This window comes from Streptomyces sp. NPDC005151 (assembly GCF_053599875.1).
The window spans coordinates 1-57,671 of sequence record NZ_JBSFYR010000016.1 but is presented as its reverse complement, the minus strand read 5'-3'; the positions used below and the strand labels follow the sequence as shown (position 1 = coordinate 57,671).

Genomic DNA, 57,671 nt, shown 5'->3' with positions numbered 1-57,671 from the left:
GCAGCACAACGAGGGTCAGCGCGTGGCGTACCGGAACGAGGACAACAAGAAGTGCCAGGGCGAGATCACCAAGGTCAGCGGCACCGGCCCGGCGACGACGTACACCATCAAGAATGACAAGACGCACAGTGACGACAAGGTCCGGGAGATGCAGATCGACCAGAACCTGTAGCAACAGCTCCCCCGCTGATGCGCCGCCCCTGCCCCCGGTAGGCCGGGCTCGGGCAGGACGCTGATCCAGGGAATACAAGGGCGCCCGCAACCGCGGCAAAACAGCGGTGCGGGCGCCCTCACTGCTGCGCGGTGGCCGACGGAGCCGGCGGGTGGGCAGCAACGACTTTCAGAAGCCGCCGCCACCGAAATCGCCGCCACCGCCGAGGCCGAGACCGCGGTCGTCAACGGCATCACCGCCTGGCAGATGCTGCACCGCAAGGCGCGCGTACGCGTCGGTCAGACCGTGTGGACCTTCACCCCGCGCCGGGACGGCGTGCACGTCCACACCGAGGAGTCCTGGGCCGGAGCACCTGTCGAGGCAGATGTCCCCGCACTCCAGGCGGCATTGGACGCCTCACTGGACGCCTGGCTCCACAACCTGAAGGCAGAGGCCGAGAACTGACCGTGCAGGGCGGAGTCCTGACCGCCCGGTCACCGTGCGAGTCCAAGAGCATGGGCGGGCCTTTCAGGGCCTTGTGACCGTGAAAGGCCTCAACTCCTGTGCGCCTCAAGAACCGGTCCGGGGCGGGCCCACGGCGACCATGCCGTGGGCCCGCCCCGGACCGCGCGACTACTCCGTGGGCTCGACCCCGGCCCGCAGCAGACCGTAGGTGTACGCGTCCTCCAGCGCCTGCCAGGACGCGGCGATGACGTTCTCCGCGACGCCGACGGTCGCCCAGTCACCGGTGCCGTCGCCCGTGGTGATCAGCACGCGGGTGGTGGACTCGGTGCCGGTGCGGCCCTCCAGGATGCGGACCTTGTAGTCGACCAGCTCCAGCTTGGCGAGCTGCGGGTAGATCCGCTCCAGGCCGACGCGCAGCGCCCGGTCGAGGGCGTTGACCGGGCCGTTGCCCTCGGCGGTGGCGACGATCCGCTCGCCCTTCGCCCAGAGCTTCACGGTCGCCTCGTTGGCGTGCGTGCCGTCGGGTCGGTTCTCGACGATCGCGCGCCAGGACTCCGTACGGAAGTAGCGGCGTACCCGGCCTTCGACCTCGGCGCGCAGCAGCAGTTCGAAGGAGGCGTCCGCGGCTTCGTACGTGTAGCCCTTGAGCTCGCGCTCCTTGACCCGCTCGACGACCCGGCCGACGAGCTCGCGGTTGCCCCCGAGGTCGATGCCGAGCTCCTTGCCCTTGAGCTCGATGGAGGCGCGGCCCGCCATGTCGGAGACGAGCATCCGCATGGTGTTGCCGACCAGCGCCGGATCGATGTGCTGGTAGAGGTCGGGGTCGACCTTGATGGCGGAGGCGTGCAGTCCGGCCTTGTGGGCGAAGGCGGAAACACCCACATAGGGCTGGTGGGTGGAGGGTGTGAGGTTGACGACCTCGGCGATGGCGTGCGAGATACGGGTCATTTCGGCGAGCGCGCCCTCCGGGAGGACGCTCTTGCCGTACTTGAGTTCCAGGGCGGCGACGACGGGGAAGAGGTTGGCGTTGCCGACCCGCTCGCCGTACCCGTTGGCGGTGCACTGGACGTGCGTGGCGCCCGCGTCGACGGCGGCCAGGGTGTTGGCGACGGCGCAGCCGGTGTCGTCCTGGGCGTGGATACCGAGCCGGGCGCCGGTGTCGGCGAGGACGGTGGAGACGACGGCCTGGACCTGGGCGGGGAGCATCCCGCCGTTGGTGTCACAGAGGATGACGACGTCGGCGCCGGCCCCGTGGGCAGCCCGGACGACGTCCTTGGCGTACTCGGGGTTGGCCCGGTAGCCGTCGAAGAAGTGCTCGCAGTCGACGAAGACCCGGCGGCCCTGTTCGCGCAGGTAGGAGACGGTGTCGCGGACCATCTCCAGGTTCTCTTCGAGGGTGGTGCGCAGGGCGAGTTCCACATGCCGGTCGTGCGACTTGGCGACCAGCGTGATCACCGGGGCTCCGGACTCCAGCAGCGCCTTGACCTGGGGGTCCTCGGCGGCCTTGGCACCGGCCCTGCGGGTCGCGCCGAAGGCGACCAGCTCGGCGTTCTTGAACTCGATCTCCTGCTGGGCCCGGGCGAAGAACTCCGTGTCGCGGGGGTTGGCGCCGGGCCAGCCGCCCTCGATGAAGCCCACGCCGAAGTCGTCCAGGTGCCGGGCAATGGTCAGCTTGTCCGCGACCGTCAGGTTGATGCCTTCACGCTGTGCACCGTCGCGCAGTGTGGTGTCGAAGACATGGAAGCTGTCGTCGGTGGGCTTGGCCTCGGTGGTCATGCTGGTCTGACTCCTGTCGGATGAGTGGATCCGGACGATTGGGCTCCACTTGCCCCCATCATCCCGCGCGCATCGCCCCGGCCGAGGTGAGGGCCGGAAAACGAAAAAACCCCTCGCGGGTGCGAGAGGTCTGCGCGCGGGTCTGGGGCACGGTGGCCGCTCCGTACGTGGTGGTACGGGACGGTCACTGCGGACCGGCGCGCCTGTTGCCAATAATCATGACGAACGAGGACACGGAGGCAGTCTCGCACAGCGCTGCCCCCGCGCCGTCGGCCGTCTCAGGATGCGGGCGTGACGCTCGTCGCTCCGGCCGGCTCCGTCCGCCCGTCCTGGGGAGCCACCGCGCCGACCCGGCCCAGGTCGATGTCGCGGGTCTCGCGCATCGTCAGATAGACGACCAGGGAGACCGCGGCGCAGCCCGCCACGTACCAGTAGAAGCCGGACTCGATGCCGGCCTTCTTGAACCAGAGCGCCACGTATTCGGCGGTGCCGCCGAAGAGGGCGTTGGCGAGGGCGTACGGGAGGGCGACGCCCAGCGCGCGGATGCCGGTCGGGAAGAGCTCGGCCTTCACGCAGGCGTTGATCGAGGTGTAGCCCGTGACCACGACCAGGGCGAGCAGCGCCAGCCCGAACGCGGGCCAGAAGGTGCCCGCGTGCTTCAGCATGGTCATGATCGGCACGGTCAGGAAGGTCGAGCCGACCGCGAACGTGATCAGCAGCGGGCGGCGGCCGATCCGGTCGGACAGCATGCCCGCGAGCGGCTGGATGCACATGAAGACGAACAGGGCGCAGAAGCTGACGAGCGAGGCCGTGGACTTCTCCATGCCTGCGCTCTTCGAGAGGAACTTGGTGAGGTAGGTCGTGTACGTGTAGTACGCGACGGTCCCGCCCATGGTCAGCGCCATCACCAGGAACGCCTCGCGCTTGTGCTGCCACAGCGCCTTGAGCGTGCCGCGGTCCTCCTGGTCGGCGGCGCCCGACTCCGCGTACACCTCGGTCTCCAGCATGGAGCGGCGCAGATAGAAGACGATGGCCGCGCCGAGCGCCCCGACGATGAACGGGATGCGCCAGCCCCAACTGTGCAGGGCCGCATCGGACATGGTGCGCTGCAGGACGATCTGGAGTCCGAGGCCGACGAGCTGCCCGGCGGTCATGGACACGTACTGGAAGCTGGAGGCGAAGCCGCGCCGGCCGGGTGCGGACGCCTCGGTGAGGTACGTGGCGCTGGCGGCGTACTCGCCGCCGACGGAGAGGCCCTGGAGCAGCCGGGCCACGAGCAGGACGGCGACGCCGCCGTAGCCGGCCACGGCGTACGTCGGCGCGACGGCGATGAGGACCGCCGAGGCCGACATGAGGGTGACGGTGAGGGTCAGCGCGGCCTTGCGCCCTCTGCGGTCACCGATCCGGCCGAGCATCCAGCCGCCGACCGGCCGCATGAAGAAGCCGACGGCGAAGATGCCCATGGTGTTCATGAGATTGGCGGTCTCATTGCCTTCGGGGAAGAACGAGTCCGCGAAGTAGACCGCGAAGGTCGCGTACACGAACCAGTCGAACCACTCGACCATGTTGCCGGCGGAGCCGACCCAGATCTTCTTCCACTGCTCTCGTCCCATGGTCTGTCACCGTGCCCCACCGGCCGGGGACGTAACAACCGTGCACGGGGCAACGATCGGTCGGTCTTATGTGCGTTTCGTTCACGGTCGGGGGAACGGCCGCTTCGGTACGGGCAGTCCGCCGTACCGGATCGGCGGCGGGGTGCCCCGGACGCGCTCGTGCTCATGCGGAAGCGGCTGCCGCAGGGTGGCGATCGGTGGTCTCAGCCGAGCGCCTCGTCCAGGAACTCCCGTACGTGAGTGAGGATCCCGTCCCGGTCGGAGCCCGGCAGGCCCATCGCGATGTGCGTGCTGAAGCCGTCGAGGAGGGCTCGTATCCGAGTGGCGAACTTGTTCGCGTCCACCGGGCGCAGCTCCCCCCGCGAGGCGCCCTCGACAAGCAGGGCGACCAGGTCGCGGTGCCAGGACAGCTCGATGTCCATCAGCCGTGCGCGACTCGTCTCGTCCACGTCGGCCCTGCGGTTCCACAGCTCCAGCCAGAGCGTCCAGTGCGGGTCGTGCGGGCCGTCCGAGACGTACAGGTCGACGAACGCGTCGAGCCGCTCCCGCACCGGCACCTGCCGGGCCAGCGCCGCCCGGCGCTGCACGCCGAGCTGCTCCTCGCTCCACTCCAGGGTCTGCAGCAGCAGCTCGTCCTTGGTGCGGAAGTAGTAGAGCAGATGCCCACTGCTCATCCCGACCTCGCGGCCGAGCCCGGCCATGGTCAGCTTCTCCAGCCCGTGCTCGGCGATGCTGCCCCTGGCTGCGGCCAGCATGGTCTCCCGGGGCGGGGCTGAATTCCGCCGCCGCCGCGGCGTGCGGGCGGGCTCGGGCATGGGTGTTCTCCGTGGTCGGGGCGAGGGTCTCAGCATACGGGCCGGGCGGCCTGCGGTTGCTGCCTGATGGTTCTGTCGTAGGTGGTCTGTCAGCGGGCTGGTGGAGGGTGTCCCTCGAAGATCACTTCGGCAAGGGCAAGGCTGCTTACGGCAACGTCTCCAGCTACCCCTGAGTGCCGCGTCGCCGGGGCCGGTCCGGGTGGGGACCCCGGCCGGCCCCGGCGACGGGGGAGGATCAGACGCGCGGCTGCTGCTGCGTGATGCAGTGGATGCCGCCGCCGTTCGCGAAGATCGGGCGCGCGTCCACCAGGACCACCTCGCGGTCCGGGAAGAGGCTGCGGAAGATCGACACCGCGTTCTCGTCGCGCTCGGCGTCGCCGAAGCCGCACAGCACCACGCCGCCGTTGCAGATGTAGTGGTTGATGTACGAGTAGTCGACCCAGCCGCCGTCCTCCTGCAGGACGGTCGGCGCGGCCACCTCGATGACCTCCAGGGCGCGGCCCTTCGCATCCGTCTGGGTACGCAGGAACGCGACGATCTCCTTGGAGACCTCGCGGTCCGGGTGCGCCGGGTCGGGCTGGGTGTGTACCAGGACCGTGCCGGGGCGGGCGAAGGAGGCGACGATGTCGACGTGGCCCAGGGTCCCGTAGGTGTCGTAGTCGGCGGTCAGGCCGCGGGGCAGCCAGATGGCCTTGGTGGTGCCCAGGTGGGCGTGGATCTCGGCCTCGACCTGCTCCTTGGTCCAGTCCGGGTTGCGCTCCGGGCCGAGCTGGACGGTCTCGGTCAGCAGGACCGTGCCCTCGCCGTCGACGTGGATGCCGCCGCCCTCGTTCACGAGCTTCGAGGCGTACGTGGCCACGCCCGCCCGATCGGCGACATGCGCCGCGATCTTGGAGTCGTGCTCCCAGCTGGCCCAGTCCTGGGCGCCCCAGCCGTTGAAGACCCAGTCCACCGCGCGGATCTCGGTGCCGTTGGTGACGAAGGTGGGGCCGATGTCGCGCATCCAGGCGTCGTTCAGCTCCTGCTCGACGATGTCGACGTCGTCACCCAGATACGTACGGGCGTTGCCGGTCTCGCCGGGGCCGACCACGACGGTCACCGGCTCGAAGCGGCGGATGGTGCGGGCGACCTCACCCCAGGCGGTATGGGCGGTGTGCAGTTCCTCGTCGTTGGTGAAGGTGGCGTTGGGGCTGGGCCAGGCCATCCAGGTGCGCTCGTGCGGAGCCCACTCGGCGGGCATGCGAAAGCCGTCGGCGCCACGGGTGTTGCTCATAGGAGGGCTCCTTACAGGAAGTACAGGCGGTTGAGGGAGACGGAGTCGGCGGGCTCGGACCGGAGGGCTTCTCCGTCGAGGCTGACGAGACCGCTGTGGGCGTCGACCTGGACGTCGCCGATACGGGAGTTGAGGAGCAGGTCGGCGGGGCCGATCCCACGGGTGCCGCGGACGGCGACCCGGCGGCGCCGGGTGGTCATCCGGTCGTTGCCCTGCTCGAGGGCGGCTCCGGCGACGAAGGCGACGGAGATCTCGGCTGCGGTGGCTCCGTGGCCGCCGATCTGCGGGCCGAGGACGAGCGGCTCGCAGGTGTCGGTGGCGGCGTTGGGGTCGCCGGTGACACCCCACGCGGGGAAGCCGGACTTCAGGACCAGCTGCGGCTTGGCGCCGAAGTACTGGGGCAGCCACAGCACGATGTCGGCGAGCTTGCCGACCTCGATCGAGCCGACCTCGTGGGAGAGGCCGTGGGCGATCGCGGGGTTGATGGTGAGCTTGGCCATGTAGCGCAGCACACGCGCGTTGTCGTCGTGCTCGCCGTCGCCGGCCATGGGGCCGAGCTCGGCCTTCATCTTCCCGGCCATGGCGAAGGTGCGGCGCACGGTCTCGCCCGCGCGGCCCATGCCCTGGGCGTCGGAGGAGGTGATGCCGATCGCGCCCAGGTCGTGCAGCACGTCCTCGGCGCCCATCGTGCCCGCGCGTATGCGGTCACGGGCCATGGCGGCGTCGCCGGGCAGGTCCGTCTTCAGGTCGTGGACGGAGACGATCATGCCGTAGTGCTCGGCGACCGCGTCCCGACCGAAGGGCAGGGTGGGGTTGGTGGAGGAGCCGATGACGTTCGGCACGCCCGCCATCTTGAGCACGTTCGGTACATGGCCGCCGCCGCAGCCCTCGATGTGGAAGGCGTGGATCGTACGGCCGTCCAGGACGCGCAGGGTGTCCTCGACCGACAGGCACTCGTTGAGGCCGTCGCTGTGCAGGGCGACCTGGACGTCGTGCTCCTCGGCGACCCGCAGGGCGGTGTCCAGGGCCCGGGTGTGGGCGCCCATGTCCTCGTGGACCTTGAAGCCCAGGGCGCCGCCCTCGGCGAGGGCCTCGACCAGGGGCGCGCCGTGGGAGGACGAGCCACGGCCGAGGAAGCCGATGTTGACGGGCCAGGCGTCGAAGGCGTTGAAGGCGTGGTTCAGGGCCCACGGCGAGTTGACGCCGACGCCCCAGACGGGGCCGAACTCCTGGCCGATGATCGTGGTGACGCCGGAGCTGAGCGACGCCTCCATGATGCGCGGCGACAGCACATGCACATGGGTGTCGATGGCGCCGGCGGTGGCGATCATGCCCTCGCCGGAGACGATCGAGGTGCCGGTGCCGACGACGACGTCGACACCCTCGAGGGTGTCGGGGTTGCCGGCCCGGCCGATCGCGTGGATGCGGCCTTCGCGGATGCCGATGGACACCTTGCGGATGCCCTGGACGGCGTCGATGACCAGGACGTTGCTGATGACCACGTCGCAGGTCTCGCGGACCGCGGCGGCCTTCAGAAGCAGCCCGTCGCGGGCGGTCTTGCCGAAGCCGGCGAGGAACTCGTCGCCGGGCTTCTGGGCGTCGGACTCGACGCGTACGACGAGGCCGGAGTCGCCGAGGACGACCCGGTCACCGGCACGGGGGCCGTGCACGGCGGCGTAGTCACGAGGGTCGATGGACGTCATCCCTCAGCTCCCTTCTGGTCGGACTGGTCGGCACCCAGGTATCCGCAGGCCGCTGCCCTGCGCAGGGCCTCTTCCTTGGCGCCCGGGGCGTCGAGCGGGCCGTCGACGAGGCCGGCGAAGCCGATCGCGACGCGGTCGCCGCCGATCGGCACGAGGCCGACCTCGGCCTCGCCGCCCGCGTCGAAGCGGGCGGAGGAGCCTGCCGGGACGCTCAGCCGCATGCCGTAGGCCGCGGCGCGGTCGAAGTCGAGGCGGGGGTTGGCCTCGAAGAAGTGGAAGTGCGAGGTGACGCTGACCGGCACCGCCGCGGTGTTCCGTACGACGAGGCGCACCACGGGCTCCGGCTCCTCGTGGGCCGGTCCGGGCAGCGCCGCGCCGGGGGCGGCGTCGCCGAGGAAGCCTCCGCCGATGGGGTCGGAGACGACCGCGAGCCGGGATCCGTCGTCGAAGACGGCCTCCACCATCACCTCGGTCACCACATCCGCCACACCGGGCAGCACGTCGTCGGGGCCGAGCACGTTGCGGGCCGCTTCGATGGCCTCGGCGAGCCGGCGGCCGTCGCGGGCCGCCTCGCAGACGGTGTCCGCGATGAGAGCAGTCGCCTCAGGGACATTCAGCTTCAGCCCGCGAGCGCGGCGTGTCCGCGCCAGTTCGGCGGCTCCGAAGAGCAGAAGCCGGTCACGTTCCGTGGGGGTAAGTCGCACGCCACCACACCTCCTGATTAGAGCACCACTCTAACAAGGTCGTCAATGGAGCGAAACTATTGACTTGTCAGCAAGTCCAGTTCACATTGAACGTCGCTCAAACTTTCATATCGTTCCAAGCGCAAGGGGCAGTCTCGTACGACCCGGACGCACTCCAGGTCTTCAACCGGCGCGCGGTCGGTGGCATCTACTGGTACTCGGCCGGCTGGAACATCCCCGCCACGGTGTCCTGGGTCCTGGGTGCGATCGTGGGCCTGCTCGCCGTGTCCACCTCGGTGTACGAGGGCCCGCTGCTGTCCCTCACCGGCGGCGTCGACTGCAGCTTCATCCTCTCGGGCCTGACCGGCGGCATTGCCTACCTGATCCTGTCCCGGATGCAGCCCGTGCCGGCCGTCGCGCCCGCTGCGGCCGCTGAGCCCGCCGAGGCCAAGGACGACGAGGCCGACAAGGTACCGGCCGCCGGCTGACCCCGGCTCCCCCCACGCGTGAGGGCCGCCCCGTACGGAACGGGGCGGCCCTCATGCGTATCGGCGTACCGGAGGTACGCACTTGCCGGCGTCAGCCCAGCGGGTGCATCCAGCCGTGCGTGTCCTCGGCGACGCCGCGCTGGATGTCCAGCAGGCGCTCGCGCAGCTTCAGCGTGACCTTGCCGGGCTCACCCTCGCTCTGGGTCCACTCGCCGCCCGCGGACTTGACGATGCCGACAGGGGTGATGACGGCGGCGGTGCCGCAGGCGAAGACCTCGGTGAGGGTGCCGTTCTCGGTGTCGGCGCGCCACTGGTCGATGGAGACGCGGCCCTCCTCGGCCTCGTAGCCGAGGTCGCGGGCGACCTGGAGCAGCGAGTCACGGGTGACGCCGGCGAGCAGGGAGCCGGTCAGGGACGGAGTGATGATCTTGTCCCCGTACACGAAGTACAGGTTCATGCCGCCGAGTTCCTCGACCCACTTGTGCTCCACGGCGTCGAGATAGGCGACCTGGTCGCAGCCCTTCGCGGACGCCTCGGCCTGGGCGAGGAGGGACGCCGCGTAGTTGCCGCCGGTCTTGGCGTCGCCCATGCCGCCGGGAACGGCGCGGACGCGGTCCTCGGAGAGCCAGATCGAGACCGGCTTGACGCCCCCGGCGAAGTAGGCGCCGGCGGGCGAGGCGATGACGATGAAGAGGTACTCGTTGGCGGGCTTCACACCGAGGCCGACCTCGGACGCAATCATGAACGGGCGCAGGTAGAGCGACTCCTCGCCGCCGTGGGCCGGAACCCATGCCTTGTCCTGCTGGACCAGCGCGTCGCACGCCTCGATGAACGTCTCGACCGGGAGCTCCGGCATGGCGAGCCGGTGTGCGGAACGCTGGAAGCGCTTGGCGTTGGCCTCGGGGCGGAAGGTGGCCACCGAGCCGTCGGGCTGGCGGTAGGCCTTGAGCCCCTCGAAGATCTCCTGCGCGTAGTGCAGGACGTTGGTGGCGGGGTCGATCGACAGCGGGCCGTAGGGAACGAGCTGGCCGTCGTGCCAGCCGCGGCCTTCGGTCCACTTGATGATCACCATGTGATCGGTGAAGTAGCGGCCGAATCCGGGGTTGGCCAGGATCGCCTCGCGCTCCGCGTCGGACAGCGGGGTCGAAGAGGGCTTGAGCTCGATCGTGGGCGTCGTCATGAGTGCGTGTCCTTCACCGGTTTTGTGTGTGATGGACCGCGCTCACGCCGGCTCCTGTCAGACAGGTGCTGGGACGTCCGAGCTTTACTGCAAGCCACGGCCCGTTCGATTATCTCTCGCGGGGACCCGTGCACGAAATGACGTGAATGCGGTCCAGGGTTCGATGGTGGCACCCGGGACCACACAGGAGAAGCCGCCGGGTGCGGTGGCGACCCGGCGGCTTCGAAGTGGAGTCGTCGGGTCAGCTCGCTACGCGTACCGCGAGCGCGTCACCGATTTCCGAGGTCGTACGAGGGGTGTCTCCCCCAGAGCCTGAAGGGCCTGGGAGGTGCCCCCCTCGCTCCGCGAGGTCGGCGGAGACGGCCTCCTCGATGCGCACAGCCTCGGCCTCGTAGCCCAGGTGGCGCAGCAGGAGGGCGACGGAGAGCACCGTGGCCGTGGGGTCGGCCTTGCCCTGCCCCGCGATGTCCGGGGCGGATCCGTGGACCGGCTCGAACATCGAGGGGAACTCGCCGCTCGGGTTGATGTTCCCCGAGGCCGCGACGCCGATGCCGCCGGAGACGGCCGCGGCGAGGTCGGTGATGATGTCGCCGAAGAGGTTGTCGGTGACGATCACGTCGAAGCGCTCGGGCTGCGTGACGAGGAAGATCGTCGCCGCGTCCACGTGCAGGTAATCGGTGGCGACGTCCGGGAACTCGGCCGCGACCTTGTTGAAGATGTTGGTCCACAGGTGCCCGGCGTAGGCCAGCACGTTGTTCTTGTGGACCAGCGTCAGCTTCTTGCGCGGACGGGCCTGGGCGCGGGCGAAGGCGTCACGGACCACGCGCTCGACACCGAAGGCGGTGTTGACCGAGACCTCGGTGGCGACCTCGTGCGGGGTGCCGGTGCGGATCGAGCCACCGTTGCCGGTGTACGGACCCTCGGTGCCCTCGCGGACCACGACGAAGTCGATCTCCGGCTGCCCCTTGAGCGGGGTCGCGACACCCGGGAGGAGCTTCGACGGCCGCAGGTTCACATGGTGGTCGAAGAGGAAACGGAGCTTCAGCAGGAAGCCGCGCTCCAGGACTCCGGACGGGACCGAGGGGTCACCGATCGCGCCGAGCAGGATCGCGTCGTGCTGCTTGAGCGCCTGGACATCGGCGTCGGTGAGGGTCTCACCGGTCGCGTGGTAGCGCTTGGCGCCGAAGTCGTATTCCTTGGTCTCCAGCTTCACATCCTGCGGGAGAACAGCATGGAGGACCTTGAGGCCCTGAGCCACGACCTCCTGGCCGATACCGTCACCGGGGACCACTGCGAGATTGATGCTGCGAGTCATGTCGGCACCCTACTGTCCGTCCCATCTTGTGACATTTCACGTCCACCATACGGACGAATGGGGAGTTGTGCGTGTGCCGTTCACCCATCCGAAAGAACGCGGTCGCACGGAAGGTGCCGATCGGCGAGCGCACCGACCCGACGCGGGACGGCATCGTGTACGTCACGGCGGGCGGCGCGGGCAAGGCGCTGTACAGCTTCCCGGCGCCCGACACGTACGAGGGGCACATCAAGGACCAGGAGAGCGTAAACACGTACCACGTGGTCAAGGGCGGCGGCAGGGCGACCGGGACCGTGGAGTGGTCGCGGGTGCGTTACACCGGCTTCTCGTTCCTCGCGGTGGAGGTCCAGCCCGGACGGCATGCCCGGATGAAGGTCACCGCGCTCGCCGAGTCGGGCGAGCGCATCGACCACTTCGAGATCAGCCGCGGCTGAGCACTGCCGGACGGACCGGCCTCAATGGCCGGTGGAGCCGCCGTTGTCCCTGCGGTCGAGGGCTCGCTGCAGGGCGGCGGCGGCATTCTGGCGCTCCGACTCGGTCGGGCGGTGGGTGTGTCGGACGCGGCGGACAGTCGTCTCGGCCATGGTGGATCGACTCCTTGAGATCGCGAGGATTTCGAGATCGAAAAAACGTGAGCGTGATTTCGAGATCGGGATTTCGAGGCGCCGGAAGGGGCGGGGAGCGGATGCCGCAGGGGTTGCCTGCATGGGGGCACGCGCTCACGACCGCCAGTCGCTGGATCTAGCGAGACGTTCGGCTTCTACAAAGCTAGGACAGCTCGGCCGGTCTGTCTCCACAATTACTCGGACTTCCTACTATCTGAGACGGGGGTTTACGGCCTGCCGCCCGCAGTTCCCGGATCAGAGCCCGGACGGCGAGGGATTGTGCCTGCTCAGGGGTGGCGACATAGCCGACGGAGCGGGTCGGCCGCTCCGGTCCGAGATCAGTGATCTCGACGTTGTCGGGTACTCCTTCGAGGGAGCTGCGACATGATCGCCACTCCGAGACGGGCGCGGCGAGCATCAGCGGCTGACGGATCCGGTCCTGACATCAGGTCCTGACCGTCCTGGCATCAGGTCCTGACCGGTCACGGCCCGACGGTCAGGTCCTGGAGGCCCACCACACGCAGCAGCTGCAGCCGTTCGTACGCATCCGTGCCGGGCCGGGCCGTGTGGATGACCAGCACCTGTCCGTGGTCGGCGCTGAGCAGCGCCTCGCATTCCAGGTCCAGCTCCCCGACGACCGGGTGCACGAACCGCTTGTGCTCGGCACGCCGCACGGCGACGACATGCTCGGCCCACAGCAGATCGAACTCCTCGCTCGCCGCACGCAGTTCATCGACGAGCGCGACGAGCGCGACATCATCGGGGCGGGCGGCGAGCACCGCGCGGAGCTGGCCGACATGGCTGCGGGAGTGCGCCTCGTGGTCCTCGGCCGGGAAGAGCGCCCGCCCCTCGGGGGCGGTGAACCAGGACCGGATGATGTTGTACCCCGGCTGGTGCTCACCGGTCAGCGCCACGGCCATGGCGTTCTGGGCGAGGACCTCGCCGCGGTCGCTCAGGACCTGGGCGGGTGCGTCGTGCAGTCGGTCGAGGACCATCAACAGCCCGGGGCGCACATGCTGGGTGGGGCCGTGGCGGCCGCTCGGCGGCTCCTCCCCGGCCAGCCGGAAAAGATGGTCGCGCTCGTCCTCGCTCAGCCGCAACGCCCTGGCCACTGCGGAGAGCATCTGGCGCGAGGGACGTGAGCCGCGGCCCTGCTCCAGGCGCGTGTAGTGGTCCACGGAGGCACCGGTGAGATGGGCTACCTCCTCCCGCCGCAGACCCGGGGTGCGTCGCCGGGAGCCGGCGGTCAGCCCCACGTCGGCCGGTTCGAGGCGGGCGCGGCAGCGGCGCAGAAAGTCGGCGAGTTCCGATCGGTCGAGGTCCACGTCCCCAGCATGGCTCGTGCGCGGATCCGTATCCAGGGAGTGCCGGTCCTTGGATAGCCGCGTCTCTCCCGCCGGCCGGCGACCCGTCGCAGGGTGATGGACATCGGAAGCGACGAGAGGAACCGATGATGCTGATTCTGGTGACGGGTGCCACGGGTGAGGTCGGCCGGCGTTTCGTACCGCGGCTGCTGCAGCGGGCCGCCCCCGGTGACACGGTGCGGGTGATCGTGCGGGACGAGGAGCAGGGTGCGCCCTTCGCGGCGCTGGGGGCCGAGGTCGTCGTCGGTGACCTGCGGGACCCGGAGGACGTACGGAAGGCGCTGGCCGGAACGGACGCGGTGGTGAACATCGCGGCGGCGTTCCGCGGGGTGCCGGACGAGGAGGCGTGGGCGGTCAACCATGCCGCCGCGGTGGCGCTGGGCCGGGCGGCCGTGGAGGCGGGCACACAGCGGTTCGTGCAGGTCGGCACGAACCTCGCGTACGGCGCGGGGCGCGGCAGGCCGCTGACGGAGGACGACGCCCCGGTGCCGGGCGGGCAGCTGTGGGGTGCGTACACCGAGTCCAAGGTGGCGGCCGAGGAGGGCCTGCTCGCGCTCCACCGCGACCACGGGCTCGATGTCCGGATCGCCGTCCTGGCCTTTGTGTACGGCGAGGGCGACCCGCACCTCGCGCAGTCGATGGCCTGGGCCGGGCAGTGGGCGGCCACGCAGCGGCTCGCGATGGTGCACCACGCGGATGTCGCGCAGGGACTGCTGCGGCTGCTGTACGCACCGGGCCCGGCGGGTCGCCGCTACAACTTCTCGGACGACGCGCCGGTGACGGCGGTGGAGTTGCACCAGCTCAACGGGGTCGCGCTGCCGGCCGAGTCGGCGGACCGGGTCGACCCCGACCCGTGGTACGGAATCATGTCGACGCTGCGGGCCAGGGACGAGCTGGGCTTCCGGCCGCTGTATCCGTCGGTGTGGACGGCGCGGGACGCGGGGGCCCTGTAGGGATCTAGAGCACGTCGCCGTCGCGCCAGTCGAAGATCAGCTTCCGGGACGGGGAGGGCAGTGGGCGGCTTCCCGCCGCCCTGACGTACGTGCTGCCCTCCTCGTCCGGCAGCAGCTCCACCCGGCTCAGCCCCTGCACGCCGATCCGCCCCTGCCACACCTGCCAGCCACGCGCCGCGTACAGGCCGGCCCCGGTGGCGGAGGCGGACAGCGCGCCGAACGCGTACGCCCCGTCGATGACGCGTTCCAGCGCAGCCATCACCCGGCCGCCGAGCCCCTCGCGGCGCCGGTCGGCGCGGACGGCCACGCCCTCGACATAGCCGATGCGGTACGAGCGGTGGGCGTGGATCACCCGGCGCTGGACGACGCTGCCGTGGGCGAGGAGACCGCTGTTGTCGCGTGCGTAGGCGTGGATGCCGCCCAGGCTGTGGTCCCAGTCGTCGTCGCTGAAGTCGCCCTCGAAAGCGGTGTCGAGGAAGGCGCGGATCCCGTCGCGGGCGGTCGGGGTCAGCTCGTAGGTGTGCGCGATGTGCCACAGCGGCTCAGTCATGGCCCCCAGCCTCTCAGGCACCTGCGCCACCAGGGAATCAGGACGCATGTGAGTAGCTTCCACGTGTCGAAGAGTTCTGCGCCGAAAGAGAGTTGGCCCCATGAACGGCCGCTACGCTCTCAAGCCCCGGTACGCGGACCGGCTCTCCGGTGTCCGCGCCGCGCTCGTCCGCCGTGAGGTGTCGCCCGACACCCTGCGCCGTCGGTGACCCTGACGGCCGCGCAGGTGCGGGAAGCCGCCGAGTTTCTGCGTACGCACCCGTTCGACAGCCTGTGGCCGAAGGCCTCCGGCCCCGTGGGCGCCAACTGGGTTGGCCGGACTCCGAGGTCCGCGAGCGGTTCGCCGGCTACCACCACGGGCTGCTGGAGTTCTACGGCAGAGCCGCCGACGCCGACCGGGCCGTCGTGAATCGGTTCCTGTACTGACGCGTACGCGCTGGTCATGGAATCCGCCCCCGTCCGGCTGGGGGGAGCCGGACGGGGGCGGGACTTGTGGCGGGGTGCGGGCGTGCCGCACCCCGAGGGCGTCAGCCCTGGTGGGGGTAGGTGTAGTCGGTCGGCGGGACCAGCGTCTCCTTGATGGCGCGGGTCAGCGTCCAGCGCTGCAGGTTCTGCGGGGCGCCCGCCTTGTCGTTCGTACCCGAGGCACGGCCGCCACCGAAGGGCTGCTGGCCGACGACGGCACCGGTCGACTTGTCGTTGATGTAGAAGTTGCCCGCGGCGTACCGCAGCTTCTCCATCGTGTGCGCGGCCGCGGCGCGGTCGTTCGCGATGACGGCCCCGGTCAGCGCGTAGTCGGAGACCGACTCCATCTGCTCCAGCATCTCGTCGTACGTGTCGTCCTCGTAGACGTGCACGGCGAGGATCGGGCCGAAGTACTCGGTCGTGAAGACCTCGTTCGAAGGGTCGCTGCACTCGATGACGGTCGGACGGACGAAGTAGCCCACGGAGTCGTCGTACGCGCCGCCCGCGATGATCGTGCAGGACGGGTCGGACTTGGCGCGGTCGATCGCGGCCTTGTTCTTGGCGAACGAGCGCTCGTCGATGACGGCACCGATGAAGTTCGACAGGTCGGTGACGTCACCCATGGTGATGGAGTCGACCTCGGCCGCGAACTTCTCCTTGAAGCCGGAGTTCCAGATGGAGGCCGGGACGTACGCGCGGGAGGAGGCCGAGCACTTCTGGCCCTGGAACTCGAAGGAGCCACGGGTCAGCGCGGTCTTCAGGATTGCGTGGTCGGCCGACGGGTGGGCGACGACGAAGTCCTTGCCGCCGGTCTCGCCGACGAGCCGCGGGTAGGTGCGGTAGTTGGCGATGTTGTTGCCGACCGTCTTCCACAGGTGCTGGAAGGTCGGGGTCGAGCCGGTGAAGTGGATACCGGCCAGGTCGCGGTGGTTCAGGGCCACCTCGGAGACGGCGATGCCGTCGCCGGTCACCAGGTTGATGCCGCCCTTGGGCAGACCGGCCTCCTCCAGGAGCTGCATCAGCAGCACCGCGGAGTGGGTCTGCGTCGGGGACGGCTTCCACACGACGACGTTGCCCATGAGGGCGGGGGCGGTGGGCAGGTTGCCCGCGATGGCCGTGAAGTTGAACGGCGTGATCGCGTAGACGAAGCCCTCCAGCGGGCGGTGGTCCATGCGGTTCCACACGCCCGGCGAGTTGGCCGGGGGCTGCTCGGCAAGGATCTGGCGCGCGTAGTGCACGTTGAAGCGCCAGAAGTCGACGAGCTCACAGGGGGTGTCGATCTCGGCCTGCTGGGCGGTCTTCGACTGGCCGAGCATCGTGGACGCGGCCAGCGTCTCGCGCCAGGGGCCGGACAGCAGCTCGGCGGCGCGCAGGATGATCGCGGCGCGGTCGTCGAAGGACATCGCCCGCCACGCCGGGGCGGCGGCAAGGGCGGCGTCGATCGCGTCCTGGGCGTCCTGCTCGGTGGCGCCGGCGAAGGTACCGATGACGGCCTTGTGGTTGTGCGGCTGCACGACGTCGAAGCGCTCGCCGCCGCCCATCCGCTTCTCGCCGCCGATGGTCATCGGCAGGTCGATCGGGTTCTCGGCGAGCTCCTTGAGCTTCACCTCCAGGCGGGCACGCTCCGGGGAGCCCGGGGCGTAGGAGTGGACCGGCTCGTTGACCGGCGCGGGGACCTGGGTCACAGCGTCCATGAGTTACCTCTTCCGAGTGAATCCCTGACTTCAGCTGAGAGGATCTGAAGTGGTGACGTACGTTGAGCAGCGGTCAGGGCTTGACCGTCACGAGCTTGCTTCGGCGGGTGAGTGAGAAGCCCCAGTGGGGCGGAGTCACGAGTTCCGTAGCTCCTTTCGGCCTTTCGGCGACGAAAGGGAACTGGGTCCGGCGCACCCGGCCGAAGAGCGGTGGCTGTCCTCATCCAGGATGCGTCCTGACACCTGAATGACGACAGCCGCCGCTCAGCCCTTGGTGAGGATGGAGCGGGCAAAGAACAGCAGGTTGGCCGGCTTCTCCGCGAGGCGGCGCATGAAGTAGCCGTACCAGTCGGTGCCGTACGCGGTGTAGACGCGCATCCGGTGCCCCTCGGCCGCGAGCCGGACGTGCTCGTCGCTGCGGATCCCGTACAGCATCTGGAACTCGTACTCGTCCAGTTTGCGCCCGGCCTTGCGTGCCAGCTCCTGGCTGATGGCAATCAGTCGCGGGTCGTGGGACCCGATCATCGGGTAGCCCTCGCCGTCCATCAGGATCTTCAGGATGCGGACGTACGCCTTGTCGATCTCGGCCTTGTCCTGGTACGCGACGGAGGCGGGCTCCTTGTAGGCGCCCTTCACGATGCGGACGCGGCTGCCTGCGGCGGCGAGGCGGCGGGCGTCCTCCTCGGTGCGGAACAGGTACGCCTGGATGACACAGCCGGTCTGCGGGTAGTCCTTCCGCAGCTCCTCGTGGATGGCGAACATCGAGTCGAGGGTGGTGTGGTCCTCGGCGTCCAGGGTGACCGTGGTGCCGATCGCCGCAGCGGCCTCGACGACGGGGCGGACGTTGGCGAGCGCCATCTCGTGGCCGCCCTCCAGCGCTTGCCCGAACATCGACAGCTTGACGGACATCTCGGCCCTGGTGCCCAGGCCGAGGTCCTTGAGGCGGTCGATCAGCTCCAGGTAGGCGTCGCGCGCGGCGGTGGCCTGCTCCGGCGTGGTGATGTCCTCGCCCACGACGTCGAGGGTGACCTCCAGACCCTTCCCGGTGGCGTCCTTGATGATCGGGACGACCTGCTCGACCGTCTCACCGGCGATGAACCGGTCGACGACCTGCTTGGTCCCCGGGGCGGCCGAAATGAATCGGCGCATCTTGTCACTGCGCGACGCAGCGAGAATCACGGGAGCCAGCACGGGGCACCTCCAACGGAAAGGTATGTACGAGGGCCGTATCGGCAGGAACTGAATCAGACCGGTACAGCACGGAGAACCACCGTGAAATCTAAGGATCTCCCCGATCCTGTGCCATCGACAGCTGTCACGCATCCATGCACTGGATCTCAGACATATGTCTGAAGTGGGTGCGAGAATGGCCGGGTGAAGGGCGATTACCAGGAGCTGGTCGACGAGATCTCCGCGCTGCTCGGCGTCCCCGCCACGCTGGAGAACCGGGACTTCGGCCTGGTCGCCTTCGGGGCGCACGACAGCGACGACGATATGGCGATGGATCCGGTCCGCACCCGGTCGATCCTGAAGCGGCGCTCCACCCCGGCGGTCCGCGCGTGGTTCGAGGGCTTCGGCATCGCCCGCGCCACCGGCCCGGTCCGGATCCCCGCTGCCCCGGAGGCGGGTGTGTTCCGGGGCCGGATCTGCCTGCCGGTACGCCATCGGGGTGTCGTGCTCGGTTACGTATGGCTGCTCGACGCGGACCCCGGGCCGACCGACGAGCAGCTGACCGCGGCGATGGACGTGGCGGCCCGGATCGGGGCGCTGCTCTCCGACGAGGCGCGGGCCGGCACGGACCTGTCACGGGAGTTCGGCGCGGTGCTCACCGCCGGGCGGGGCTGGCAGCGCGACATGGCGGTCGCCGCGCTCCGGGAGGCGCTGGGCCCGGACGCGGACGGCCTGCACACGGTGGTCTGTGTGACGCCGTGGCCGGACGAGACCCCGTCGGCCCGTACGGTGCCGTCGGCTGCGGCGCTGTCCACCGTCCCGTCACCGGCGCGGGCGGGCACCCTGTCGCTGGCAGCGCTGGTCCGGCTGCGCTCCTCCGACGTGCTCGACCCGGCTGTCACCGCCGCGGACCGGCTGCGGACCACCGCGGGCCGCACGGCGACCGCCGGAATCGGAGTCCCCCGCCGAGGCCTGCCGGAGCTGGCCTCGGCCTGGCACGAGGCCGCGGCCGCGGCCCGCGCGGCAGCCGCGGAGTCTCGCCTCGGCCCGGTCGCCGAATGGTCGGCCATCGGCCCGTACCGTCTGCTGACCTCCCTCCCGCCGACCACGGACACCGCCCCGGACCTCACCGTCCGTACGCTGCTCACCCCGCCCCACGCGGAGCTGGCCCGCACCGCCGAGGTGTTCCTCGACTGCGCGGGCCAGGCGAGCCGGACGGCGGCCGAGCTGGGCATCCACCGTCAGACGCTGTACTACCGGCTGTCCCGGGTCGAGCAGCTCACCGGCCTGGACCTCAACGACGGCGAGGACCGGCTGCTGCTGCACATGGCGCTGAAGGGTGCCCGGCTCTGAGCTCCGTGTAGGTTCCGCATGCTGATGGACAATGCCCCTGCGAGATGGACAACAGATGGGCAATTTCGCGGAGCCAGTGCTCACGAAGTCACGCTCCCTACACTCCGGCCCCGCTCAGTGCGCCACCCGCTCGTCCGTGCCGGCCACCTTGGCAGTGCTCAGTGCGATGCGGTTCCAGGTGTTGATCGTGAAGATCAGGGCGAGCAGCCCGGCCAGTTCGGCCTCCTCGAAGTGGGCGGCCGCGCGGACATAGACCTCGTCCGAGACGCCGCCCCTGGAGACCAGGGTGACGGCCTCGGTGAGGGCGAGCGCCGCCTGCTCCTTCTCCGTGAAGAAGTGCGCGGCCTCCGGCCAGACGGCGACCATGTGCAGCCGCTCCTCGCTCTCACCGGCCTTGCGGGCGTCCGTGGTGTGCATATGAAGGCAGTACGCGCATCCGTTGAGCTGGGAGGACCTGATCTGGACCAGCTCGACGAGTGCGGGGTCCAGGTTTTGGCGGGCGGCGGCGTCGAAGCCGATCAGGGCCTTGAACGCCTTCGGCGCGGCCTTGGCGAAGTTGATCCGAGGGGTGCGGGTGACTGCGTCGTTGTTCGTCATGACCACTACGCTACGGAGCCGGGCGACCTCGCGTAGGGTGCATTTTCATGGCGGAATCATGGGTCAATTCGGCGGAGCGGATCGGCAGCGACCTGCTGTTGGAGCTGACCGGTCCCGGCAGTCGCCGGACCGTTCTCATCCGTGCACTGCGGGACGCCGTACGGGAGGGCAGGCTGGCCCCGGGCACCCGGCTGCCGCCCTACCGCTCGCTCGCCGCCGACCTCGGCCTGGCCCGCAACACCGTTGCCGACGCCTATGCAGAGCTGGTCGCCGAGGGCTGGCTGACCGCCCGGCAGGGCTCCGGCACCCGGGTCGCGCACCGCGCTGCCCCGGTGGCCCCGGTCCGCGTGCCCAAGAGGGCGCCGACCCGCCCGGCCCCTCCCGTGCACAACCTCCGGCAGGGCCAGCCGGACGCGGGCTCCTTCCCCCGTACACCCTGGCTGGCCGCCTCCCGCCGCGCCGTGAACACGGCACCGAACGACGCCTTCGGGCCCGGTGATCCGCAGGGCCGGATCGAGCTGCGCCGGGCGCTGGCCGACTATCTGGCACGCGCCCGAGGGGTGCGCTGTGTGCCCGAACGGATCGTGATCTGCTCCGGCTTCGCGCACGCGCTGCGACTGCTGTTCGGCGGCGGGGTGCTGCGCGGACCGCTGGCGGTGGAGTCGTACGGGCTCGGTTTCCACCGCTCCCTGCTGGCTGCCGCCTCGGTGCGTACGGTACCGCTGACGCTCGACGAACACGGGGCACGCACCGGCGAGTTGACCGGACTGCCGGGCGTGCGGAGTGTGCTGCTCACCCCGGCCCACCAGTTCCCGACGGGTGGTCCACTGCATCCGCAGCGGCGCACGGCCACCGTCGACTGGGCGCGCACCCGCGGCGGGCTGGTCCTGGAGGACGACTACGACGGGGAGTTCCGCTACGACCGCGAACCGGTCGGCGCCCTCCAGGGGCTCGACCCGGAACGGGTCGTCCACCTCGGCTCCGTCAGCAAGAGCCTCTCCCCCGCGGTCCGGCTGGGCTGGATGGTGCTTCCCGGGCAGCTCGTCGACGCCGTACTGGCCGCCAAGGGCGAACGCGAGGGCTGGGCGAGCGTCCTGGACCAGCTCGCGCTCGCCGAGTTCATCGAGTCCGGCCACTACGACCGGCACATCCGCCGGATGCGGCAGCGCTACCGGCGCCGCCGCGACCAGCTGGTCACCGCCCTCACCGAACACGCCCCGCACATCACGCCCACCGGCATCGCGGCAGGTCTGCACGCCGTTCTGCGGCTGCCGCCCGGCACCGAGCGCTCCACCGTCAAGGCCGCGGCCTGGCAGGGGCTCGCTCTGGACCCGCTCGCCGACTTCCGGCATCCGGCCGCCACGATGCCCGCCGAGGACGGCCTGGTCGTGGGCTATGCGACGCCGCCGGACCATGCGTACCCCGCGGCCCTGGAGGCACTGTGCCGGGCCCTTCCGCCGCCCTCCGTCTGAGAGCCTGTCGGTGACCTCTGATCGGGCGGCCACGCCCTGGCACGCACGCTTCCCGCGTTGCCGAAATGCCCTAGTAGCTCCTTCCCCAAGCTCTCAGCTTCGTTCGAGCAGGGGAGACCCCATCCGATGACCTTCCAGCGCCTTGGAATCGCACGCACCAGACCGCGTCCGCTTTCCGATCGAAGGTCACCCGACAGGCTCTGACCGGGCCCGCGCATGACCGGGCCGGGCCCGTGGGGGACGGACCCGCCGCCGCCCCTGGCGCTGGGCGCCTTGCTGGCGATGCCGTCCACGCCTCCGGTCCTCCTGAGGCCGTCCGTCAGATCCTGCGGCGACGGCGCGGTCGCCTCGACGGCGCGGGCCGTCGTCCGCCCGGAACCCTTCTCCGGCAGGCAGCGCTCGGCGCCTTCGGGCGGACTCTCACGGCGCCCCACGACAGCAGCGCACCCGGTATGCAGACGTCCGTTCAGGACGCCCGTATGCCGGGTGCGGCTGAGAAGGCGGCAGAATCAGTCGGTGAGGTTCACCGAACGGGCCGAGGTCGCGCCGATCTCCTCGGCGATCTCGCTGAGCACCGTCTGCGGGACGTTGTCGTCGACGGTGAGCACGACCAACGCCTCGCCGCCCACATCCGCGCGCGAGACCTGCATGCCCGCGATGTTCAGCCCGGCCTCGCCGAGGATCTTGCCGACCGTGCCGACGACACCGGGACGGTCCTCGTAACTCAGGACGACCATGTGGTCGGCGAGCGCCAGGTCCACATCGTGCTCACCGATCGCGACGATCTTCTGCAGGTGCTTGGGTCCGGCCAGCGTGCCGGAGACCGCGACCTCCTCGCCGTCGGCGAGCGTGCCACGGACGGTCACCACATTGCGGTGGTCCGGCGACTCGGAGCTGGTGGTGAGGCGGACCTCGACACCGCGCTCCTGGGCGAAGAGCGGGGCGTTGACGTAGGACACGGTCTCGTCGACGACGTCCTCGAAGACACCCTTGAGCGCGGAGAGCTCGAGCACCTTCACGTCGTGCTGGGTGATCTCGCCGTACACCTCGACGTCGAGGCGGGCCGCGACCTCGCCCGCGAGCGCGGTGAAGATACGGCCGAGCTTCTCGGCGAGGGGGAGCCCGGGACGTACGTCCTGGGCGATGACGCCGCCCTGGACGTTGACCGCGTCCGGCACGAGCTCACCGGCCAGCGCGAGGCGCACGGACTTGGCGACCGCGATGCCCGCCTTCTCCTGGGCCTCGTCGGTGGAGGCGCCGAGGTGCGGGGTGCAGACGACCTGGTCGAACTGGAACAGCGGGGAGTCCGTGCAGGGCTCCTTCGTGTACACGTCCAGACCGGCGCCGGCGACGCGGCCCTCCTTGAGGGCGGAGGCGAGCGCCTCCTCGTCGACGATGCCACCGCGCGCGGCGTTGACGATCCGTACCGAGGGCTTCACCTTGTGCAGCGCCTCGTGGCCGATCAGGCCGAGCGTCTCGGGGGTCTTGGGCAGGTGCACGGTGATGAAGTCGGAGACTTCGAGCAGCTCGTCCAGCGCGAGGAGCTTGACGCCCATCTGCGCGGCGCGGGCCGGCTGCACGTAGGGGTCGTACGCGACGATCTTCATGCCGAAGGCCGACATGCGCTGCGCGACCAGGACACCGATGCGGCCGAGGCCGACGACACCGAGGGTCTTCTCGCTCAGCTCGACGCCGGTGTACTTGGAGCGCTTCCACTCGCCCTTCTTGAGGGCGGTGTTGGCCTGGGGGATGTTGCGCGCGGTGGCGACCAGCAGACCGCAGGCCAGCTCGGCGGCAGTGACGATGTTGGAGGTCGGGGCGTTGACGACCATCACGCCGGCCTTGGTGGCCGCGGACACGTCGACATTGTCCAGACCGACGCCCGCGCGGGCGACGACCTTCAGCTTCTTCGCGGCGGCGATGGCCTCGGCGTCGACCTTGGTGGCGGAACGCACCAGGATGGCGTCGACATCGGCGATCGCGGGGAGGAGCTCGGCGCGGTCCGCGCCGTTGCAGTGCCGGATGTCGAAGTCCGGGCCCAGGGCGTCAACCGTGGCAGGCGACAGCTCTTCAGCGATGAGTACGACAGGTTTCGAGCTCACGTGAGTCCTCACAGGTCCAGTGCGGACGGCCGTCCCGACGGCCGCAGGCGGTGGAGGTGCTTGCCGCGTGGAAGACGCACGACACTGTGGGCCTGACGCGTGTATGTGCAGAAGTGTAGTCATGCGCGAGGGCGCATTCTGTGCCCCGTTGGAAGGATCACCCACACGGGGCTGGACGACTTGTACACACGTACGACGCCGCTTCTTCCAGCGGTGTTGCGATGGATACGCCGCGGGGCGGGTCCGAAGACCCGCCCCGCGGCGAAGGCCTTGGACCGACCGGCAATTGGGGGGTGGGTGAAGGAGCGGGGCCGGGGTGCGTGCCTCGCAAGGCGGAGGATCGAGCCATGGCGGAGCCATGGTGATGGACGACAACGCCGCGAGGTGCGTGCCCCAGCCCCGTGACGCCGCCCCCCATTGCCGGTCGGTCTTACGCGTCCTCGTCGTTGACCCAGCTCATGAGCTTGCGCAGCTCACGGCCGGTGGTCTCCAGCAGGTGGTCGCTGTCGGCCTTCTTGTACTCGTTGTACTTGGGCAGACCGTTGTGGTACTCGGCCATCCAGTTCTTGGCGAAGGTGCCGTCCTGGATCTCGGCGAGGACCTTCTTCATCTCGGCCTTGGTGGCGTCCGTGATGATCCGCGGGCCGGTGACGTAGTCGCCCCACTCGGCAGTCTCCGAGATGGACCAGCGCATCTTCTCCAGGCCACCCTCGTACATGAGGTCGACGATGAGCTTCAGCTCGTGGAGGCACTCGAAGTACGCGATCTCCGGCTGGTAGCCGGCCTCGGTCAGGGTCTCGAAACCGGCCTTGACCAGAGCGGCGGTGCCACCGCAGAGGACGGCCTGCTCACCGAACAGGTCGGTCTCGGTCTCCTCGGTGAAGGTCGTCTTGATGACGCCGGCGCGGGTGCCGCCGATGCCCTTCGCGTACGAGAGGGCGAGCGCCAGACCGTTGCCCGAGGCGTCCTGCTCGACGGCCACGATGCACGGAACGCCACGGCCCTCCTCGTACTGACGGCGGACCAGGTGGCCCGGGCCCTTCGGGGCGACCATGCAGACGTCGACGTTGGCCGGCGGCTTGATGAAGTCGAACCGGATGTTCAGACCGTGGCCGAAGAACAGCGCGTCGCCGTCCTTGAGGTTGTCCTTGATGGACTCCTCGTAGACCTGGGCCTGGATCGGGTCCGGGACGAGGATCATGATGACGTCGGCCTCGGCGGCGGCCTGAGACGGGGTCACCACGCGCAGGCCCTGCTCCTCGGCCTTGGCCTTGGACTTGGAGCCCTCGTGCAGACCCACACGGACGTCGACACCCGAGTCACGCAGCGACAGCGCGTGGGCGTGGCCCTGGCTGCCGTAGCCGATGACCGCGACCTTGCGGCCCTGGATGATGGACAGGTCGGCATCGTCGTCGTAGAACAGCTCGGCCACTGGGTCTTCTCCTTGGTGTGCAGGTGTTGCGTCCCACCGTACGGCGGGGTGCGTCAGAAACGTTTTCGGGTCTCGCCATGCGAGCGGCGAGGGGGGTGACGGCTAGGCCGAACGGTCGAGTGCGCGCAGGGAACGGTCGGTGATCGAGCGCGCGCCGCGCCCTATGGCGATGGTGCCGGACTGAACGAGCTCCTTGATGCCGTACTGCTCCAGCATCTTGAGCATGGCCTCCAGCTTGTCGGCGCCGCCGGTCGCCTCGATCGTGACGGCCTCCGGAGAGACGTCCACGGTCTTGGCGCGGAACAGCTGAACGATCTCGACGATCTGGGAGCGGGTCTCGTTGTCGGCGCGGACCTTCACCAGGACGAGCTCACGCTGGATCGCAGCGGAGGGCTCGAGTTCGACGATCTTCAGTACGTTGACCAGCTTGTTGAGCTGCTTGGTCACCTGCTCGAGGGGCAGGTCCTCGACACTCACGACGATGGTGATGCGGGAGATGTCGGGATGCTCGGTGGTACCGACCGCGAGTGAGTCGATATTGAAGCCGCGGCGGGAGAACAGGGCCGTGATCCGGGCGAGGACACCGGGCTTGTTCTCGACCAGGACGGAGAGCGTGTGCTTGCTGGACATGGAGTCGGTCTCTCTCTGTCTCTCAGTCGTCTTCGTTGTCGCCGAAGTCGGGGCGGACACCGCGGGCGGCCATGACCTCGTCGTTGGAGGTGCCGGCGGCGACCATCGGCCAGACCATGGCGTCCTCGTGGACGATGAAGTCGATCACGACGGGGCGGTCGTTGATGGAGTTGGCCTCGGCGATGACCTTGTCCAGGTCGGCCGGGTCCTCGCAGCGGATCGCGTAGCAGCCCATGGCCTCGGACAGCTTGACGAAGTCCGGGACCCTGGTGCCCTTCGCCGGGGTGCCCTCGGTGTCGGCGCCGGAGTGCAGCACGGTGTTGGAGTACCGCTGGTTGTAGAACAGGGTCTGCCACTGGCGGACCATCCCGAGCGCGCCGTTGTTGATGACCGCGACCTTGATCGGGATGTTGTTGAGCGCGCAGGTGGTCAGTTCCTGATTGGTCATCTGGAAGCAGCCGTCGCCGTCGATCGCCCAGACCGTACGGTCCGGCATGCCGGCCTTCGCGCCCATCGCGGCCGGGACCGCGTAGCCCATCGTTCCGGCGCCGCCGGAGTTCAGCCAGGTGGCGGGCTTCTCGTACTGGATGAAGTGCGAGGCCCACATCTGGTGCTGGCCGACGCCCGCCGCGAAGATCGTGTCCTCGGGGGCCAGTTCGCCGATGCGCTGGATGACCTGCTGCGGCGAGAGGCTGCCGTCCTCCGGCAGGTCGTAGCCGACGGGGTAGGTCTCGCGCCAGCGGTTGAGGTCCTTCCACCAGGCGGAGTAGTCGCCGACGTGCCCGTCGGTGTGCTCGGCCTGGACCGCCTGGACGAGGTCGGCGATGACCTCGCGGGCGTCACCGACGATCGGCACGTCGGCGGCGCGGTTCTTGCCGATCTCCGCCGGGTCGATGTCTGCGTGGACGATCTTTGCGTACGGGGCGAAGCCGTCCAGCTTGCCGGTGACGCGGTCGTCGAAACGGGCTCCGAGGGCGACGATCAGGTCGGCCTTCTGCAGCGCGGTGACGGCGGTGACCGCACCGTGCATACCCGGCATTCCTACGTGCAGCGGGTGGCTGTCGGGGAACGAACCAAGCGCCATCAGGGTGGTGGTGACGGGCGCTCCGGTGAGCTCGGCGAGCACCTTCAGTTCGGCGGTGGCGCCGGCCTTCATGACGCCGCCGCCGACGTACAGCACAGGACGCTTGGCCTGGGTGATGAGCCGGGCGGCCTCGCGGATCTGCTTGGCGTGCGGCTTGGTGACCGGGCGGTAGCCGGGCAGGTCCTGGGTCGGCGGCCAGCTGAACGTGGTCTGTGCCTGCAGTGCGTCCTTGGCGATGTCGACGAGGACGGGGCCCGGACGGCCGGTGGAGGCGATGTGGAAGGCCTCGGCGATCGTGTGCGGGATGTCCTCGGCGCGGGTGACCAGGAAGTTGTGCTTGGTGACCGGCATCGTGATGCCGCAGATGTCGGCCTCCTGGAAGGCGTCCGTACCGATCGCCTTCGAGGCGACCTGGCCGGTGATCGCGACCAGCGGGACGGAGTCCATGTGCGCGTCGGCGATCGGGGTGACCAGGTTGGTGGCGCCGGGGCCCGAGGTGGCCATGCAGACACCGACCTTGCCGGTGGCCTGCGCGTAGCCGGTGGCGGCGTGGCCCGCACCCTGCTCGTGGCGGACCAGCACATGACGGACCCGGGTGGAGTCCATCATCGGGTCGTACGCCGGAAGGATGGCACCGCCGGGAATGCCGAATACCGTGTCGGCCCCCACTTCCTCAAGAGACCGGATGAGGGACTGCGCACCCGTGACGTACTCAACGGTGGCGGGGGACGATCCGCCGCTACGGGCCCGCGGCTGGGGATGGTGGGCCCCGGTGGCCTGCTCGGTCATCGGCATTCTCTTCTCGAAGCTGAGGGTTTTTGCGGGGTTTTGGGGTGTGCCGGTGCAACAAAAAACCCCTCGTGCCGTGAGGCAAGCGAGGGGAGCGCGTCGGTGTGGTCTGCAGAGTGCCAACGGGGGACTCTGCTTCAGCCGACGCGCTTTCCAAGTACGAGAATTCGGGTGCGCATGGCATTGACCCTCTCTCCGACGCGCCCAACGTGTCAAGTTGGTGGGATGGACGTCTCACCATGTGAGCCGCTGAGGAGTGGGATCGAGCCGCCTGCCAGGACGGGCTGTGCAACCGGGCCACCGGGCACCGGGAACTCGCCGCAGGCCAGTGCGCGGCGCAGCCGGTACTCGTCCAGCGGCCCCGAGAAGGCCATTCCCTGCCCGTGCGTACAGCCCATGGCGCGCAGCGCGAGGACCTGCTCCGGTACGTCGACACCGTCGGCGACGGACTGCAGGCCGAGGTCGCAGGCGATCCTCAGCAGCCCGCTGGTGATCTTGTGCAGCCGGGCCGATTCCACGACGCCCTCGACGAGACCGCGGTCCAGTTTCAGTACGTCGATGGGGAGCCGGCGCAGCGCGTTGATCGCGGCGTAACCGCTGCCGAAGCCGTCGAGCGCGATCCGTACGCCGAGCCGACGCAGCGCGACGAGGCGCTGTTCGAGCTCGTCGAAGGAGACCCGGGGGTCGCTGTCGGAGACCTCGATCATCAGCGCCCCTGAGGGCAGGCTGTAGCGGGTAAGGAGGGCCTCGACGGAACCGAACGGCATCGCCTTGTCCAGCAGTCTGCGGGCGGAGAGCCGGACGGCCACGGAGACGTGGTGCCCGGCCCTGGCCCGGTCCGCGGCCTGCTCGACGGCCTCTTCGAGGAGCCAGCGGCCGAGCTCGGCGGTGCGGTCGCTGCCCTCGGCAACACGGAGGAACTCGGCGGGGGTGAAAAGGATGCCCTGGGCTGAGCGCCAGCGGGCCTGCGCGGCGACAGCGGCGACATTGCCGGTGGCGAGATGGATCACGGGCTGGTGGAGCAGGGCGAACTCGCCGTCCCGCAGGGCGGTGCGCAGCCGGGCCGCGAGCTCCGAGCGGCGTACCACGTCCGCCTGCATCTGCGGGGCGTACAGCTCGACGCGGTCCTTGCCGCCCGCCTTGGCCCGGTACATGGCGAGATCGGCGTTGCGCATGAGGTCGGTGGGGGTGATGGCGGGCTCGGCGAAGGCGACGCCGATGGAGGCGGCGACGCGGACCTCGCCTCCGCCGATCCGGTAGGGCCGGGAGAGCGTGAGGCGCAGCCGGTCGGCGATCTCGTGGACCTGGTACTCACGCGCCGACTGGTCACGGGGGCCGCCGCCGAGGATCAGCGCCGCGAACTCGTCGCCGCCGAGGCGGGCGGCGGTGTCCCCCACCCGTACGGACTCCTGGAGGCGGCGGGCGGCCTGGATGAGCAGCTCGTCGCCCGCCTGATGGCCCAGCCGGTCGTTGACCGCCTTGAAGCCGTCGAGGTCGATGAAGAGCACCGCGGTGCCGGGGTCGCCGGAGCGGCGGCCACCGAGGGCCTGCCGGACCCGGTCGGTGAACAGGGCGCGGTTGGGCAGGTCGGTGAGCGGGTCGTGCTCGGCGTTGTGCTGCAGCTGGGCCTGGAGCCGGACCCGTTCGGTCACGTCCCGGCTGTTGAGGATCAGCCCACCCTGGTGGCGGTTGACGGTGGACTCGACATTGAGCCAGTCACCGGTGCCGGACCTGAACCGGCACTCGATCCGGGTGGTGGGTTCCTCGCTGGGCGGGGCGGCCAGGAACCGCCGCACCTCGTGGACCACGCGCCCCAGGTCCTCGGGATGGATGATCGAGGCGAGCTCGGCGCCGATCAGGTCGTCGGCCTCGCGCCCGTACACCCCGGAGGCGGCGGGGCTGACGTACCGGAGTATGCCGGTGGGTGCGGCGATCATGATGACATCGCTGGAGCCCTGGACCAGGGAGCGGAAGTGGTTCTCCTTCTGCGCCAGCTCCTGGGTGAGGGCGATGTTGTCGACGAGCATGATGCCCTGCCGGACGACCAGGGCGAGCACCACCGTGCACCCGGTGAACACCACGACGCGGTCCACCCTGCGGCCCTCGATGACGTTGTAGAGGATGCCGAGGGTGCAGACGGCTGCGGCGAGATACGGCGTCAGGGCGGCCAGCGAACCGGCGATCGGGCGGCTGGTGGTACGCGCGGCGGGGCGCTGCTGGACAGCGTTGTCCGATGCCCGGTTCGCACCCCAGGGGGCGTACGCGAGGAGCAGCGACCCGGCGAACCAGCCGGCGTCCAGCAACTGGCCGGAGTGGTAGGTCTGGCGGAGCAGCGGCGAGGCGAACAGCGCGTCCGACAGGACGGTCAGGGCGAGCGCGGCGATGGCGGTGTTCACCGCGGAGCGGTTGACGTTGGACCGCCGGAAGTGCAGGGCGAGGACCATGGAGACCAGCACGATGTCGAGCAGCGGATAGGCCAGCGAGAGCGCCACGCGGGCCACGCTCGTCCCCCCGGCGTCCGCGAGGTGCGCGGTGTGGGCGAGGGCGAGGCTCCAGGACAGGGTCAGGAGCGATCCGCCGATCAGCCAGGAGTCCAGTACGAGACAGACCCAGCCGGCCCGGGTGGCGGGGCGTTTGGCGAGGACGAGCAGTCCGACGATCGCGGGCGGGGCGAAGCAGAGGTAGAAGACGTCGGCGAGGGACGGGGTGGGCACCGGGAGCCCGAGCACGACCTCGTACCACCCCCAGACGGCGTTTCCCCCGGCGGCCATCAGCGAGGAGAGCGAGAACAGCAGCCATGCGGGCCGGAAGCGGTTCTCCGCGGCGCGCGCGTAGAGGAAGCAGGAGACAGCCGCGATCAGGGCGGCACCGCTGAGGCCGAAGTCACCCATGACGAGTGCCAGTTCGGACGAGCCCCAGCCCAGGGCCGCCCCCACGGCGTAACCTCCGCAGACCAGGCCGAGGAGGAGCTGCGAGATCAGCCCGGAGGCCCCGCCGACGGCCGGCTGCCGGGAGAGGAGCGCCCCGAGTGCGCTCGCCGGGGCGCTCACCGGGGTGCCCCCGATGTCATCGGATGGGCGCGGGCCCGGCGGGGTGGCCGGCCCGGCGGTCGCCGTCGACCGCCCTGTCGCGTCGGATCGTTCGTCCATCGGCCATACATCGCCCGTCGCCCCCCTCGCGTTCCGCTGCCACCCCGGTGCCGCCCCTTCCACAACGCAGCCCCCCATCCGGGACGATACACCAGACTCGTCACACAGCGACATAGCCCCTCTACTCTCCGTGACGATCTGGGGAGTTGTCGACACGGTGTGCTGTGGAACGGATCCGCAGCGTGGTCAGCCAGTGGTGAGTACGACGTTCTGCACCGGCTCCCCCGCTGCGAACCGGGTGAGCTGGCCGGCCAGCAGGCGCTTGGCACGCGGCCGGAATGCCGAGGTGCTGCCTCCCACATGCGGCGTGATCAGGACGTTCGGAGCATGCCAGAGGGGATGGCCGGCGGGCAGCGGTTCGGGGTCGGTGACATCGAGGGCGGCGCGCAGCCGGCCGGACTCGAGTTCGGACAGCAGAGCCTTGGTGTCCACGACGCCGCCGCGCGCGACGTTCACGAGCAGCGCGCCGTCCGCCATCGCGGCCAGGAAGTCGGCGCCCACCAGCCCTTGCGTGGAGGCGTTCAGCGGAGTGGACAGGACGACGATGTCGGCCTCGGGCAGCAGTGCGGGCAGGTCGTCGAGCGTGTGAACGGGGCCGCGCGCAGTTGTCCGTGCGGAGCGCGCGACGCGCGCCACCCGCGCGCACTCGAAGGGCACGAGCCGGTCCTCGATGGCGGCGCCGATCGATCCGTACCCCACGATCAGTACGGACCTGTCCGCGAGGGCCGGGTAGAAACCGGAACGCCACTCCTCCTTGTCCTGTCCGTGGACGAATCCGGGGAAGCCGCGCAGCGAGGCGAGGATCAGGGCGAGGGTGAGCTCCGCCGTCGAGGCCTCGTGGACGCCCTTGGCGTTGCACAGCCGCACCCCGGCGGGCAACTGCCCGAGCCCCGGCTGGACATGGTCGATGCCCGCGGAGAGCGTCTGCACGACCTGCACGGCCCCCATCCCGGCGAGCGGGCGGACCGCGATCTCCGGGCCCTTCATGTAGGGAACAACGTAGAAGGCACAGTCCGCGGGATCGGCGGGGAAGTCCTGCGCGCCGTCCCAGAACCGGTAGTTGAGACCCTTGGGGAGCCCTTCGATCTCGTCGGCCGGAATCGGCAGCCATACGTCGGGAGTCTTCGTAGAAGTCATGGTCAGGAGGCTATGCGAAGCCCGGCGGGCGGCAGAGGTTACTTTTGGGTGCGGTGCGGTCCCCTGACGGCGGGGCCGAGTGCCTCGCCGGGCGGGGTACCAAGGAGGGTTCGGGGAGTTGGAGCGCAGGAGTCTCGGGGCGGCGGCGCTCGCCATGGGTGCGGTCGGACTCGGCTGCATGCCTATGAGCTGGGCGTACAGCGCGTCGCAGCAGCGTGGTGACCGTGCGTTGCGGGCGGTGCACGCCGCGCTCGACGCGGGTGTCGACCTGCTCGACACGGCCGACATGTACGGCCCCTTCACCAATGAGCTTCTGATCGGCAGGGCGCTGAAGGGGCGCCGGGACGAGGCGTTCATCTCCACCAAGTGCGGGCTGCTGGTGGGCGATCAGCACATCGTGGCCAATGGCCGTCCCGGCTATGTACGCCGGGCCTGTGACGCGTCGCTGCGCCGGCTGCAGACCGATGTGATCGATCTGTACCACCTGCACCGGGCCGACCCCGAGGTGCCGGTGGAGGAGACCTGGGGGGCGATGGCGGAGCTGGTCACCGCGGGGAAGGTGCGGGCGCTCGGGCTGAGTGCGGTCGGGGCACGGGCCTCGCGCCGGCCGGGGGCGCGGATGCATGACGGAACGATCCGGCAGCTGGAGCGGGTGCAGCAGGTCTTTCCGGTGAGCGCGGTCCAGGCGGAACTCTCGGTGTGGTCGCCGGAGGCGCTGGACGCGCTGCTGCCGTGGTGCGAGGCGCGGGCTGTGGGTCTGCTGGCTGCGATGCCGCTGGGGAACGGCTATCTGACGGGCACGCTGACGCCGGGCCAGGGCTTCGAGCCGGACGATCTGCGGGCCAGACATCCGCGGTTCACCGCCGAGATGATGGCGGCGAACCAGCCGCTGGTGGTGGGACTGCGCCGGATCGCCGAGCGGCACGGGGCGACTCCGGCCCAGGTGGCGCTGGCCTGGGTGCTGCGGCAGGGCCCGCATGTGGTGCCGGTGCCGGGCACGAAGCGGGAGCAGTGGGCGGTGGAGAACGCGGGGGCGGCCGGGCTGGAGCTGACGGCGCAGGATCTGGCCGAGATCGCGCGGTTGCCGCGGGCGCGGGGGTCGTGGGACTGAGGGCGGGGGTGTGCGGGCCTCGCACCCGCCGAGAAAGTTCGTGGGCTTGCGGAACCCGGGACCGGGCTGCGGTGTAGGAACGGTAGTCAGGCAGCCGTCGAAGGGACCGGTGCTGTGCGCATTGCTGTATTCGGATCGCCGAGAACCCCTGCGGGACACCCGCGTATCCTCCCGGGCGCGCGCCGCGCTGCAGTGGCCGCGCTGGCTGCGGGCCCGCTGCTGCTGTCCGCGGGGTGCTCGTCGAACGACGACTCGGGAAACACGCAGGACCGCCCCACGGGCGCACCCGCCACGGTGCCCTCTTCACCGTCCTCCTCGCCGTCCTCCTCGCCACCGTCGGCGAAGGGCTCGGTGAAGGTGGTGTCGACGCTGACGGAGGGGCTCGCGTCTCCATGGGGGCTGGCGGAGCTGCCGGGCGGCGATCTGCTGGTGTCCTCGCGCGACGGGAGAACGATCACCCGGATCGACGGCAGCACGGGGAAGCAGACGCTGCTGGGCACCGTGCCCGGCGTGTCGCCCGCCGGGGAGGGCGGGTTGCTGGGGATCGCGGTCTCCCCGGCGTTCGACACGGACCATCTGCTGTACGCGTACTTCACGACGGCGTCCGACAACCGCATCGCCCGCCTGCGGTACGACGGGACCGGCAGGGCCCCCGGCCGGCAGCTGGGTGCACCGCACACGATCCTGCGGGGCATCCCGAAGGGCTACATCCACAACAGCGGCCGGATCGCCTTCGGCCCGGACGGCATGCTGTACGCGGGCACGGGCGAGACAGGGCAGGCCAGGGGGCTCTCACAGGACAAGAAGTCCCTGGCGGGCAAGATCCTGCGGATGACCCCGGACGGCAGACCGGCACCGGGCAACCCCGTGCCCGGCTCGCTGATGTATTCGTACGGGCATCGCAACGTGCAGGGTCTGGCCTGGGACGGGCAGAAACGGCTGTGGGCGTCCGAATTCGGCCAGGACACCTGGGACGAGCTGAATCAGATCGCGCCCGGCGGGAATTACGGCTGGCCGAAGTACGAGGGCAGGGTGGGCAAGGCGGGTTTTGTCGACCCCGTGGCCCAGTGGAGACCGTCCGAGGCATCCCCGAGCGGGATCGCCTTCGCCCAGGGCTCGATCTGGATGTCGGGCCTGCGCGGTGAGCGGCTCTGGAGGATTCCGCTGTCCGGCAGCCCGGGCAGGGAACCTCTGGCGGCCCCGCAGTCGTTCCTGCAAGGGAAGTACGGCCGTCTGCGCACGGTGCTCGCAGCGGGCGGCGACAGACTCTGGCTGGTCACGAGCAACACGGACACCCGCGGCACCCCGAAACCGGGAGACGACAGAGTCCTGGTGCTCCAGGTGCGGTAGCGGCGACAGGACAGAAGGCGAAGGGTGCGAGCCGGTGTTCAACTTCTTCGAGGAACTCTTCGCCCCGGGCCGCAAGCACGCCGCGGAAGAACAGAAGCGGCTGGAGCTGACCCGGGTGGATCTGGGCACGGGCGACCCCGCCCGCGGCCCGATAGACCTGAGCTCGGGAAAGGTGACGGTGCGCGTCCCCGGTCCTGAGGGCACCCCGTCACCCCCGCCGGCCCCGCTTCAGGGCCCAGAAGACACCGAGGCCCCCTCAAGCCGCTCAGGCCCCTCCGGCGATTGAGGACGGAACGGTCACCGGACGGCCCGGGTACCCGCTCCCCGCACCGGCCCCGCCCTTCTCCCTGAGCTCCTCTAAGACGCCCCGTTGCCCCGGTACAGGCGGAGGCGGTGCGCCAGGGCCGCAGCCTCTCCACGGCTGGAGACGCCGAGCTTGGCAAGGATGTTCGAGACATGCACGCTCGCGGTCTTGGGCGAGATGTAGAGCTCCTCGGCAATCTTCCGGTTCGTGTGCCCGGCGGCGACGAGCCGGTGCACGTCCTGCTCGCGTCGCGTCAGCCCGAACGACTCCACCGCCGCGGCCGCCGCGTCCTGGAGCTGGTCCTCGGCATGCTCCCGCTCCGCCGCCTTGCCCATGATGGCGTCGTCGGCCGGGACGGTGACTGCGGTCGGGATCTCGGCGGCGGAGGTGGTGAGCGTGATGCGGGCCCGGCCGGCCAGCAACTCGATGGTCTCGGTCAGCGGACGCGCACCGAGCCGTTCGGCGATGCTGTGCGCGTCGCGCAGGAGACCGGCCGCCGTGGCACGGTCACCGGAGGCGACAAGGATGGCCTCCGCCCAGCGGTGGTGGACCTGGGCCTGTTCGTACGGGCGGGAGAGTGGGGCGAAGGCGGCGGCCGCGCGGGACCAGTGGTCGGGGGTGTCGGCGCCCTCCGCCCGGGCCAGCTCGGCGTTGATCAGCAGACCGTACGCGGCCCAGACCGGGACGAACATGGGCAACTTTCCCAGGTGCTTGCGGATGAGGGCGAGGACCGCAGGCCGGCCGGGCTCCGTGGCGGGCAGCCCGCGGGCGTCCGCCTCCGCCGCGGCGGCGGTATGGAGGAGCGGCAGCGCGTACCGCTGGGTGCCGGGCAGGAAGCCCCGCTCCGCCTGCGCCTCGAAGGCGGCCCGCGCCTCCAGGAGGCGCCCCTGCTGCACGGCGAGGGTCATGGCATGACGCACGGGACTGATGAGGTGCTGGGGCTGCGGGTAGCGTGAACCGAAGTGCCTCTGAGTCAGCGCCAGCTGGACCTCGGCCTCGGCGAAATCGCCGCGGGCGAGGGCCAGCTCGGTGCGGCGCGCGGCCACGAGGCCCTGCGCCTTGCGGGACTGTGCGGTGCGGGCCGCCGCATCCGTGGTCGCCCGGCTCTCGTCCCAGTGGCCGAGGGAGAAGTACGACGTTGCCTGGTTGGTGCGGACCCACGCCTCTATGTCGGCGACACCGTGGCTGTGGCAGACCTCGATGCCGTGGTCCGCGGCGGCGACCGCTTCCAGAGAGCGGCCCATCTCTTCGAGCGCCGAGGGGAGGTTGATGCTGGCGCGGCCCATGATGCCCACGAGGTGGAGTTCATCGGTCCGGTCGCGGACGGCGTACATCTCGGCGATGCCCTCGTCGATACCGCCCGCATCGGCAGTGAGCCCGCCACGGGTGAGCCGGGCGTGAAGTTCGATGTACTCGTCGCCGACGAGCTGCGCGTACTCCACGGCCCGGTCGACTGCGGCGAGCGTCTCCTCGCCGGGGCGGTGCATGGCACCCCATCCGGCCACACTCATGAGGACATCGGCGTGGACTGCGGACGGGGGCAGGCCACGGACCAGGTCCTGGGCGATGGCCAGTTCCTGCCAGCCGTCGCCCCGGGTGAGGTCCTGCATCAGCCGGGAACGCTGCACCCAGAACCAGGCAGCCCGGAGCGGGTCGGGGTCGTCGTCCAGGACCCGCATGGCCTTCTTGGAGATGGCGAGGGCGCGTTCGCGTTCGCCGCCGAAGCGGGCGGCAACGGTGGCTTCGGCCATCAGGTCGAGATAGCGGAGCGGGGTGGTCTCGGGGTCGCAGCCACAGGCCGGGTAGACCTCTGCGTAGTCGATGGGGCGCAGGGTGCGGCGTATCTCGTCGGGGACGTCGTCCCACAGTTCCATCGCGCGTTCCAGCAGCCGGAGTTGCTCGGTGAAGGCGTAGCGGCGGCGGGCCTCGACGGAGGCCTTCAGTACGGCGGGGAGGGCCTTGGCCGGATTGTGGGCGCCGTACCAGTAGCTGGCCAGGCGCGTGGCGCGTTCGCCCGCGCGGACGAGCGTGGGGTCGGCCTCCAGCGCCTCGGCGTAGCGGCGGTTGAGGCGGGAGCGTTCGCCGGGCAGCAGGTCGTCGCTGACGGCTTCGCGGACCAGCGAGTGCCGGAAGCGGTAGCCGTTGCCCTCCCCAGTGGTGAGAAGCAGGTTGGCGCCGACGGCTCCGCGCAGCGCCTCGATGAGTTCGTCCTCGGCCAGTCCGCAGACCGCGGCCAGCAGTTCGTACTCGACGGTGGAGCCGCCCTCGGCGATGACCCGGGCGATCTTCTGGGCGTCCTCGGAGAGCGCTTCGACGCGGACGAGGAGGAGATCGCGGAGCGAGTCGGAGAGTCTGGAGCTGTCGCCGCACTCCAGACTGCAGGCGAGCTCTTCGACGAAGAAGGCGTTGCCGTCGGAGCGTTCGAAGATCTCGTCCACGAGGGCGGGCTCGGGGGTGGCCGCGAGGATGCCGGTCAGCTGACGACGGACCTCGGCGTGGTTGAACCGGGCGAGTTCGATCCGGCGGACGGTGCGGAGGCGGTCCAGTTCGGCAAGGAGGGGGCGCAGGGGGTGGCGGCGGTGGATGTCGTCGGCCCGGTAGGTACCGATGACGACGAGGCGGCCGCTGCGCAGCGTGCGGAAGAGATAGGCGAGGAGGTGCCGGGTGGAGGCGTCGGCCCAGTGCAGGTCCTCCAGGACGAAAACGACGGGCCGGTCCGCGGAGATGCGTTCCAGCAGCCGGGCGGTGAGCTCGAAGAGGCGTGCTGTGCCGTGCTCGTCGGTGGCGTCCCGGTCGGCCTCGCCGAGTTCGGGGAGGAGCCGGGCCAGTTCGCCTTCCTGCCCGGCGCAGGCTGCGGCCATCTCGTCGGGCAGGGTGCGGCGCAGGGCGCGCAGGGCCGTGGAGAACGGGGCGTACGGCAGCCCGTCGGCGCCGATCTCCACGCAGCCGCCGACGGCGACGACTGCCTCACGGCGGCCGGCCGCGATCAGGAATTCCTCGACCAGCCGCGTCTTGCCGACGCCGGCCTCGCCACCGATGAGCAGCGCCTGCGGCTCTCCGCCCGGCGCCCCGACGCTGTCGGGGTGTCCGGCGGTGGCCCGGGCGAGCGCATCGGTGAGCGAGGTGAGTTCGCCTGCGCGACCGACGAACACGGGACTGACAGACCTGGTCTCCACGTCGCCGAGCATCGCACATGGGTGCGACACCGTGACGGCGGGAAGGTACTCGGCGCTCATCGCACGCCCGTTACGCGGCGTGGACGAACCGGTTCCGGAGCGAACTCACCGCCCCCTCGTCCTCCTTGTGTCCGGACCGGCGAGCGGCGCGGCGGTCCCGGCGGACCTGCCGGAGGACACGCTCGCGCTCGGCCCGGTGCAGGAGTTCGGCTTCCCTGATCTTGTGGAGGTCGTACGCGTACATGTGGTTCTCCTGGATGTCGACGGCCTGTGCGGCCCGGTGGAGGGGCAGTTGGTGCGACGGTCCCGGTTCCGCCGGGCTCGTTCTCTGCCGTGCCTCTACTTTCGTCTTCCAGGGGGTGTCGCCACATCGGGCGAGTTCCGCATCTCTGCGGGGCGGGGGGCCTTAGTCGCACGCGGCAGGTGCCGCATCCGGACCAAGGCCCCCCGGGCGGATGCCTTAGGGCACCGCTGATCGGTGCGTACTGCCGATCAACCATCCCTGGCGGCGGCCCGATCGCCCGTCCCCAGCGGCGGCCCGATCGCCTGTCTCTAGCCGGCGGCGGCGCTCGCGGTCGGCAGGGCGACGATGAGGTCGAAGTACATGCCGACGGAGATCAGTACGCCGAGGGCACCGAGTGCGATTCCGGCGGTCGCCACGGCGCGGACCCAGCCCGGCTGCGGGTCCCTGGCGGGTGCGCCGAAGGCCGGACGGACCAGGGCGAAGACGCCGACCAGCAGGGCGAGGAGCGCGAAGAGGCCGTTGACGAGGGCGGTGGCGTGCCAGGCGTCGCCGTAGATCTCGGATATCTGCTGGGCCACGGAGCCACCGGAGGCGGTCTTCATCTGGCCCAGCAGGGTCTCCCTCTCGGCGGCGACCCGGCCGGACCATGCCCCGGTGAGACCGACGACGCCGAGGCCGGTGGCGACGACGGCCGCGGCGGCCGCGCCGAGCCCGGACGGCGCCCGGTCGACGTCGTCTTCCTTCGGATCGAAGTCGAGGTCCGCATCGGCATCAGCACTGTTCCCGTACCCGAGACCGTCGGCGTCGCCCGGCGCCCGCCCGCCCTCGGCTTCGCCCTCCACCTCGTCGGACACATCTGACGCACCCGACGCGCCCTTCACAAGGGTCGCGGGTGACGCATCCGTGGCTTCGGGCGCCTCGGCGGTAGGGGCTTCGGTGGTCTTGGACGTCGTGGGGTTCATGCGCCGCACGCTAGGCGGCCTGGATGAGAACCCTCTTAACGTCCACGGCCGGTCCGGAGCGGACCCGTCCCGGGCAGCAGTCCCTTCTCAGCCCCGCTGAGCGCGCCACTCGGGTGCCAGCACGGACCAGATCTCCGAGTCGTGCCGCGTCCCCCGGTACGGGTAGCTCTCGCGGAGCACCCCGTCGCGCGTCATGCCGAGCCGCTTCGCGACCGCGACACTGCGGGTGTTGGCGGAGGACGCCACCCACTCCACGCGGTGCATCCCGCGCTCCTCGACCGCCCAGTCGATCAGCTTTCGCACCGCCCGGGTCACCAGACCGCGCCCCTCTCCCGCGGACTCCAGCCAGCAGCCGACCTCACAGTTCCCCGACTCGGTGTCGAAGATCCGGAAGAGGACGCCGCCGACGAGCATGCCGTCCAGCCAGATGCCGTACAGCCGGCCCGTGTCGGCCGCCTGCTTGTCGGCGTACCGCTGCAGCAGGGCGCGCGCCGATTCGAGATCGGTGGCGAAGGCCGCGAACGGGATCCACGGGTCGACGAGCTCGCGGGCCCGGTCGATGTGCGCGAGAAACTCCTCCGCCTGCCAGACCTCCAGCGGGCGCAGTTCCGCACCGTCGTCACCCAGGGATACCGCGAACATCGTGCTCCTCCAACTGCCTTGTCAGCGGACGCGCTGCGCGGCCGGTTCGTCGTCCTCGCTGCTGCGCGCCGAAAGAATTTTCGCATACGGGGCCCGGCAGTCGGGCGGCTCGATGCTGATGCGCGGCAGCCATCGGTCCAGCCGGCGCGGCAGCCACCAGTTGGCGCCGCCCAGCATGTGCATCAGGGCGGGAACCAGCAGGGTTCGCAGGACGAAGGCGTCCAGGGCGACCGCGGCGGCGAGTGCGATGCCGAACATCGCGATGACCCGGTCTCCGCTGAGGACGAAGGCGAGGAAGACGGAGATCATGATCACCGCGGCGGAGTTGATCACCCGGCTGGTCTCGGCGAGGCCGACCCGGACCGCCCGCCGGTTGTCGCCGGTCTCCAGCCACTCCTCGTACATCCGGCCGACGAGGAACACCTGGTAGTCCATGGAGAGACCGAACAGCACGGAGACCATGATGACCGGGAGGAAGGGTTCGATGGGCCCGGCGCTGCCCAGCCCCAGCAGTTCGCTCCCCCATCCCCACTGGAAGATCGCGACAACGACGCCGAAGGAGGAGGCGACGGCGGCCACGTTCATCACGGCCGCCTTCAGCGGGATGCCGATCGACCGGAACGCCAGCAGCAGGAGCAGGCAGCCGAGCCCGATGACCGCGCCGACGAAGAGCGGGAGTTTGCCGATGATGATCTGGGCGAAGTCGTCGTAGCCGGCCGTCACACCGCCCACGTACGCGTGCAGCGAGGTGTTCTCCTCGGTGTGCGGCAGGACGTCCGTGCGCAGCCGGTCGACGAGTGCGCTGGTCTCCCGCGACTGCGGCGACGAGTCCGGGACGACGGTGACGAACGCCGCGTCGCCGCCGTTGTTGTACGTGACGGGGCTGACCGAAGCGACACCGTCGGTGGCCCGGAGTGTGGCGGGGAGACCGTCCATCGCGAGCCGGTCGTCGGCCCCGTCGAGCTGCGCGGCGATGGTCAGCGGGCCGTTGACGCCGGGCCCGAATCCATCGGCCAGGAGGTCGTACGCCTGCCGGGTGGTGGACGACGCGGCGTTGTTGCCCTGGTCGGAGCTGCCGAGATGGAGCGCGAACGTGGGCAGTGCGAGGACGAGCATCACCACGGCGGCGACCGCGCCGAGCAGTTTGGGGTGGCGTTCGACAAACGCCGACCAGCGCGCGGCGAAACCGGTGGGCAGCTCGGGCTGTGGTCCGTGCTCGGCGAGCTGCTTGCGCTCGCGCCGGTTCAGCGCCCGCATCCCGATGAAGGAGAGCAGCGCGGGCAGCAGGGTCACCGAGGCGGCCACGGTCAGCACCACGGTGAGCGAGGCGGCGATCGCGACGCCGTTGAGGAACCCGAGCCGCAGGATGAGCATGCCGAGCAGGGCGATGCAGACGGTGGCCCCGGCGAAGACGACGGCGCGCCCGGTCGTCGCGACGGCGTTCTGCGCCGCCTCGGCGACCGTCATGCCGCGCCGCAGTCCGCTGCGGTGCCGGGTGACGATGAACAGCGCGTAGTCGATGCCGACGCCGAGCCCTATCAGCATGCCGAGCATGGGAGCGAAGTCGGCGACGGTCATCAGGTGCCCGAGCAGCACGATGCCCGCGTACGCCGTTCCGACCGAGACGAGGGCGGTGGCGATGGGCAGCAGGCTGGCGGCGAGCGAGCCGAAGGCGAGGAAGAGGACGACCGCGGCGACGACCACGCCGATGGCCTCGCTGAGGTGGGCGGACGGTGCCTCGGTGAGGGCGACGGCGGAGCCGCCCAGCTCCACCTGGAGTCCGTCCCCGCCGGCCGCCTTCGCGGTGTCGACGACGGACCGGGCCTGCTGCACCGGGATGTCGTCGGCCCGCTGGTCGAAGGTGATCGTGGCGTAGGCGGTGTGCCCGTCCGCGCTGATCTGCCCCGCGCCGGAGGCCCCGTAGGGTCCGGTGACGCCGCCGACGCCGGGCAATCGCTCGATCGCGTGGAGGGTCCGGGTCATCGTCTGCCGGACGTCGGCGGCCCGGACGGTGGAGTCGGTGGTGTGCCAGACGACGGTGTCGGTGTCACCGCCGAGGTCCGTGAATCCGCTCTTGAGCAGTTCGGTCGCCCGCCCGGACTCGGTGCCGGGCACCTCGTAGTTGTTGGAGTAGGCGGACCCCGCGAACCCCGCCGCGGTGGCCGCGCCGCCGAGGGCGAGCAGCCAGATGAGGACGGCGAGGAGACGGTGCCTGATGCACCAGCGGGCGATGGCAGCCAACGGACATGCTCCCTGGTGATTTGTGGATCTTTTTCGGGAGATCTGATGAATGGCCCTCAAAAGAACACATGACCTGAGAATCGTCACTCTGGCAGCCGTCAGTGATCCTTTGCCCGTTTCGTGGCGATGCTCACAGGGACTGATATTTCCCCTGCACGCACCGTCGGTTACTGACCGCGCGCCGCCCTCCGACGCCTCCATGGATTCCTGCTGCGGCTCCTCCCCCGCTTCCTCCTCCGCCTGCAGCTCGTCCTCGTACTGCTCCTCGATCTCGGCGATGCCCTTCGCCACGGCCTCCGCAAGACGGACGGGACAGGTGCGCGGCTCGCTGCCGAAGCCGCCGTCGTTCTCGGGGGCGGGGCAGATGCCGGGGGCGTAGAGGTGGGCCAGGTGAGCGGCGCGGTCGGCGCTGCGCTCACTGCTGGGCACATGGCCGTCCGGGTGCGCGCACTCGACGCCTGCTGCGTCGGCGGGGAGCGCGTCGACGGCGGCCCGCCCGACCGGGGTGCCCTGCCGCCCGACGATGTACGGCGCCATGCCCACCAGGGCGAAGGTCAGCGGGACGGTCTGCTCGCCGCCCGGTTCGGCGGCGAGCAGGCGGGCGCACTCCAGGACGACGGGGTCCGCCTCGTCCGGGGTGGACCCCGTCGTGACGCCGGACCAGTTCTCGATCGGTTCAGACCGACCGGCAATTGGGGGGCGGCGTCACGGGGCTGGGGCACGCACCTCGCGGCGGTGTCCGGCGGTCAGCCGGAGACGCTCGCCCGGCCGTTCTCGATGTGCCCCATCAGCCGGCGGCGGAACACGTCGTCCCCGTCGACGGTGACGGACAGGTCGTACCAGCCGTGCGCGTCGGCGGCCGAGTGGACGACCGTACGGCTCCGGCCGGGCTTGACCTTGATGGTCCGGGTCCAGTCGCGCAGGTCCGCCTCGTCGACGTACCCCAGCGGCCGGACGGTGAAGGTGAGCGTCCGCTGCCCCGTGTTGCGCAGGGTGACGTGCAGATCGCGCCCGTGGGCATCGATCCAGGTGGCGACCTCGGGTCCGCCGGCGGCAGGTCCCTCGAACTCGCGCCGGAAGCCGTTCGGCCCGGTCACCGTGAACCGGTACGCGTCACCGGTGAGGGGGACCGTCCATTGCGCCGTGCCCCGTACATCCTGGTGCTGCGGTACGGGAAACTCGCCCGCGTACGGGTACAGCGCGAAGTGTGCCGACGAACGGCCCGTGTTGCTGAGGCCCACCCGCACTGCCCCGTTCGCCACGGTCGACTGGGCGTCCGGCTGGTACGGCAGCGGGCGGGCGGGCCGGACACCGGGCTCCTGTACCGGCATCTGCTGGACGGCCGGCGGCTTCGGCTGCCAGCGTCCGCTGAACGGCGGAATGGCGCCAGGCTGCTCGACCTCGGGCCTGCGCAGCCGGCGCGTGAAGTCGAACGCGGAGGTCAGATCGCCGGTGACGGTGCGCCGCCAGTCACTGATGTTCGGCTCCTTCACACCCGTCCACTGCTCCAGGAAGCGGATCACCGAGGTGTGGTCGAAGACCTCGGAGCAGACGTAGCCGCCCACGGTCCACGGCGACACGACAAGCAGCGGCACCCGTACGCCGAGGCCGGTGGGCTTGGAGTCCCACTGCTCCTCGGTCACCTCGGGCGGTGCGACGGGCGGCGGGACGTGGTCGAAGAAGCCGTCGTTCTCGTCGTAGTTGATGATGACGGCGGTGTGCCGCCACACATCGGGGTGCTTGCCCAGCGCGTCCAGGACCTTGTAGACGATCGTCGCGCTGTGGATCGGGGAGGAAACGCTCGGGTGCTCCGAGTCGACCGCCGACGGCACCAGGTAGGAGACCTCGGGCAGCGTGCCCGCCGCCACGTCCGCGGCGAACGCATCGGCCAGCGTGCCGGTCTCGACCCGGCGCAACGCCCGCTCGAACAGGCTGCGTTCCGTGTCCGTCAGCGTGGCGACACCGTCCTCCAGCAGACCGAGCAGCCTGGCCCGCTCCGCCGCGTCGTCCGTGTCGCGGACGGCCGCGTAGAAGGACTCCATGTAGGTGTGGCCGCCGGTCTTCGCCAGCGCCTTGCGGGCGATCGCCTTGAAGGTGGCGAAGAACTCGATCTGGTTGTCGGTGAAGTTCTCCCACTCGGTGTACGTCTTCCAGCTGTGCCCGGCCTCCTCCAGCCGTTCCGCGTACGTGGACCAGCCGTACCCCGGATGGGTGCCCTCGTTGTACGCGTCGTTGCCGACCGCCCGCTTGCCGTTCGCCTCGAAGCCCGTCTTCCCGCTCCACAGGTGGTTGCGGTTGGGGCTGGTGGAGGTGTGGATGGACGAGTGGTAGGCGTCGCAGACGGTGAAGGTGTCGGCCAGTTCGTAGTGCAGCGGGATGTCGCGGCGGTCGTAGTACGCCATGGTGGCGGCCGTCTTCGCGGTCACCCAGCCGTTCATCCAGCCGCCGGCCCATGCCTTGCCGCCGCCGCTCCAGGAGTGGTCGAGGGCGCCGATGTACTGGAGGTCCTTCTTCTGCGTCGCGGCGGCGTCCCGGACCGGGAAGGGCAGCACGGAGGTGCCGGCCGCGCCCGGCTGCTCGAAGACCGGCTTCCCTGAGGGCAGCTCGATCGCGTTGCGGTCGCCGAACCCGCGTACGCCGCGCAGGGTCCCGAAGTAGTGGTCGAAGGAACGGTTCTCCTGCATCAGGATCACCACGTGCCTGATGTCCCCGAGCCCGCCGCCGGACCCCGCCGCAGGCGAAGGCTGTGCGGCCATCGCGGCCTGCAGCGACGGCGGCAGCAGCGAACCGGCCGCCGCGACGCCGAGCGCGCCGCCACCCAGTGCGAAGAGCCGTCGCCGTGAAATTTCCGTGGTCAAGTTGAGCCTCCCGAGTCCGGTCGTACAGCGGGGAAGCTAATGAAGGCAGGTGGCTGCGGAAAGGCCGCAGCACGGCCCGGCGGTGAACGTCCAAGAGGTCGCCGGGGAAAGTCCAACCCGCAGGCCGCCGATCTGAGCCCGGGCGTCGGCGAACGGCACGGCGCCGATGACGACGACCAGCAGGGCCGCGGGTACGGCAATGGTCGCCTCGGGCAGCTCTCCGGGGCGTACGGCGGCGAACGCCGGCACCGCGAGGAACAGCGCGACGGAGACGATTTCGGCGGTGACGGTGTTCAGCGGACCTTCTCCGGGCGCGGGAAGAACCGGAAGGGGCGGTGCACCCGGTCAACGGGTGCACCGCCCCTCATCCGCATGCAGCGGCAGGCAGGGCTCAGCCTTCGACGCCGAGCTTCTCCAGGATCAGCTCCCGGACACGGGCCGCGTCCGCCTGGCCGCGGGTGGCCTTCATGACCGCGCCGACGAGCGCGCCCGCCGCCGCGACCTTGCCGCCGCGGATCTTGTCCGCGATGGCCGCGTTGGCGGCAATGGCCTCGTCGACGGCCGTGCCCAGCGCACCCTCGTCCGAGACGACCTTCAGGCCGCGCTTTTCGACGACGGTGTCCGGGTCGCCCTCGCCCGCGAGGACACCCTCGATGACCTGGCGAGCCAGCTTGTCGTTGAGGTCGCCGGAGGCGACGAGCTCGGTCACCCGGGCGACCTGCGCCGGGGTGATCGCCAGCTCGTCCAGGGCGGTGCCGGTCTCGTTGGAGTGACGGGCCAGCTCGCCCATCCACCACTTGCGGGCCTGGTCCGACGGGGCGCCCGCCTCGGTCGTGGCGACGATCAGGTCGACCGCGCCCGCGTTGAGGATCGACTGCATGTCGAACTCGGAGATGCCCCACTCCTCGCGCAGCCGGTTGCGGCGTACGCGCGGCAGCTCGGGAAGTCCCTTGCGCAGCTCCTCGACCCAGTCGCGGGCCGGAGCGACGGGCACCAGGTCCGGCTCCGGGAAGTAGCGGTAGTCCTCGGCGTTGTCCTTGATGCGGCCGGCCGTGGTGGAGCCGTCCTCCTCGTGGAAGTGCCGGGTCTCCTGCACGACCTTGGCGCCGGAGTTCAGCACCGCGGCGTGGCGCTGGATCTCGTAACGGGCGGCACGCTCGACGGAACGCAGCGAGTTCACGTTCTTCGTCTCGGAGCGCGTACCGAGCGTCTCGGTGCCATTGGGGCGCAGTGACAGGTTCACGTCGCAGCGCATCTGGCCCTGCTCCATGCGGGCCTCGGACACGCCGAGCGCCTTGATGAGCTCGCGCAGCTCGGCAACGTACGCCTTGGCGACCTCGGGTGCACGCGCACCCGCTCCCTCGATCGGCTTGGTGACGATCTCGATGAGCGGAATGCCCGCACGGTTGTAGTCCAGCAGCGAGTGGGACGCGCCGTGGATACGGCCGGTGGCGCCGCCGACGTGCAGCGACTTGCCGGTGTCCTCCTCCATGTGGGCGCGCTCGATCTGCACCCGGAAGATCTCGCCGTCCTCCAGCTGGACGTCCAGATAGCCGTCGAAGGCGATCGGCTCGTCGTACTGCGAGGTCTGGAAATTCTTCGGCATGTCCGGATAGAAGTAGTTCTTCCGGGCGAAGCGGCACCACTCGGCGATCTCGCAGTTGAGCGCGAGGCCGATCTTGATGGCGGACTCGACGCCGATCGCGTTGACGACCGGGAGCGAGCCGGGCATGCCGAGGCAGGTCGGGCACGTCTGCGAGTTCGGCTCCGCCCCCAGCTCGGTGGAGCAGCCGCAGAACATCTTGGTCTTGGTGCCGAGCTCGACATGGACCTCAAGGCCCATGACGGGGTCGTACGTCGCGAGGGCGTCCTCGTACGGCACCAGGTCAGTGACAGTCACGGTGAAACTTTCCCTCTCAACCCAGCAGTACGTCGTCGTCGCCCAGGCGCTTCAGCTCTCGGTAGAGCAGAGCGATGCCGGTGGCGATGGCGGCAGCGGAGACGACGGCGTCGACCAGCCGGAGCGTGTCGTGTTCAAAGCGTGCCTTCTTGGCCTGCTTGAGCACGCCGATCGCGCCGAAGGCGGTGGTGCCGATGGACAGGTACGTACCGGTCTTGGACTTCTTGAAGCCCTTGGCCTTGGTCAGTGCGCTCACAGTGACGGAGCCTCCTCCAGCAGCGGGTGCCCCCACTTTTCCACGAAGGCGGCCTCGACTGCGGCCCCGACCTTGTACAGCCGGTCGTCCTTCATGGCGGGGGCGATGATCTGCAGACCGACCGGCAGACCGTCCTCCGGTGCCAGACCGCAGGGCAGCGACATGGCGGAGTTGCCGGCCAGGTTGGTCGGAATGGTGCACAGGTCGGCCAGGTACATCGCCATCGGGTCGTCGGTACGCTCGCCGATCGGGAAGGCGGTGGTCGGCGTCGTCGGGGAGACGATGACGTCCACCTGCTCGAAGGCCTTCTCGAAGTCCCGCGTGATGAGCGTGCGGACCTTCTGCGCCGAGCCGTAGTACGCGTCGTAGTAGCCGGAGCTGAGTGCGTATGTCCCGAGGATGACGCGGCGCTTGACCTCGTCGCCGAAGCCGGCCTCGCGGGTGAGCGCGGTGACCTCCTCGGCGGACTTCGTGCCGTCGTCGCCGATCCGCAGGCCGTAGCGCATGGCGTCGAAGCGGGCCAGGTTGGACGAGCACTCGGACGGCGCGATCAGGTAGTACGCCGACAGACCCAGGTCGAAGGACGGGCAGTCCAGCTCGACGATCGTGGCGCCGAGCGACTTCAGCAGCTCGACCGACTCGTTGAAGCGCTGGACGACACCGGCCTGGTAGCCCTCGCCGGAGAACTGCTTGACGACACCGATGCGCATGCCGTCGACGCTGCCGTTGCGGGCGGCCTCGACGACGGGCGGGACCGGGGCGTCGATGGACGTCGAGTCCAGCGGGTCGTGTCCGGCGATCACCTCGTGCAGGAGGGCCGCGTCCAGGACCGTGCGGGCGCAGGGGCCGCCCTGGTCGAGGGAGGACGAGAAGGCGACCATGCCGTAGCGGGAGACGCCGCCGTAGGTGGGCTTGACGCCGACGGTGCCGGTGACAGCGGCGGGCTGGCGGATGGAACCGCCGGTGTCCGTGCCGATGGCGAGGGGGGCCTCGTACGACGCCAGGGCGGCCGAGGAGCCACCGCCGGAGCCGCCCGGGACGCGGGTGAGGTCCCACGGGTTGCCGGTCGGGCCGAAGGCGCTGTTCTCGGTGGAGGACCCCATGGCGAACTCGTCCATGTTGGTCTTGCCGAGGATGACGACGTCGGCCGCCTTCAGCTTCTTGGTCAGGGTCGCGTCGTACGGCGGGACCCAGCCCTCGAGGATCTTCGAGCCGACGGTGGTCGGCATGTCCTTCGTGGTGAAGATGTCCTTGAGCGCGAGCGGGACGCCGGCCAGCGGGCCGAGCTTCTCGCCCGCCGCCTTCTTCGCGTCGACGGCGCGGGCCTGCGCGAGCGCGCCCTCACGGTCGATGTGCAGGAAGGCGTGGACCTTCTCGTCGACCGCGTCGATCCGGGCCAGGTGCGCCTCGGTGACCTCGACGGCCGTGAGCTCACCGGAGGCGATCTTCGCGGCGATCTCGGCAGCGGTGAGCTTGATGATGGAGCTGTTGTCCGTCATGACTTTTAGTCCTCCCCCAGGATCTGCGGCACCTTGAAACGCTGCTGCTCCTGGGCCGGGGCGCCGGAGAGCGCCTGCTCGGGGGTGAGCGACGGACGGACCTCGTCCGCGCGCATGACATTGGTCAGCGGCAGCGGGTGGGAGGTTGGCGGTACGTCTTGGTCGGCGACCTCGGAGACGCGGGCGACCGCGCCGATGATGTCGTCGAGCTGACCGGCGAAGTGATCGAGCTCTTCGCCCTTCAGCTCCAGACGCGCCAGCCGGGCGAGGTGGACGACCTCCTCGCGCGTGATGCCAGGCATGCAGCGATCCTCAGGGGTGAGTGTTGTGGTTTTGGCCCCAATCCTATGGGGTCCGCCATGGGAGGGACCGCCACCCATGGAACACTCCGCTCGTTCTGCGCGTATCGGGGCCGGTCGGGCCCTTCGAGAAGGCCCCCGTGTGTGAGGCGTCTTCGATGCCGTGGGGGAGATCGAGGACAGGACGCGACTCGCGCGTCCCGGGCTCTCTTCCCTACCGGCCGGCCCGCCCGCTCACGTCGTCGCCGGACGCGAGGGAATCCCTCGCCCGGGGGACCGCGGCTCCAGCTCGGCCGCCCCCGCCGCCGCGGCCGCGGCCGCAGCCGCCGCTTCCAGCTCGGCCGGCCGACGCCACCCGTGCTCGCCGCGCGCCCTCAGCCAGGCCGTCGTCTCCTGCGGCGGCATCGCGGCAGCCACCAGCCACCCCTGCACCGCGTCGCAGTGCAGGTCCCGCAGCCGCTCCCACGTCTCGTCGTCCTCGACGCCCTCGGCGACGACCAGCAGGCCCAGCGAGTGGGCCAGGTCGATCGTGCAGCGGACGATCTCCGCGTCCTCGTGGTCGACAGCCAGCCGGGCCACGAACGACCGGTCGATCTTCAGCTCGCTGACCGGCAGCCGGCGCAGGTGGACCAGCGAGGAGTACCCCGTACCGAAGTCGTCGAGCGACATCTTCACGCCGTGCCCGGTCAGCCCGGCCAGCGTGTCCGCGGCGCGCTGCGGGTCCTCGAGCAGCACGTGTTCCGTGATTTCCAGCTGCAGGGAGCCGGGAGGGACGCCGTGCCGGGCGAGCCGGGCCGCGACGCCGCCCGCGAAGCCGGGGGTGTGGACGTCGCGCGGGGAGACGTTGACCGCAACGGGGACGAACAGCCCCTGTGCCCGCCACCGGGCGACCTGCGCCAGCGCCGTCTCCAGCACGTACTCGGTGAGATGGGGCATCAGACCCGACGACTCGGCGATGGCGATGAACTCGTCCGGAGGGACCCGCCCGCGCTCCGGATGCACCCAGCGCACCAGCGCCTCGAGTCCGGCCACCTGCCCGTCGAAGCGGACCTTCGGCTGGTAGTGGAGCTCCACCTCGCCGGCGTCCAGGGCGCGCCGCAGGTCACCGAGGAGACCGAGCCGGTCCGGGGTGTTGCTGTCCCGCTTCGACTCGTACACCTCGACACCCGTACGGTCCCGCTTGGCCTGGTACATCGCCACATCGGCGCGCCTGAGCAGCCCTTCGGCGTCCAGTGCGTGCTCGGGGTAGACGGCGACACCGGCACTGGCCTCCAGCACCAGGGTGAGTCCGTCGAGGTCCAGCGGTGAGGAGAGCTCGGCGACCAGATGGCGGGCGACGCGCTGGGCGCTGGTGGTGGAGTCCGCGGTCGGGAGCAGTACGGCGAACTCGTCGCCGCCGAGCCGCGCGGCCTCCGCTCCGCGCGGCAGGGCCAGTCGGAGCCGTTCCGCTATCTGCAGCAGCAGCCGGTCCCCCGCCAGATGACCGAGGGTGTCGTTGACGGCCCGGAACCGGTCGAGGTCGATCAGGACGAGGGCGGATCTGGCGCCGATGCTCTCGGCGTCCTCCAGGGCCGTCCAGGTGCGTTCCAGCATCCACTGCCGGTTGGGCAGTCCGGTCAGCGGGTCCCGCAGCTGCTCCTCGGCTCTGGCCCGGGCGATCCAGAGGGTGGAGTCCAGGGCGATCAGCGGGACCGCGAAGAGCGGCAGCAGGACGGGGATGGTCATCGCGACGACACAGATCAGCGGGGCGATGCCGAGCAGGGCGACCGCGACGAGTCCCTGCCGCAGCAGGGCCGTGCGCGCGACGGTCGGCAGCCCGCCGCCCTGGGTTGCCCGCGCATACCACAGGAGGACCCGGGTGACGAGAAGATAGGTGGCGGCGGCGAGAAGGACTTCCGGGACTGCGTCGATGCCCCAGTCGAGTGGCTGCCAGGGCGACTCGACGGTCTGCACCGCACCGAACGCGGCGAGGACCAGCGCCGCCGCCCCTATCCCCAGGATGTCCACCGCCCCGTGCAGCAGCCCCTGCGACCAGCGGTGTCTTCGTGCCACGCCGACGAGGACGACGACGACCATGCTGACGAGTCCGGCGGGCACCCAGCCGTAGAGCAGCAGGACGGCCAGGGTGAGGGCGGCGCCGGATCCGGTCCCGCCCCACCAGCGGTCGCGCCCGAGGGCCACCAGATGGCCGACGATGATTCCGGTGAGGACGGCGAGCGACCAGCCGGCCGCCCCGTCCGGGAAGAGCGCGTGCCCGTCGCTCACGCTCCGGTAGAAACCCGTCGCGAGCTGGACAGTGGCAATCGCCATGACGACGGCACCCACTTTGGGGGTGAGGCCGAGGAAACCTTGCAGCTGCGACACCGGTGCGGCGCTCTCGGTCGGTTTCATTCCGTCCCTCTCACAGCCGGCGGTGCCGATGTCACCTGTTGTCCCGCTCCCATGCCACCCCGGCCCCACGGCGGTCGTGCAGCCGGGGCACGGCAGGCGCACGTCTCAACAGTAGGCCGCGAAACCCCCTACGGGCAGCGGTCTACAGCTCTTGCCCGAATGCAATCCGACTATCCGTCAGCGTCGGTTGTGCGCCGAACGGGTGAACCCGGACGTCCTGACCGCGCCTCTTGCCCCGACGGGCCCGTTCCGTACCGCGTCCGGCCCCGTCCCGAACCCCGTCCGGCGCCACCGCGGCCCGCTACTCCTCAACCGGTCCGGCGACAGGTACAGCCGCCGCGCGCGCCGCTTCCGGCCCCTCTTCGAGCAGCACGGTGAAGCCCGCCCCGTCCAGAACCGGAACCTTCAGCTGCATGGCCTTGTCGTATTTCGAGCCCGGGTTGTCGCCGACCACGACGAAGGAGGTCTTCTTCGAAACGGAACCGGTGACCTTGGCTCCCCGGCTCTGCAGAGCCTCTTTCGCACCGTCCCTGGTGTGGTCGGCCAGCGTGCCGGTGACGACGACGGTGAGGCCTTCGAGCGGCCGGGGCCCCTCGTCCTCGCCCGCGCCCTCGTCCGCCATCCGGACCCCGGTCTCCCGCCACTTGCGCAGGATCTCGCGGTGCCAGTCCTCCGCGAACCACTGGGTGACCGAGGCGGCGATGATGGGTCCGACCCCGTCGGCGTCGGCCAGCTCCTGCTCGGTGGCCGCCTCGATGCGTTCCATCGAACGGAACTGACGGGCCAGCTCCGCGGCCGCGACCGGACCCACATGACGGATCGACAGCCCGGTGAGAATCCGGGCCAGGGGAGCCTCCTTGGCGGCGGCGACGGATTCCAGCATCGCCACGGCGTTCTTCTTCGGCTCGCCGTACTGATTGGCGAAGACCAGGGCGGTCTTCTCCTCGCCGGTCCTCGGGTCGCGCTTGGGCAGTCCGCTGTCCATGTCGAGGACATAGGCCCGGATCGGCAGCAGCTGCTCGATGGTCAGTCCGAAGAGATCGCCCTCGTCGCTCATCGGCGGTTCCACGGGCTCCAGCGGCCTGGTCAGAGCGGCCGCGGCAACGTAGCCGAAGTGATCGATGTCCAGGCACTTGCGGCTCGCGAGGTAGGCGACGCGCTCCCGCAACTGGGCCGGGCAGGAGCGCGCGTTGGGACAGCGGACGTCGATGTCAGCCTCCTTCATGGGCCGCAGCTCCGTCCCGCACTCGGGGCAGTGGGCCGGCATCACGAACGCCCGCTCGGTGCCGTCCCGCAGATCGACGACCGGGCCGAGGATCTCCGGGATCACATCGCCCGCCTTGCGGATCACCACCGTGTCGCCGATGAGGACACCCTTCTCCTTCACCACGTTCTGGTTGTGCAGCGTGGCGAACTCGACCTCGGAGCCCGCCACCTCGACCGGCTCGACCTGCGCGTACGGAGTGACCCGGCCGGTGCGTCCGACGCCGACCCGGATGTTCACCAGCTTGGTGTTCACCTCCTCCGGCGGGTACTTCCAGGCGATCGCCCAGCGCGGGGCGCGCGAGGTGGAGCCCAGCCGGCCCTGGAGTGCGATCTCGTCGACCTTGACGACGACGCCGTCGATCTCGTGCTCCACGGAGTGCCGGTTCTCGCCGAAGTACGCGATGAACTCCCGTACACCGTCGAGGGAGTCGACGACCTTGTTGTGTCCGGCAGTGGGCAGGCCCCACTCGTGCAACAGCTCGTAGGCGTGCGAGAGACGGTCGATCACGAAGCCCTCACGGGCACCGATGCCGTGCACCACCATGTGCAGCGGGCGGCCCGCGGTGACCTTCGGGTCCTTCTGGCGCAGCGAACCCGCCGCCGCGTTGCGCGGGTTGGCGAACGGCTTGTCGTCGGCCGCCACCAGCCGGGCGTTCAGCGCCTCGAAGGCCTCCATCGGGAAAAAGACCTCACCGCGGATCTCGACCAGCTCCGGGATCCGGTCGCCCTTCAGCCGGTGCGGGATCTCGGCGATCGTACGGACATTGGGGGTGATGTCCTCTCCGGTGCGGCCGTCGCCGCGGGTCGCCGCGCGGGTCAGCACCCCCCGTTCATAGGTGAGGTTGACCGCGAGGCCGTCCACCTTGAGCTCGCACAGGAAGTGGTAGTCGGTCGTGCCGACGTCCTTGGCGACGCGCTCGGCCCAGACCGCCAGCCCCTCGTCGTCGAAGGCGTTGTCCAGGGAGAGCATCCGCTCGCGGTGCTCGACCGAGGTGAACTCCGTCCGGTACGGCCCCGCGACCTTCTGGGTCGGCGACTCGGGCGTACGCAGCTGCGGATACTCGTCCTCCAGCTCCTGCAGCGAGCGCATCAGCCGGTCGAACTCGGCGTCACTGACGACCGGCTGGTCGTTCACGTAGTAGCGGAAGCGGTGCTCCTCGATCTGCTCGGCGAGGAGCGCATGCCGCCCCTGTACCTCCGCGGGCACTTCCGACTGCTGTCCGCCGGCCATCGTCTCGTCCTCCCGTTACCCGATACCCGTTACTCAGGGTTGTCTGCGAGCGATCTCGCGGCCCGGGCGCAATGGGCGAGCGCGGCGCGCGCGTACGCGGGCGACGCGCCCGCGAGGCCGCACGACGGGGTGATGACCAACGACTCGGCGAGAGTCCCCGGATTCAGCCCCAGCCTGCGCCACAGCGTCCTGACACCCATGACGCTACCGCCCGGGTCCGACAATGCGTCCGAAGCCGGATCGGCGCCGGGCACCACACCGAGGAAGAGCTGGGTCCCGCCCTCGACCGCTTCCCCGATCGCCTCCTCCTCACGCTCGGTGAGCAAGGAGAAGTCGAACGAAATACCGTCGGCCCCGGCGCGACGGAGGAGCGCGAACGGCACGTCGGGCGCACAGGTGTGGACGACCGTGGCGCCGTCCCCGTTCGCCGCCAGCACATCGCGGAGCGTGCCCTCCACCACCTGCCGGTCCACGGCCCGGTAGGTGCGGTATCCGCTCGCCGTCCGGATCTGTCCGCGGAGCACACCGGTCAGGGACGGCTCGTCGAGCTGCAGGATCACCTGCGCGCCGGGCACCCTGCGCCGTACGTCGGCGAGGTGGTTCCGCAGCCCCTCCGTCAGGGAGCCCGCCAGATCGCGGCAGGCGCCCGGGTCGCCGAGCGCTGCCTCGCCGCCCCGGCGCTCCAGCGCGGCAGCCAGCGTCCAGGGGCCGACGGCCTGGACCTTGAGCGGTCCCTCGTACCCCTGGGTGAACTCCTCCAGGGCGTCGAGGTCCTCGCCGAGCCAGGAGCGGGCCCGGCGGGTTTCGCGGCCAGGCCGGTCACTGATCCGCCAGCCACTCGGCTCGACGTGGCCGTACATGTCGACGAGCAGCCCGATGGTCCGCCCGATCATGTCCGCGCCGGGCCCGCGTGCGGGCAGTTCCGGCAGATACGGCAGCCCCTCGCCGTCCCCGAAGGACCCGGTGACGGTCTTCGCCGCCTCCCGCGCGTCTCCTCCGGGCATCGACCCGATCCCGGTGGCGCGGCACCCGCTGAACTTGCTTTTCTCGCTCACGCAGGAAGCCTACGGTCCGGGTCGCCGGGCCCGTCGCGGGGCGGGCCCGGCACAGCGCTTGCGCCGGTCCCTGCCCAGGTCCCGGCCCGGCCGCGATCCTGGTCCCGGCCCGGTCCCGGTCAGTGCCCCGGGCGGACTGTCAGGTCGTTGACCTCGGCGTCCCGCGGCAGATCGAGCGCCATCAACAGCGTGGTGGCCACGGACTCCGGGTCGATGAACCGGGAGGCGTCGTACTCCTTTCCCTCCTGCCGGTGGACCTTGGCCTGCATGGGGCCGGCGGTGCGCCCGGGGTAGACGGACGTCACCCGTACCCCGTTCTCGTGCTCCTCGTGGCGCAGCGAGTCGGCGAGCGCCTTCAGGCCGTGCTTGCTCGCGGCGTACGCACTCCACTCCGCGTGCGCGCTGAGCCCGGCGCCCGAGTTCACGAAGACGACATGGCCCTGGGCGACCCGCAGCTGCGGCAGGAAGAGCCGGGTCAGCTCGGCGGGGGCGACCAGGTTGGCGTTGAGCTGGACGTGCCATGCCTTGGGCGTGAGGTCGCCGACCCGGCCGAGCTCCACGACGCCCGCGATGTGCAGCAGCGAGTCGAGCCGCTCCGGCAGCGACTGCTGGGCGAACGCCCAGGAGAGCCGGTCCGGGTTGCCGAGGTCGCCGACGAGCGTGCGGGCGCCGGGGTACAGCGCGGCGAGCTCCTTGGCGCGGCCCGCGTCCCGGGCCAGCAGCACGAGCTCGTCGCCCCGCTCCAGAAGACGGCGTGCGACAGCCGCGCCGATGCCGGAGCCGGCGCCGGTGATGAGATGAGTGGACATGGCCCCATGGTCGCATCCACCCACCTGCCTACCGCAGCCCGGACCACTCCTCGAGGTACGCCAGGGCCCCGACCGCGTCCTTCGCGAAGAACACCAGATCGGCGAGCGGAATCGGCAGGAAGCCCTCGTCCTCCATGCGCTGGAACTGCTGGCGCAGCCCGTCGTAGAAGCCCGCCGTGTTCAGGAGGACGACCGGCTTGTCGTGCTTGCCGTGCTTCTTCAGCTCCAGGATCTCGGTCGCCTCGTCGAGCGTCCCGGTACCCCCCACCATGATCACGATCGCGTCGGCCTTCTCCAGCAGCAGCGCCTTGCGCTCGGCGAGATCGCGCGCGATCACCATCTCGTCCGCGTTGGTACGGGCCTTCGCGGCCAGGAAGTCGACCGACACCCCGACCAGTCGTCCGCCCGATTCCTGCACCCCGTCGGCGACTACCTTCATCAGGCCGCTCTCCGACCCTCCCCAGACCAGTGTGTGTCCGCCCCGGCCGAGCAGTTCGGCGAATTCACGGGCGGGCTGGGTGTAGCGGCCGTCGAGGTCGGCGGCGGAGAGGAAGACGCAGATGTTCATGGATTCACCGTATGCGCCGCCACTGACACTCCACGGAGGCGGGGAAGAAAACGGCGGACGGAGCGGCTGCACCTGACATGACTTCCACTCCAGGACACCGCATCACCGTCGAGCCAGGCACCGAGCACGTGCGCGTGGTGCGCGACGGACAGCTGCTCGCCGAGAGCCGCCGTCCGCTCGTACTGCGCGAGACGGGCTGTCCGGTGCGCTACTACCTGCCGCCGGCCGACGTCCGTACGGAACTGCTGACGGCGTCGGACACCCACACCCACTGTCCGTTCAAGGGAGATGCCTCCTACTGGTCGCTGCCGGACGCGGCCGATCTCGTCTGGGCCTATCCGGACCCGAAGCCCGAAGTCGCCGCGATCAAGGACCACTTCTGCTTCTACGACACCGAAACCGTCTCCGACTGACCGTCAAGCACCGCTGCGACCTGTGGATTTGAAGAATCTCAAAAAATTCACGGCCGCGGCGATGACTTTTCCGCACCATCGCAGTCAACCTGCACATGGACAGGACTCTCTCCCGCGACGGCACCGCGATCGCGTACGGGCGCCGCGGCGAAGGACCGCCGGTGATTCTGGTCGGCGGGGCACTGAGCACGGCGGCGACCGAGGCCCCTCTGGCGCGCCTCCTCGCGCCGCGCTTCGAAGTCGTCACGTACGACAGGCGCGGCCGCGGCTCCAGCGGCGACAGCGGGCCGTACGCGGTGGGACGCGAGATCGAGGACCTGGCTGCACTGGTCGCGGCGGTGGGTGGCCGGGCCTCGGTGTTCGGCGTGGGGGCCGGCGGGGCGCCGGCCCTGGAGGCCGAGGCCGCCGGGCTCCCCGTCGACCTGCTGGCGGTGTACGAACCGCCGTACACCCCCGGGGCCTCAGGTCTCCAGTTCAAGGCCTGCTGCACGGCCCGGCTGCACCAGCTGCTGTCCGCCGGGGACCGCGGCGGGGCCGTGGAGCTGTTCCTGTCCGTGACGGGCGTCCCGGCCGACATGATCGCCCGGATGCGGCGCGCACCGCTCTGGCGCGGCCTGGTGTCGCCGGCACACACACTCGAGTACGACGATGCGCTGCTCGGCGACGGCACGATTCCGGCCGAGCGGTTCGCGTCCGTCACGGCGCGCACACTGGTGGTCTGCGGCGGCTTCAGCCCCACCCGGGCCCGGCTGTCGACCCGCGCCCTCACGGACGCACTCCCGCGCGCCCGCCACCGCACCCTGACGGGCCAGACACGCGAACTGGCGCCCCAGGCGATGGCCCCGGTCCTGGCGGAGTTCTTCGCCAGGGACGTATACGCGCGCCAGGCCTCCTGAGCCCACGGTCCACCCCGCCCGGCCACGCCCGTACAGGGGTCGGACGTGGCCGCGCGGGGCACATGCGGAATGACCGGCAGGGACACGGCCTGGCCTCAGACCCGAATCCGCAGGTAGTGGCGGTGTCCGGTAGCTGATACGACGACAGGTGCGCTTCGAGTTTGAGAAGATCGAGGTTCCTACGCCTAATCCG

General features: G+C 70.3%; 47 protein-coding genes and 3 pseudogenes (1 of these 50 running past the window's edge). 13 read left to right on the top strand and 37 right to left on the bottom strand.

Annotated features, from left to right (window positions below; genetic code table 11):
• Both ACWD6R_RS12035 and ACWD6R_RS12030 read left to right on the top strand, forming a co-directional pair.
• A protein-coding gene (locus ACWD6R_RS12035) for a hypothetical protein (RefSeq protein ID WP_451818582.1) crosses the window boundary here: on the top strand, positions 1–172 show its 3' portion. It extends 2 nt beyond the left edge of the window; only the last 172 of its 174 coding nucleotides appear in the window; only part of the start codon is in view: it crosses the left edge, with 1 base visible at position 1; it ends in the stop codon at positions 170–172.
• 246 nt (positions 173–418) lie between these two features.
• Entirely contained in the window at positions 419–616 is a 198-nt protein-coding gene (locus ACWD6R_RS12030) for a hypothetical protein (RefSeq protein ID WP_451818581.1), read from the top strand.
• A 168-nt stretch (positions 617–784) separates the two neighbouring features.
• On the opposite strand, the gene cimA is transcribed toward ACWD6R_RS12030, so the two are convergent.
• From cimA to ureA, 6 genes are all read right to left on the bottom strand, one after another.
• A complete protein-coding gene (gene cimA / locus ACWD6R_RS12025; protein ID WP_451818580.1) occupies positions 785–2,392 on the bottom strand; it encodes a citramalate synthase in 1,608 nt (535 codons plus the stop codon).
• Between the two features lie 278 nt (positions 2,393–2,670).
• Positions 2,671–4,005 (bottom strand): MFS transporter, encoded by a 1,335-nt coding sequence (locus ACWD6R_RS12020; RefSeq protein WP_451818579.1) that lies wholly within the window; start codon positions 4,003–4,005, stop codon positions 2,671–2,673.
• Positions 4,006–4,208: 203 nt separating this feature from the next.
• Entirely contained in the window at positions 4,209–4,820 is a 612-nt protein-coding gene (locus tag ACWD6R_RS12015; protein WP_451818578.1) for a TetR/AcrR family transcriptional regulator, read from the bottom strand.
• 235 nt (positions 4,821–5,055) lie between these two features.
• Positions 5,056–6,093 (bottom strand): agmatine deiminase family protein, encoded by a 1,038-nt coding sequence (locus ACWD6R_RS12010; protein ID WP_451818577.1) that lies wholly within the window; start codon positions 6,091–6,093, stop codon positions 5,056–5,058.
• A gap of 11 nt (positions 6,094–6,104) precedes the next feature.
• Entirely contained in the window at positions 6,105–7,796 is a 1,692-nt protein-coding gene (locus tag ACWD6R_RS12005; RefSeq protein WP_451818576.1) for an urease subunit alpha, read from the bottom strand.
• Positions 7,793–8,500 carry an urease subunit gamma gene (gene ureA / locus ACWD6R_RS12000; protein WP_451818575.1) on the bottom strand — a complete coding sequence of 236 codons (708 nt, stop codon included), beginning with the start codon at positions 8,498–8,500 and terminating at the stop codon, positions 7,793–7,795. Before ureA ends, ACWD6R_RS12005 begins: the two co-directional genes overlap by 4 nt.
• 137 nt (positions 8,501–8,637) lie before the next feature.
• Between ureA and ACWD6R_RS11995 the strand changes: the two are divergent.
• Positions 8,638–8,967, top strand: a pseudogene (locus tag ACWD6R_RS11995) (cytosine permease); the annotation flags it as partial.
• A 91-nt stretch (positions 8,968–9,058) separates the two neighbouring features.
• On the opposite strand, the gene ACWD6R_RS11990 reads toward ACWD6R_RS11995, so the two are convergent.
• Both ACWD6R_RS11990 and ACWD6R_RS11985 read right to left on the bottom strand, forming a co-directional pair.
• A complete protein-coding gene (locus tag ACWD6R_RS11990; RefSeq protein ID WP_451818574.1) occupies positions 9,059–10,147 on the bottom strand; it encodes a branched-chain amino acid aminotransferase in 1,089 nt (362 codons plus the stop codon).
• 241 nt (positions 10,148–10,388) lie between these two features.
• Complete coding sequence (locus tag ACWD6R_RS11985; protein WP_451818573.1) at positions 10,389–11,462, bottom strand: 3-isopropylmalate dehydrogenase; 1,074 nt, start codon at positions 11,460–11,462, stop codon at positions 10,389–10,391.
• 86 nt (positions 11,463–11,548) lie between these two features.
• Between ACWD6R_RS11985 and ACWD6R_RS11980 the strand changes: the two are divergent.
• Positions 11,549–11,896 (top strand): annotated as a pseudogene (locus ACWD6R_RS11980) (phosphoesterase); the annotation flags it as partial.
• Positions 11,897–11,917: 21 nt separating this feature from the next.
• On the opposite strand, the gene ACWD6R_RS11975 reads toward ACWD6R_RS11980, so the two are convergent.
• From ACWD6R_RS11975 to ACWD6R_RS11965, 3 genes and pseudogenes are all read right to left on the bottom strand, one after another.
• Positions 11,918–12,046: a hypothetical protein gene (locus tag ACWD6R_RS11975; protein ID WP_093772350.1), complete on the bottom strand. Its 129-nt coding sequence runs from the start codon at positions 12,044–12,046 to the stop codon at positions 11,918–11,920.
• Positions 12,047–12,230: 184 nt separating this feature from the next.
• A pseudogene (locus tag ACWD6R_RS11970) lies at positions 12,231–12,443 on the bottom strand (hypothetical protein); the annotation flags it as partial.
• 106 nt (positions 12,444–12,549) lie between these two features.
• Positions 12,550–13,392 (bottom strand): helix-turn-helix transcriptional regulator, encoded by an 843-nt coding sequence (locus ACWD6R_RS11965; RefSeq protein ID WP_451818572.1) that lies wholly within the window; start codon positions 13,390–13,392, stop codon positions 12,550–12,552.
• A 128-nt stretch (positions 13,393–13,520) separates the two neighbouring features.
• Between ACWD6R_RS11965 and ACWD6R_RS11960 the strand changes: the two genes are divergently transcribed.
• Positions 13,521–14,384 carry an NAD-dependent epimerase/dehydratase family protein gene (locus tag ACWD6R_RS11960; RefSeq protein ID WP_451818571.1) on the top strand — a complete coding sequence of 288 codons (864 nt, stop codon included), beginning with the start codon at positions 13,521–13,523 and terminating at the stop codon, positions 14,382–14,384.
• Positions 14,385–14,388: 4 nt separating this feature from the next.
• Here ACWD6R_RS11960 and ACWD6R_RS11955 read toward each other — a convergent pair whose 3' ends face one another.
• Positions 14,389–14,934, bottom strand: coding sequence for a GNAT family N-acetyltransferase (locus ACWD6R_RS11955; RefSeq protein WP_451818570.1), 546 nt, complete (start codon positions 14,932–14,934; stop codon positions 14,389–14,391).
• A gap of 272 nt (positions 14,935–15,206) precedes the next feature.
• On the opposite strand from ACWD6R_RS11955, the gene ACWD6R_RS11950 reads away from it, so the two are divergent.
• Positions 15,207–15,359, top strand: coding sequence for a hypothetical protein (locus ACWD6R_RS11950; RefSeq protein ID WP_451818569.1), 153 nt, complete (start codon positions 15,207–15,209; stop codon positions 15,357–15,359).
• A 101-nt stretch (positions 15,360–15,460) separates the two neighbouring features.
• Here the strand turns inward: ACWD6R_RS11950 and pruA are convergent, their stop codons facing one another.
• Both pruA and ACWD6R_RS11940 read right to left on the bottom strand, forming a co-directional pair.
• On the bottom strand, positions 15,461–17,092 hold the full coding sequence (pruA, locus tag ACWD6R_RS11945) for an L-glutamate gamma-semialdehyde dehydrogenase (RefSeq protein ID WP_451818568.1): 1,632 nt from the start codon (positions 17,090–17,092) through the stop codon (positions 15,461–15,463).
• 264 nt (positions 17,093–17,356) lie between these two features.
• Positions 17,357–18,283 (bottom strand): proline dehydrogenase family protein, encoded by a 927-nt coding sequence (locus ACWD6R_RS11940; protein ID WP_327244201.1) that lies wholly within the window; start codon positions 18,281–18,283, stop codon positions 17,357–17,359.
• Between the two features lie 183 nt (positions 18,284–18,466).
• Between ACWD6R_RS11940 and ACWD6R_RS11935 the strand changes: the two genes are divergently transcribed.
• Positions 18,467–19,615 carry a PucR family transcriptional regulator gene (locus tag ACWD6R_RS11935; RefSeq protein ID WP_451818567.1) on the top strand — a complete coding sequence of 383 codons (1,149 nt, stop codon included), beginning with the start codon at positions 18,467–18,469 and terminating at the stop codon, positions 19,613–19,615.
• A gap of 114 nt (positions 19,616–19,729) precedes the next feature.
• Here ACWD6R_RS11935 and ACWD6R_RS11930 read toward each other — a convergent pair whose 3' ends face one another.
• Positions 19,730–20,212 carry a carboxymuconolactone decarboxylase family protein gene (locus tag ACWD6R_RS11930; protein ID WP_451818566.1) on the bottom strand — a complete coding sequence of 161 codons (483 nt, stop codon included), beginning with the start codon at positions 20,210–20,212 and terminating at the stop codon, positions 19,730–19,732.
• 47 nt (positions 20,213–20,259) lie between these two features.
• On the opposite strand from ACWD6R_RS11930, the gene pdxR reads away from it, so the two are divergent.
• Complete coding sequence (gene pdxR / locus ACWD6R_RS11925; RefSeq protein ID WP_451818565.1) at positions 20,260–21,684, top strand: MocR-like pyridoxine biosynthesis transcription factor PdxR; 1,425 nt, start codon at positions 20,260–20,262, stop codon at positions 21,682–21,684.
• Positions 21,685–22,193: 509 nt separating this feature from the next.
• Here the strand turns inward: pdxR and serA are convergent.
• From serA to ACWD6R_RS11895, 6 genes are all read right to left on the bottom strand, one after another.
• On the bottom strand, positions 22,194–23,786 hold the full coding sequence (gene serA / locus ACWD6R_RS11920; RefSeq protein WP_451818564.1) for a phosphoglycerate dehydrogenase: 1,593 nt from the start codon (positions 23,784–23,786) through the stop codon (positions 22,194–22,196).
• Between the two features lie 430 nt (positions 23,787–24,216).
• Positions 24,217–25,218, bottom strand: coding sequence for a ketol-acid reductoisomerase (gene ilvC, locus ACWD6R_RS11915; RefSeq protein ID WP_393303084.1), 1,002 nt, complete (start codon positions 25,216–25,218; stop codon positions 24,217–24,219).
• Positions 25,219–25,320: 102 nt separating this feature from the next.
• A complete protein-coding gene (ilvN, locus tag ACWD6R_RS11910) occupies positions 25,321–25,848 on the bottom strand; it encodes an acetolactate synthase small subunit (protein ID WP_451818563.1) in 528 nt (175 codons plus the stop codon).
• 22 nt (positions 25,849–25,870) lie between these two features.
• The gene (locus ACWD6R_RS11905; protein ID WP_451818562.1) at positions 25,871–27,727 is read right to left on the bottom strand and encodes an acetolactate synthase large subunit; all 1,857 of its coding nucleotides are present in this window, start codon (positions 27,725–27,727) and stop codon (positions 25,871–25,873) included.
• A gap of 206 nt (positions 27,728–27,933) precedes the next feature.
• The gene (locus tag ACWD6R_RS11900; protein ID WP_451818622.1) at positions 27,934–30,771 is read right to left on the bottom strand and encodes a putative bifunctional diguanylate cyclase/phosphodiesterase; all 2,838 of its coding nucleotides are present in this window, start codon (positions 30,769–30,771) and stop codon (positions 27,934–27,936) included.
• A gap of 285 nt (positions 30,772–31,056) precedes the next feature.
• Positions 31,057–32,007: a 2-hydroxyacid dehydrogenase gene (locus tag ACWD6R_RS11895; RefSeq protein WP_451818561.1), complete on the bottom strand. Its 951-nt coding sequence runs from the start codon at positions 32,005–32,007 to the stop codon at positions 31,057–31,059.
• Positions 32,008–32,161: 154 nt separating this feature from the next.
• On the opposite strand from ACWD6R_RS11895, the gene ACWD6R_RS11890 reads away from it, so the two are divergent.
• From ACWD6R_RS11890 to ACWD6R_RS11880, 3 genes are all read left to right on the top strand, one after another.
• Positions 32,162–33,118 (top strand): aldo/keto reductase, encoded by a 957-nt coding sequence (locus ACWD6R_RS11890; protein ID WP_451818621.1) that lies wholly within the window; start codon positions 32,162–32,164, stop codon positions 33,116–33,118.
• 192 nt (positions 33,119–33,310) lie between these two features.
• Positions 33,311–34,468 (top strand): PQQ-dependent sugar dehydrogenase, encoded by a 1,158-nt coding sequence (locus ACWD6R_RS11885; protein WP_451818560.1) that lies wholly within the window; start codon positions 33,311–33,313, stop codon positions 34,466–34,468.
• A 34-nt stretch (positions 34,469–34,502) separates the two neighbouring features.
• Positions 34,503–34,754 carry a DUF6191 domain-containing protein gene (locus ACWD6R_RS11880; RefSeq protein ID WP_451818559.1) on the top strand — a complete coding sequence of 84 codons (252 nt, stop codon included), beginning with the start codon at positions 34,503–34,505 and terminating at the stop codon, positions 34,752–34,754.
• A 71-nt stretch (positions 34,755–34,825) separates the two neighbouring features.
• Here the strand turns inward: ACWD6R_RS11880 and ACWD6R_RS11875 are convergent, their stop codons facing one another.
• From ACWD6R_RS11875 to ACWD6R_RS11800, 16 genes are all read right to left on the bottom strand, one after another.
• On the bottom strand, positions 34,826–37,960 hold the full coding sequence (locus ACWD6R_RS11875) for a helix-turn-helix transcriptional regulator (RefSeq protein WP_451818620.1): 3,135 nt from the start codon (positions 37,958–37,960) through the stop codon (positions 34,826–34,828).
• A 58-nt stretch (positions 37,961–38,018) separates the two neighbouring features.
• Complete coding sequence (locus ACWD6R_RS11870; protein ID WP_451818558.1) at positions 38,019–38,192, bottom strand: hypothetical protein; 174 nt, start codon at positions 38,190–38,192, stop codon at positions 38,019–38,021.
• Between the two features lie 308 nt (positions 38,193–38,500).
• Positions 38,501–39,154, bottom strand: a complete 654-nt coding sequence (locus ACWD6R_RS11865) for a hypothetical protein (RefSeq protein ID WP_451818557.1) — start codon at positions 39,152–39,154, stop codon at positions 38,501–38,503.
• Between the two features lie 87 nt (positions 39,155–39,241).
• Positions 39,242–39,796 carry a GNAT family N-acetyltransferase gene (locus ACWD6R_RS11860; RefSeq protein WP_451818556.1) on the bottom strand — a complete coding sequence of 185 codons (555 nt, stop codon included), beginning with the start codon at positions 39,794–39,796 and terminating at the stop codon, positions 39,242–39,244.
• A gap of 21 nt (positions 39,797–39,817) precedes the next feature.
• Positions 39,818–42,037 carry an MMPL family transporter gene (locus ACWD6R_RS11855; protein ID WP_451818619.1) on the bottom strand — a complete coding sequence of 740 codons (2,220 nt, stop codon included), beginning with the start codon at positions 42,035–42,037 and terminating at the stop codon, positions 39,818–39,820.
• Between the two features lie 746 nt (positions 42,038–42,783).
• Positions 42,784–44,895 carry a phosphocholine-specific phospholipase C gene (locus ACWD6R_RS11850; protein ID WP_451818555.1) on the bottom strand — a complete coding sequence of 704 codons (2,112 nt, stop codon included), beginning with the start codon at positions 44,893–44,895 and terminating at the stop codon, positions 42,784–42,786.
• A gap of 36 nt (positions 44,896–44,931) precedes the next feature.
• A complete protein-coding gene (locus tag ACWD6R_RS11845; protein WP_451818554.1) occupies positions 44,932–45,144 on the bottom strand; it encodes a hypothetical protein in 213 nt (70 codons plus the stop codon).
• Positions 45,145–45,286: 142 nt separating this feature from the next.
• Positions 45,287–46,795, bottom strand: a complete 1,509-nt coding sequence (gatB, locus tag ACWD6R_RS11840; protein ID WP_451818553.1) for an Asp-tRNA(Asn)/Glu-tRNA(Gln) amidotransferase subunit GatB — start codon at positions 46,793–46,795, stop codon at positions 45,287–45,289.
• Between the two features lie 16 nt (positions 46,796–46,811).
• A complete protein-coding gene (locus tag ACWD6R_RS11835; RefSeq protein WP_266981236.1) occupies positions 46,812–47,051 on the bottom strand; it encodes a hypothetical protein in 240 nt (79 codons plus the stop codon).
• The gene (gene gatA / locus ACWD6R_RS11830; RefSeq protein WP_451818552.1) at positions 47,048–48,550 is read right to left on the bottom strand and encodes an Asp-tRNA(Asn)/Glu-tRNA(Gln) amidotransferase subunit GatA; all 1,503 of its coding nucleotides are present in this window, start codon (positions 48,548–48,550) and stop codon (positions 47,048–47,050) included. Before gatA ends, ACWD6R_RS11835 begins: the two co-directional genes overlap by 4 nt.
• Before the next feature lie 5 nt (positions 48,551–48,555).
• The gene (gatC, locus tag ACWD6R_RS11825; protein ID WP_358862620.1) at positions 48,556–48,852 is read right to left on the bottom strand and encodes an Asp-tRNA(Asn)/Glu-tRNA(Gln) amidotransferase subunit GatC; all 297 of its coding nucleotides are present in this window, start codon (positions 48,850–48,852) and stop codon (positions 48,556–48,558) included.
• 231 nt (positions 48,853–49,083) lie between these two features.
• Positions 49,084–51,159: a putative bifunctional diguanylate cyclase/phosphodiesterase gene (locus ACWD6R_RS11820; protein WP_451818618.1), complete on the bottom strand. Its 2,076-nt coding sequence runs from the start codon at positions 51,157–51,159 to the stop codon at positions 49,084–49,086.
• Between the two features lie 382 nt (positions 51,160–51,541).
• Complete coding sequence (gene ligA, locus ACWD6R_RS11815) at positions 51,542–53,737, bottom strand: NAD-dependent DNA ligase LigA (RefSeq protein ID WP_451818551.1); 2,196 nt, start codon at positions 53,735–53,737, stop codon at positions 51,542–51,544.
• Positions 53,738–53,766: 29 nt separating this feature from the next.
• Positions 53,767–54,792 (bottom strand): methionine synthase, encoded by a 1,026-nt coding sequence (locus tag ACWD6R_RS11810; protein ID WP_451818550.1) that lies wholly within the window; start codon positions 54,790–54,792, stop codon positions 53,767–53,769.
• Positions 54,793–54,911: 119 nt separating this feature from the next.
• Entirely contained in the window at positions 54,912–55,601 is a 690-nt protein-coding gene (locus ACWD6R_RS11805) for an SDR family oxidoreductase (RefSeq protein ID WP_451818549.1), read from the bottom strand.
• 28 nt (positions 55,602–55,629) lie between these two features.
• Positions 55,630–56,169, bottom strand: a complete 540-nt coding sequence (locus ACWD6R_RS11800) for an LOG family protein (RefSeq protein WP_451818548.1) — start codon at positions 56,167–56,169, stop codon at positions 55,630–55,632.
• A gap of 77 nt (positions 56,170–56,246) precedes the next feature.
• Here ACWD6R_RS11800 and ACWD6R_RS11795 point away from each other — a divergent pair, with 77 nt between their 5' ends.
• Both ACWD6R_RS11795 and ACWD6R_RS11790 read left to right on the top strand, forming a co-directional pair.
• The gene (locus tag ACWD6R_RS11795; protein WP_366133338.1) at positions 56,247–56,582 is read left to right on the top strand and encodes a DUF427 domain-containing protein; all 336 of its coding nucleotides are present in this window, start codon (positions 56,247–56,249) and stop codon (positions 56,580–56,582) included.
• Positions 56,583–56,677: 95 nt separating this feature from the next.
• On the top strand, positions 56,678–57,478 hold the full coding sequence (locus tag ACWD6R_RS11790; RefSeq protein WP_451818547.1) for an alpha/beta fold hydrolase: 801 nt from the start codon (positions 56,678–56,680) through the stop codon (positions 57,476–57,478).
• The last annotated feature ends 193 nt before the right edge of the window (positions 57,479–57,671 follow it).

Bases quoted from the DNA above. Each gene is read 5' to 3' on its own strand.
- ACWD6R_RS12030 (WP_451818581.1), top strand. From the start codon at position 419: ATGCTGCACCGCAAGGCGCGCGTACGCGTCGGTCAGACCGTGTGGACC.
- cimA (WP_451818580.1), bottom strand. From the start codon at position 2,392: ATGACCACCGAGGCCAAGCCCACCGACGACAGCTTCCATGTCTTCGAC.
- ACWD6R_RS12020 (WP_451818579.1), bottom strand. From the start codon at position 4,005: ATGGGACGAGAGCAGTGGAAGAAGATCTGGGTCGGCTCCGCCGGCAAC.
- ACWD6R_RS12015 (WP_451818578.1), bottom strand. From the start codon at position 4,820: ATGCCCGAGCCCGCCCGCACGCCGCGGCGGCGGCGGAATTCAGCCCCG.
- ACWD6R_RS12010 (WP_451818577.1), bottom strand. From the start codon at position 6,093: ATGAGCAACACCCGTGGCGCCGACGGCTTTCGCATGCCCGCCGAGTGG.
- ACWD6R_RS12005 (WP_451818576.1), bottom strand. From the start codon at position 7,796: ATGACGTCCATCGACCCTCGTGACTACGCCGCCGTGCACGGCCCCCGT.
- ACWD6R_RS11990 (WP_451818574.1), bottom strand. From the start codon at position 10,147: ATGACGACGCCCACGATCGAGCTCAAGCCCTCTTCGACCCCGCTGTCC.
- ACWD6R_RS11985 (WP_451818573.1), bottom strand. From the start codon at position 11,462: ATGACTCGCAGCATCAATCTCGCAGTGGTCCCCGGTGACGGTATCGGC.
- ACWD6R_RS11975 (WP_093772350.1), bottom strand. From the start codon at position 12,046: ATGGCCGAGACGACTGTCCGCCGCGTCCGACACACCCACCGCCCGACC.
- ACWD6R_RS11960 (WP_451818571.1), top strand. From the start codon at position 13,521: ATGCTGATTCTGGTGACGGGTGCCACGGGTGAGGTCGGCCGGCGTTTC.
- ACWD6R_RS11955 (WP_451818570.1), bottom strand. From the start codon at position 14,934: ATGACTGAGCCGCTGTGGCACATCGCGCACACCTACGAGCTGACCCCG.
- pruA (WP_451818568.1), bottom strand. From the start codon at position 17,092: ATGGACGCTGTGACCCAGGTCCCCGCGCCGGTCAACGAGCCGGTCCAC.
- ACWD6R_RS11930 (WP_451818566.1), bottom strand. From the start codon at position 20,212: ATGACGAACAACGACGCAGTCACCCGCACCCCTCGGATCAACTTCGCC.
- pdxR (WP_451818565.1), top strand. From the start codon at position 20,260: ATGGCGGAATCATGGGTCAATTCGGCGGAGCGGATCGGCAGCGACCTG.
- ilvN (WP_451818563.1), bottom strand. From the start codon at position 25,848: ATGTCCAGCAAGCACACGCTCTCCGTCCTGGTCGAGAACAAGCCCGGT.
- ACWD6R_RS11905 (WP_451818562.1), bottom strand. From the start codon at position 27,727: ATGCCGATGACCGAGCAGGCCACCGGGGCCCACCATCCCCAGCCGCGG.
- ACWD6R_RS11895 (WP_451818561.1), bottom strand. From the start codon at position 32,007: ATGACTTCTACGAAGACTCCCGACGTATGGCTGCCGATTCCGGCCGAC.
- ACWD6R_RS11890 (WP_451818621.1), top strand. From the start codon at position 32,162: ATGGGTGCGGTCGGACTCGGCTGCATGCCTATGAGCTGGGCGTACAGC.
- ACWD6R_RS11875 (WP_451818620.1), bottom strand. From the start codon at position 37,960: ATGCTCGGCGACGTGGAGACCAGGTCTGTCAGTCCCGTGTTCGTCGGT.
- ACWD6R_RS11870 (WP_451818558.1), bottom strand. From the start codon at position 38,192: ATGTACGCGTACGACCTCCACAAGATCAGGGAAGCCGAACTCCTGCAC.
- ACWD6R_RS11865 (WP_451818557.1), bottom strand. From the start codon at position 39,154: ATGAACCCCACGACGTCCAAGACCACCGAAGCCCCTACCGCCGAGGCG.
- ACWD6R_RS11860 (WP_451818556.1), bottom strand. From the start codon at position 39,796: ATGTTCGCGGTATCCCTGGGTGACGACGGTGCGGAACTGCGCCCGCTG.
- gatA (WP_451818552.1), bottom strand. From the start codon at position 48,550: ATGACGGACAACAGCTCCATCATCAAGCTCACCGCTGCCGAGATCGCC.
- gatC (WP_358862620.1), bottom strand. From the start codon at position 48,852: ATGCCTGGCATCACGCGCGAGGAGGTCGTCCACCTCGCCCGGCTGGCG.
- ACWD6R_RS11820 (WP_451818618.1), bottom strand. From the start codon at position 51,159: ATGGCGATTGCCACTGTCCAGCTCGCGACGGGTTTCTACCGGAGCGTG.
- ligA (WP_451818551.1), bottom strand. From the start codon at position 53,737: ATGGCCGGCGGACAGCAGTCGGAAGTGCCCGCGGAGGTACAGGGGCGG.
- ACWD6R_RS11805 (WP_451818549.1), bottom strand. From the start codon at position 55,601: ATGTCCACTCATCTCATCACCGGCGCCGGCTCCGGCATCGGCGCGGCT.
- ACWD6R_RS11800 (WP_451818548.1), bottom strand. From the start codon at position 56,169: ATGAACATCTGCGTCTTCCTCTCCGCCGCCGACCTCGACGGCCGCTAC.
- ACWD6R_RS11795 (WP_366133338.1), top strand. From the start codon at position 56,247: ATGACTTCCACTCCAGGACACCGCATCACCGTCGAGCCAGGCACCGAG.
- ACWD6R_RS11790 (WP_451818547.1), top strand. From the start codon at position 56,678: ATGGACAGGACTCTCTCCCGCGACGGCACCGCGATCGCGTACGGGCGC.